A 45,516-nucleotide genomic window follows, 5' to 3' on the forward strand; every position below is an offset into this window, starting at 1 on the left:
AGAAGCGAAGCGCACTAGCTGGACGCAGTCCATCCTAGCATCTAGGCTTGTATCGCTCGTAATCGCCTGTCACCGCTCGCCATCACTTGCAACCGCCTAGACGCTAGGACACTTCGCGGCGAGATGCTATACAATCAAATTCAAAAGACAGAAGGCTAGAGGCTGGTTCCGTTGTGGTAATACTTCTGAGCAGGGATCAGCTGGTCGCTTTAACGCTGTTATAGAAGCGAAGCGCACTAGCTGGACGCAGTCCATCCTAGCATCTAGGCTTGTATCGCTCGTAATCGCCTGTCACCGCTAGTCACCGTGCTTTATCTCAACGTTTTCATTTAAGCGCTTTTCAGCTTCCAACCATTTAGCCCGTGATAAAGTTTGCTTGTTGCTGTCACCCAAAAACTGTTGTTTTCTGGCGGCTAGGCTATCCCCAATCTGCTTTTTCTGCGCATCACTTGCTTGTGACCAAATCACAATCTCATCGACGTGGCGAAAACAGCCCATACAATAATTGTCATCATTTAAGCCGCAGCGGGCGACACAAGGTGAGTGCATAGTTTACAATTCCAATACGAGTATCTAAAGACCCGCATTCTATCATTTCAATGAGTGAAGGTTAACAATAAGCAACGATATGTCAGCAATCGATTATCAACACACCTTTAACGCAGTCGACTCACTTTTGAATGCCCTAAAACCCTTGTGGCAGCTCGTTGCATTTGAGTGTAACCACTTACCTTGGCAGCAGGAATATCCACATTTAGCTCAAAAGGTGTGGCAGCTTGATGATACTGAAATAGATATCCTTGATATGGATCAGCAACAGCTTGTCGAAATGTTATTGCCAAGCTTGATTAGCGACATTAAACAGAGCAAACTTCCACAGGTTGATGAATTAATTAGTCAATTAAGCTTGTTAGTCATCACTTCGCCTACAAGTGCTATTGACCCAATAAACTCTCAATCTTTGCCTAGCGGTGAACAGCCACATAGCAAAGGCCAGAATAATGATTTAGCCCATTTCAGTGCCCATATTAAAGGCCGAAAGTGGCAACAAATCATCATGTTTGCGAATCAAGTTGATCCACAGCATCACTCCAAGTTACCTAGGTTACCTATCTTAGAGTGGTGCGCAGGTAAAGGACATTTGGGCCGCTTGGTGGCTAAGCAGCAACACATTGAGGTGACAAGTCTTGAGTGGCAAGCGAGTTTATGCAGACAAGGCCAATTTATTGCCAAACAATGGCAATTACCACAAACCTTTATTTGTGCCGATGCTTTTGCGCCAATCGACCCGAGTAAACCGCTATTGTTAATTGATCAACATGCCATTGCATTGCACGCTTGTGGTGATTTACACATTCGTTTACTCAAACTAGCAGCATCGGCAGGTACGCGGGTGATTTCTATTTCACCCTGTTGTTATCATTTAATTGAGCATTCACATTATCAACCGCTATCGGCCTTAGCAAAGGTCAGTGAGTTACGCTTGTCGCGTCATAATTTACAACTACCGTCACAGCAAAGTGTGATTGCCAGCACCAAGCAACAAGTATCGCGCCATCAAGAAGTGGCATGGCGTTTGGGTTTTGACAGCCTGCAGCGTGATATTCGGGGCATAGATGCTTATTTGCCGGTGCCGACCATTAAACAAAGTCAGCTTAGCGGCAGTTTTAGCGACTTTTGCCAATGGGCTGCAAATCAAAAGAAATTATTACTACCTAATGCTATTAATTTGAGCCATTATTTTCACCTTGGGATTGAGCGACAACGTCTCACCAAGCGGATCGCTTTAGTGGCACATTTATTTCGCCGCACGATAGAGCATTGGCTATTGCTCGATCGTGTCTGTTTTTTACAAGAGCAGGGATATCAAGTTGCGCTGACTGAATTTTGTGCAAACAGTGTTACGCCACGAAATGCCTTGATCCAAGCAATTAAAATAATCGAATAGTAGTCTTGGTCACAGATTTACAAATTAAGCCATTGTTTACACTGGTTTATTTTTATTAAAACTGTAAGAATTAACAAACTGGTTAATTAAACAATAGAGTTTAACCATAAAAAATCATCCAAATTACCGCATTGGCTTGCTGTTTTTGATTGAATAATTAAGCCATTCTTGTTCAAATGGCGGGTTAATAACGAATATCAACTATTCTAGTGCCTTTTTGGCTTGCTAGAGCGAAGCGAATTATACGGTTTAATGAAATATTCACGCGTCTTTATCAATAGTCTGGCTTATGAGCTAGCACCGCAAGTAGTGTCGAGTAGCGATTTAGAATCTCGTTTGGCACCGCTATATCAAAAGTTTCGTATTCCTATGGGGCAACTTGCCGCATTAACCGGGATTACCGAGCGTCGCTGGTGGCCAAAAGGTCATCGTTTATCTGACGGTGCCATTGCCGCTGCGCAAAAAGCCTTAAATGAAACCGGTATTGATGTCAGCGACTTAGGTGCCGTGGTTTACACGGGGGTGTGCCGCGATCAACACGAACCTGCGACCGCTTGCCGTATTGCTGCTGAACTTGGCGTGTCAAAAGACACGGCAATTTATGACATCAGTAATGCCTGTTTAGGGGTGTTGTCGGGTATTTTAGATATAGCCAACCGAATCGAGCTTGGTCAAATCAAAGCGGGTATGGTTGTGTCGTGCGAATCGGCTCGAGACATTGTGGATGCAACCATTGACCACATGCTAGCCGAGCCGACCATGCAAAATTTTGCTCAGTCATTGGCCACATTAACCGGTGGTTCAGGCGCTGTAGCGGTGATTTTAACCGATGGGACTTTGCCGCTTAAAACCACTCGTCAACATCAGCTGTTGGGTGCAAGTCATTTGTCTGCACCAGAACATCACCAATTGTGTCAATGGGGCTTACAAGAAGCTGGGCACTTATTGTATCGCGAGTTTATGCGTACCGATGCCGTGACTTTACTCAAAGAAGGAGTAGAGCTTGCCAAGCACACTTGGGAGCATTTTTTAGAACAACGAGATTGGGTCGTCGAACGGGTCGATAAAGTCATTTGTCACCAAGTGGGTGCCTCTAACCGTCGGCAAGTGCTAAATGCATTAAATATCCCCCACATAAAAGAATATCCCACCTATCAAACATTGGGCAACATGGGCTCGGTATCATTGCCTGTTACGGCTGCCATTGCACATGATGAAGGTTTTTTACGTGTTGGCGACCAAGTCAGCTTTTTAGGGATTGGCAGTGGTTTAAACTGCATGATGCTAGGAATTAAGTGGTAAGCCATTGGCTGCGCTAAGTTTTTTGAATTTCATTATAAAAATCATTAACAGGATGCATCATGCTAGACAACTTGCTGCCATTTAAAAGTCACTTTTTAGATCGTAACGGCAATAAATTGCACTACATAAACGAAGGCCAAGGCGAGCCCGTGGTGATGGTGCACGGTAATCCTAGTTGGAGTTACTACTACCGTAATTTAGTCAGCGCACTGAGCGGTCAGCACCAATGTATTGTGCCAGACCATATTGGTTGTGGCTTATCAGATAAACCGGATGATCCACTATACGATTACACCTTAGTTAACCGTATTGATGATTTAGAAGCCTTGCTCGACAGCCTTGATGTAAAACAAAATATTACGCTAGTGGTTCACGACTGGGGCGGCATGATTGGTATGGGCTTTGCGGCGCGCCACCCTGAGCGCATCAAGCGCATTGTGTGTTTAAACACTGCAGCGTTTCATTTACCTAAAACCAAACCGTTTCCTTGGGCATTATGGGTTTGCCGCGACACTTTACTTGGCACCTTGTTAGTGCGCGGTTTGAATGCATTTTCATCTGCGGCGTCGTATGTTGGCGTTAAACGTAAGCCGATGGCTAAAGATGTCCGCGAAGCCTATGTTGCGCCATTTAATTCTTGGAAAAACCGTATTTCGACATTGCGCTTCGTGCAAGATATTCCACTTAAGCCTGGCGATCGTAATTACGACTTAATCACTAGCATTGGCGATAGCTTAAGCCAGTTTGCTAACGTGCCAACGCTTATTTGCTTTGGTTTACAAGATTTTGTATTTGATAAGTATTTTTTAGAGGAATGGCGACTGCGAATGCCTCATGCCACAGTGCACGAGTTTGCCGATTGTGGTCATTACATTCTTGAAGATGCCAGCGACGAAGTGATTGGCTTAATTAAAGATTTCATCGCGACAAATTAAGCTAATGTGCTAGGTTTAATAAAAGTAAATAAAAGGCTCTTTTGAGCCTTTTTGTTCATTTCAACCTGAGCCAATAATGGTTAATCATGACGAACTTCAAAGACAAGCACGCTAACGCCAATATTTGCCAGCACTTACAATATGCTGCTCAGCATACTCCAGATTCTCTTGCCGTGGCCGTTCAGCAGGCAAAGCAAGGCCAATTTGATTACCAAGAAATCGATTTTGCTAGCTTGCATCAGCAATCTGATATGATTGCTAAAGGGCTAATTCAGTACGGCATTACGCGTGGCATGAAAGCCGTGTTGATGGTGACGCCAAGTATCGAATTTTTCTCATTAACCTTTGGTTTATTTAAAGCCGGTATTATTCCGATTTTAGTCGACCCAGGTATGGGCGTAAAAAACCTTAAGCAATGTTTCGAAGAATCACAACCTGACGCCTTTATCGGTATACCTAAGGCCCACATCGCAAGGCGCATTCTTGGTTGGGGTAAAGGCAGTGTCAAACACGTTATTAATGTGGGCGGCTCAGGTTTACAGCGTTGGTTAGCCAATGCCACGAGCCTTGAAACGATTATTGAATTTGGCCGTAATGTGGCTCAACCTCTTGATATGGCATTGCTTCACCATGATGATATGGCAGCCATTTTATTTACCAGTGGTAGCACAGGTACCCCAAAAGGCGTGGTATACAGCCATGGGATGTTTGAAGCGCAAATTAGTGCGCTAAAACACGATTATGGTATTATTCCAGGCGAACGTGACTTAGCCACATTCCCGCTGTTTTCCTTGTTTGGCCCGGCACTTGGCATGGCATCAATTGTACCCGACATGGATGCCAGTAAACCCATCAGCGCCAATCCGGCTAATTTGTTTGCTGCTATCGAGCAATATCAATGCACTAATATGTTTGTTAATCCCGCCTTGTTGGAACGTTTAGGCCAAGCAGGCGAACAAACCCAACATAAACTCACTAGCGTTAAGCGAGTTATATCAGCTGGCGCGCCGGCGACCATCAGCTCAATTAAATGTTTTAGTCAGATGCTCAATTCACAAGTTGAAGTGCTCAATTCTTACGGTGCGACTGAATCATTGCCTATTAGTATGATTGGCAGCCATGCGTTGTTTGCTACCAGTGACTTAACCGATCAAGGTAAAGGTATTTGTGTTGGTAAGCCGATATCGTCGGTGAGTGTGGATATTATTGCCGTTACTGACGTGGCAAAACCACAATGGGCTGATGTGAATAAGCTTGGCGCTAATGAGATTGGCGAAATTGTGGTGAGCGGTCCTATGGTCAGCCAGGCTTATTATCAGCGTGAGCAAGCCACCCAACTCGTTAAAATTCACCACGGTGATCACGTTAAACATCGCATGGGTGATGTGGGGTATCTTGATGATAATGGCTTACTGTGGATGTGCGGTCGTAAAGGTCATATTGTTGATGCCACTCGCGGTAAGCAACGGCTAAAACGCTTTTATACACTGCCGTGCGAGCGAGTATTTAATACCCATCTGCAAGTTAAACGTTCTGCCATTGTTGGCGTGGATGTGGGCGGTGATATAGTGCCGGTTATGTGTATCGAATTACATAAAGGTATTGTTTGCTCAACCTCTAAAGCGCTATTTCAAGAGTTAACCCAATTAGCTGAACAGCACCCACATACTCAAGGTATCGGGCGCTTTTTAATTCATCCCGATTTCCCGGTCGATGTGCGCCATAATGCTAAAATTTTCAGAGAAAAACTCGCTGTATGGGCCCAAAAGCAATGGCAAGAATAAAGTCGTTCTTAAGTGAGACTAAGGTAATTATAAGGCAATAATAATGACGCTGACAGATTTACACCCCCTAGAGCAAACCGCACTGAAGCAATTAGCGCTATCGGTTAGTAAAGTATTTGTTACCGGCGCAGGTGGCTTTTTAGGTTGTGCTATTTGTCAGCGTTTATTGGCAGCCGGTATTGAGGTCGTTGGCTTTGCCAGAAGTCATTATCCCAAGCTTGTCGAACTGGGCGTCGATATGCGTCAAGGCGACATTAGTGACTATGACAGCGTCAAGCAGGCTATGACTGGATGTGATCTGGTGTTCCATGTCGCATCAAAAGCCGGCGTGTGGGGCAGCAAACAAAGTTTTTATTCTCCCAATGTTGATGGCGCGACTAATATTGTTAACGCTTGTAAAGCGCTTGATATTCATAACCTTATTTATACCAGCACCCCAAGTGTGACGTTTGCCGGTGCAGATGAAAATGGCATTAACGAATCAGCCCCTTACGCCAGTCAATACCTTAATTATTATGGTGAGTCTAAAGCCATTGCCGAAAAAAATATCCTTGCAGCTAATACTGCTTCGCTTCGAACCACAGCCTTAAGGCCGCATTTAATTTGGGGGCCAAACGACCCACACCTTGTCCCTAGAGTGGTAGAGCGTGCCAAAGCAGGGCGCCTAAAGCTGGTGGGATATCAAGATAAACTGGTCGATACCATATATATCGACAATGCTGCCTACGCCCATATTTTGGCTGCAGTGGATTTAGTGGCCGCGGCTAAGTGCGCAGGTAAAGCCTATTTTTTAAGTAATGATAAGCCTATAACGATGGCCGCTATGCTCAATAAAATCTTAGCCTGTGCAGACTTACCGCCAGTGACTAAGCGAGTACCCGCAGGTGTTGCTTATGCCGCAGGCGTGGTACTTGAAACACTTTACGGCTGGCTCAATATACAGCAAGAACCCATCATGACTCGCTTTGTAGCAAGGCAATTATCGACCAGTCATTACTTTGATATTAGCGCAGCTCAACAAGACTTAGGCTATCAACCGCTTATGAGTATCGAACAAGGTATGCAAAAGCTGAAGTTATCGCTTTCACGCTAATTGTGCTGATTAGCTGTTTAAGCTAGCGGTTTGCATTAGTTATTCAAGTTAGCCGTTAACGATTAGGGTTTAAGATAGCGACTTAAGGTAGCGACTTAAGTTAGCAATAGACTTTAACCGCTTTTATTAACTGTCTTTGCTAATGGCTAATATTAACGACCTAAGTTAATGACTTAACTTAGTCACACGAGTAGATAACACAAAATTTGTCTTCACTACTGTCTCTAAAAAAATGATGTAAACAATTGTTTGTAACATTGTTTTTACATCAATTACTTTAGTTATTTTTTAACAATCACTTGGTTAAATTTTATTCCGCTGTATCTTAAATCCCGACCACCATAAAATCACCCCACAGAGGGTAACAACTCATAACAAAGTGGTGCAGGGAGAAGCAATGCAAGATAACAAGCACATCACATGGAATTTAGCGACCTTAGCCATTCATGGCGGCCATCAGCGTGAAGCCTTTGGCTCACTCACCACACCACTATATCAAACCGCCACCTTTGTATTTGATAACGTAGAACAGGGCGGAGCGCGTTTTGCCGGAGAAGAGCCTGGCTATATTTATACTCGTTTAGGAAACCCGACCACTGCAGAGTTAGAGCGTAAAATGGCGCTACTCGAAGGCGCTGAAGATGCTGCCGCCACGGCATCTGGCATGGCAGCCGTATCCAGTGCATTGTTAACCCATTTACATGCAGGCGATCACTTAGTGGCATCAAAAGCGGTATATGGTTGCACTTTTGCGTTAATGACCACCCAATTAACCCGTTTAGGCGTTACCACCACATTGGTCGATTTTACCGATATTGCTGCAATCGAAGCTGCTATTAAGCCCAATACCAAAGTGATATTTTGCGAAACCCCAGTCAATCCACATCTACAAGTATTCGACATAGCAGCCATAGCAAAAGTCGCTAAGGCTCATAAGCTAGTTTCAATCGTCGATAACACCTTTATGACGCCCTTATTGCAGCAACCGCTGGCAATGGGTATCGATATGGTGATCCACAGTGCCACCAAGTATCTTAATGGCCACGGCGACGTGATTGCAGGTATTGTGTGCGGCAATGCAGAGCACATGCACAGATTAAAATATGAAATATTGAAAGATTTTGGTGGGGTTATATCCCCACATGATGCTTGGCTTATTTTACGCGGCTTAAAAACCTTAGATGTCCGCTTAGCACGCCACTGCGACAATGCCGAAGTGTTAGCTGAATATTTAGATAAACATCCAAAATTTAGCCAAGTGTTTTACCCAGGTTTAGAACACCACCAAGGCCATCGTTTCATCGGCAATCAAATGAAGCGTGCTGGTGGGGTCATTGCATTTGAGCTAAAAGGGGATAAGCAAGATGCGATGAACTTCGTTAATCGTCTCAAGCTGTTCACTATCGCTGTAAGTCTTGGTGATGCCGAATCACTTATTCAACATCCCGCTTCAATGACCCACTCACCTTACAGCCCAGAAGCCAGACTCGCCGCAGGCATCACCGACAACTTACTGCGCATCTCAGTTGGCCTAGAGAATGTTCAAGACCTGATTGCAGATATTGAACAAGCGTTAGAGTGAAGACGGGCAGTCATAGCTGAAGATCTTTGAAGAACGATCGCAAGCGATTAAAGCCTAGAGACTAGGGCGGACTTCGTCCTGCTAGATCGCTGCGCTGCTATAACAGCGGGATCCGTCCTGGTAACGTTTTTGAGCTGGGACTTCAGCTCTTGTGGATGACGAATTATAGACATAAAAAAACAGTGCGTTTAGCACTGTTTTTTTGAGCTTACAGTCACGAGTTTTTATTGTTCATTTAACGGTAAGAAGACTAAATATTAGTTACTAGAGATTGTTCCAGCACCGCCGCCTGAACCACCACCAAAGCCTGGACCCGCTGGCGCAGGTGCAGCACCAAATCCACCACCACCTGCAGTTTGAGTATCTTCAACTGCTTCAGACACAATGGCAGGGTCAACACCGTTGGCAAGTGCAATGGCTAAAATCTCATCTGGATTCATGCCCGCTGCTACAGCCGCTTTTAATGCTTTTTTGATGAGTTCTACATCGCCGTTAGCGGCTTGAATTGCAGTCGCTAATTGCTGTGCTTGCGCTGATATGGGTGCATTTTGATTGCTAGCAGTTAAAGTCTCTTCAGCCTTTTCACCTGCCATCAACGTCTCATCAGCTATTGCACTTGCAGACAAGGTGTCTTTAGCGATTGCACCTGCAGATATACCTGTCGTCAATAATGCTGACATTAATAAAATGGGTAATTTATTCTTATTCATTATTCTGCCTCGTTGTCTAGTGAATTGCTAAAGTCGTTTAGATGCAAAGTGCACGTCCAACTCTGGGGTGTATTAGCAGGAATGATTGTACTCAAATTTTGTACAGCATACAATCCATTGCCTTGTAGGCCATCGATGTTCATCAGGGTAAAATAAGCACCTATAGTGGCTGATTCAACCTGTGGTGCAATGATTTTTATGCCAATACCATGACAAATTTGGGTCAAGGTTTGTACAAAAAAACGTGTGTCAGCTTCGGCAATATCGTGAACGTAGCTAGCATCAATCTTAACAAAATCAATGTCTAAGTTACGGATGTAACAAAATGAACTTAAATTTGAGCCAAACCGTTCGATAACAATATCAATATTTGATTGTTTTGCTCGGCGAATAAACAATTCTGTTGAGGCTAAAGAAAGCATTGCTGCAGATTCATTAAATTCATACAAAAGTGGTGGAAGGGTTTTATGCAATTTCTGGTATAAATCAAATAACCAGTCGGTAAATACTGGGTTATGCATTGCACGCTTACTAATATTGATCGCCACTTGGGTATGCTCTATATGTTGTAATTTGTAAAAAATGAAACAAATGACAGCTTGCTCAAGCTCTTGTATCACCCCCAGCCGTTCTGCCATCGCAAAGACATCTAACGTCGATAGGGTTTCACCTTTTATTTTGAAGCGAACAAACGATTCAACATACAATATCGTCTGTTTATTATCCACCACAGGTTGTAGCATTAAGTCAAAAATCTTATCAAACGGAATACATTTAATGGAAAAGTCTTTTGGATCACAGTGACTAATTTCGTTTTTAAAGTATTCAGTGAACCGCGTTAAAATAGACACCCATTCTTCTCGGGAGTGATTTTTATATATCGACTCAGGGTCTACTAACCCGTTTACTGCTTCTGAATACTGATTATGCACCAATTGATTATCTAATCGCTTAACTGCATCCGTAAACGACTCATGGTGATTAACTCGGGTGAGAGCGTGCTTAGCAAAGCCATTTTTAAAATATTCTCCATTCTCAATAGTTAATGAGTTAGCAAATTGGGTGTCGATTACCTTCACCGATTCTTCAGTTAACAATGATATAAAGGCAAATTCAGATCCAGAGATACGATACAACTGCGATTCATGCATTTGTTCAATTTGCTTACTTAGTACAGTAGCACCTTGTAAAATGTATGCATCGCCACAGCCGTAGCCTTCTTTGTCATTAATGACTTGTAATGATGTCATCGACACCAAACCTAAATAAAAACGATCCCCATGCCGTTCATACTCAGCCTGAATAGACTCAAACTTTTTCAATAATGCTCGGCGATTAGGTAAGCCTGTGTGTGGGTCGATATACACTTCTTTAGACAAGGTTTCAGCCAATTGAGTTTGCTCGTTAAATGATCGTTGAATGTTTTCAACCATGCGGTTAATTGCATTAACAACAGTACGTAATTCAGAGGTAAAAGGGCGTACAGTATTTAAGCTAAAACGTTTTTGAATAACCGACTCGGCTTGTTGAACAATACTGCTCAAGGGGGTTAACACTGCTTTTAAAATAAAATATACCAACAAAAATGCAACTAACAGTTGCACTAGTGTCACGTTAAATGTGCTAACCGCATGATCCCAAAGTGCATAATACGATGTTCCCGCATGTGACTGTACTTCTAGTATGCCAGCAATGCGCCAACCATCACTGACTTCACTGGTCATCACTGGAGGATGCAGGGTAAACCCGCTAATAAACCAATCAGGTACAGCGAAGTTACTTTCAGGGTTGACCCGCTCAAACTGTTTTACCCCATCAATATCAGTAAAAGAAATATGTTGATAATAACCTGAATCAAAAATGGCGTTGGTCATGGTTTGAGCCATCACCAAGCCTTCTTCATCCATATAAGGTGACATAGATAACCCTAAGCTGTGTGCAGCCCCTTGCGCATGGGAACTCAGTTGCTCGTTTAAATAACTGCGCATATTCGACACATTGTGATATATCGCTGTGCTAAAACTAAATATAGACAAACAGCCTATGAGTAAATATAGCTGTAACCTTAAAGACATCCCTTGTTTAAACATGGCTCACTCCGGTTCCTTTTGTTCAGTTTATTCGCCGTTTTCAATTCGATTGACTAAATCAGTCCAATTTTTTGTCCCGCCGCTGGTGGGCTTGGCTGTACTAAGACCTTGCGCCTTTGCTAACCATAATCCTTGGCCATTAAATGAATATACAGGTTTTAAATCTCGGCGTTGGTCGGCAGGTAAAATGGTAGTTTTTAAATTATCTAGCACCAAAGGCATCGCCTTAGGGTTTTCAAAATAAATCAGCACCATATGGGGTTCGTTAATCAACAGTGCTCTTACATACCTCAAGCGCATTTTATTTTCATCCACACCCATGGCCTTTAAGGTAAAATATTTAAAAATAGCAAAGTCTTCACAATCACCACCTTTAGTCCCTAATGATTCAAGCGGGGTAGCCCAATAATCACTTTTATGCCAATGGTCACTGTCACTCACAAAACGGATCCGCCGATTAGCAAACTGGTTGGCTAAATGCAAGCGCTCATAATCACCTAACGTAGTGCCTTTATTAATAGTGTCACGCCAGTCACTAAAGTCCTCAACGCTGTCCGAACTATAGCGCAGCTCGATAAGTTTAAAAAAATCCTCAGTAAATAAATCATCCGTTATTGTGGCAATGCAGACAGCCGAAGATACCACTGAGATTAGAAGCCAATGGCGGTATCTATCGATGCAACACAACACGAATTTAATACGCAAATCCCACTGCAGTTATGGTTAGTGATTACAGGGTAATGATGTTAGCAAAATGTTGTAAATCAGAAATATCATAAGTCAGTTTTTGCTTAAACGACAATGAAATGATGATGAAATTTCAAAACGAGTGCATAAAGGCACAACATTAATAGCAGGCATACTTCGAAAGTACGACAAAAAACACCGTTCTAAATAACGACCTAGTTTACTCATTAAAAGGATTGAATTTTGATGGTGTCAATATAATGGCACGCTTATTGTTATGTAATAGATATAGAAACGTGTTTTTAAGGTTTATAAATTAGTGTTACGAGCATTCGCCACAAAACGATTGATTGAAAGGAATCGTGGGGAAGGTTTCAGTGTTAAGTGTTAGATTTTATATGTTTTTTGTTTTTAATTAAAACAGTAGCTTAATTTTTTAGATGGTCTTGTTATGTTGCTATCCATTAACTAGGTGCCATTCTGTATGGTTAAATTAATGTTTATATTAGGCACAAAAACAGTGCGTGTTGCTTATCTAAGCTACATGCTGGTGCAAAAAAAATCACAATAACAAATATTAAAAAGAACTTTCGACTGATTGATAAATTTTCGAATTAATGAACGAAGTCATTTGAATAACATACTCCAAGTACAATTACGACTAAAGAAGTAAGTTGATAGTGTTTGATTTTATATGTAATAAAAAAGTGCCAGAATAATAACTAAACGTTAATAACCGTCAAAAAAAAGTCATCAAGTTAACGTATAAACTATAGTTAATACTTGATGAAACCATATTGACGTAAGAAATATCGACGTAAAACAGAAAGTAGAAAGGGAAATTTTAAACAAGGTATGACGGAAATGATAACTGTGTTGAAGCCAATCATCAGATGATTTGTTTCGTTAGTTTACTGATGTGATCTCATATCATTATTGTTTCGCTGCATCCCACTACACCACTTTAGGTGTCATACGTGTTGTTAATTCACCTGAAAATGATTGTTGGTGGCTGATTTTATTTAGGTATCGATAATGCCTAAAACTCACCATCAACTATATTGTGTATACAGCACATAAAAAGGATTCATTTTACTTTTTAATTATTAAAGATAAAGGCTATATAATCAGCAACTTAAAAGGTGTTACAGCAATCTGGAAGCTGCAATCTAGTGGCGGTAGCGTGTCTTTTTTTACTATCCGTTAAAATCTTACGCCGTCATCTTCACATGTTTTTCGTTGAAGACTTTGTTGTCATTTTATTCAAAGGGCGATTCAGGATTAACAATATTACCGGAACAACAAATTAGAAGCTCCAATGGATTGATGAAATAGCAGGAGCCGGTTTTACTCTTCGCTGTCATCTTTAAATATTTATGTTGGCGACCTCAGCTCTAAATGTTTGCCTTTGACTATTAACGAGATTCATAAGTGCATGTACTTAACAATATGCTCTGGATGTTTTGAATAAAAAAGCTATTTAAGATCAACAGGATGTTTGTCTATATGAAAATTGCAATCGCAGGTACTGGTTACGTAGGCTTATCAAATGCCATGCTTCTGGCGCAACATAATGAGGTAGTAGCTGTCGATATCGTTAAAGAAAAAATTAACCAACTTAATGATAAAATATCACCGATTGTCGACACAGAAATAGAAGACTTTTTAGCTAACAAAAAGCTTAACTTTACGGCAACGCAAGACAAAGTCACTGCTTATCAACAAGCAGATTTTGTCATCATTGCCACACCTACTGATTACGACCCTGTGGCGAACTATTTTAATACATCGTCAGTTGAATCTGTGATTAAAGATATCATTAGCATTAACCCGAATGCCATAATGGTGATCAAATCTACTGTTCCTGTAGGTTATACCGAACGGATTAAGCAAGAGTTTGCATCCAATAACATTATGTTCTCGCCTGAGTTCCTAAGAGAGGGTAAGGCACTACACGACAATTTGTATCCATCACGTATCATTGTGGGTGAGCAAAGCGAGCGCGCGCGAATTTTTGCTAACTTACTGTTGCAAGGTGCAATTAAAAAAGATATTCAAGTTTTATTTACCCACTCAAGTGAAGCCGAAGCGGTGAAACTTTTTTCTAATACTTATCTCGCATTGCGTGTTGCATACTTTAATGAGTTAGACACTTATGCGGAGTCACGTTGCCTGGACAGTAAACAAATTATCGATGGTGTGTGCTTAGACCCACGGATTGGTAATCACTATAACAACCCTTCTTTTGGTTATGGTGGCTATTGCTTACCTAAAGACACCAAGCAACTTAGAGCAAATTATTCAGATGTCCCCAACAATCTTATTGGCGCAATCGTCGACGCCAATACTACCCGTAAAGATTTTATTGCCGAGTCAATTTTAAAGCGTAATCCTAAAAAAGTGGGTATTTATCGTTTAATAATGAAGTCAGGATCAGACAACTTCAGGGCTTCAAGTATTCAAGGGGTAATGAAGCGCATTAAAGCCAAAGGTGTTGAAGTTATAATTTACGAACCCGTATTAGTGCAAGATGAATTCTATCATTCGACAGTCTATCGTGATCTCGAACAGTTTAAAGCAGATGCGGATGTGATTGTATCTAATAGAGCTGCAGATGAGTTAAGTGATGTAGCCGATAAAGTGTATACCAGAGACCTGTTTGGGAATGATTGAAATTATATCGGATAAATATATGATTAATTGGCACGTGCAGTGTTAATATCAGCTTTGTAAATCAATAGGTTCTACTCGGATTTTAAATTATCTTGTAAAGTCAAAATAATATATTGATCGATAAGTATTTAGCTTAATTAAATAAAATTTGACTTTGTTTTGATTGTTGAGGGATTAATGAAATATAAATCATATAGTGATTTAAGTAGAGATATTAGTGATAATATTTACAAGATCAACACTCAGAATTTTGATTTGATTGTTGGTATCCCAAGGAGTGGAATGGTTCCATCTTATATGGTTTCATTGCTACTTAATGTTAATTGTATAGATCTACCTGCATTTATTAGAAATGAAAAGCTTTGCAAGGGTATAACTCGTGATGTAGGGACGGACATCGTAAATTCACATGATGCAAAAAATATTTTACTTATTGATGATAGTATTTTGTCTGGAAATTCAATGTTGAATTCTTTAAAACAAATTCCAACGAAATTTCAAGGGTTGATAACTACTGCCGCGGTATATTCTAGCCATAAAAACCATGAAAATGTAGATATTGTTCTTACTGAGGTTGAGCCACCTCGTGTTTTTGAATGGAATATTTATCACCATCCAGTAGTTTCTAATTCGTGTTTTGATATTGATGGTGTACTTTGTTATGACCCATCAAATGAAGAAAATGATGATGGTGATAAATATGTGCAATTTTTATGTAATGCAAAGCCACGATTTATTCCTACTGATAAAATTGATTATCTAGTAACTAATAGATTAGAAAAGTATCGTACACAAACAGAGGTTTGGTTATCTAAAAATGGTGTTAAATTTAATAAATTGATTATGTTAGATTTGCCTGGAAAAGCAGACCGACTAGCTCAATCGGATTATTATTCGCATAAAGCTAATTTCTATAAAAACAGTGATTCTTCTCTTTTTGTAGAGAGCGATATCAATCAAGCAATTGAAATTGCAAATCGTTCTAATAAGTTTGTTTTTTGTGTGGACGAGAATATTATGATATCCCCTGGAGGTTTGAGTCGGTTTAAAAATAAAAGTTACTTATTTTCTAAAGTTAGATACAAACTTTCAAAAATACAGGTGCTACGTACATTGTATAATTCATTTAAGTTCTAAGTTCTAAGTTCTAAGTTCTAAGTGCTATTAAAATAAATAAAATCAATATTTTAGCAAATGTTCACTCAATAATGAGTAACATAACTGCGATACTCATTATAGATGTTTGGCGTCATCCAATTGCCGAGAAAGAGGTTTTTTACTAAAGTCAAATAGTCTTACTGTTATATTTATAATGTGAATACGGTAAGTTATTCTGGCAGTACAGCCCTATAATACAGATCGTATTGCAAAGGCTAAAATAAACAAGCTGCCAGGACAACATATCGTCCAAATCTTTCGCGATTAAACATGATTGGAGGCTAGAGCTGTTATCTAACAGCTGATGGTGATCAGTGGATTTATAGGCTATATCAATAGGTAATTTCCAAATAGGCAAAATTTACCGCTGTTTATCACAATGAAATAGTCACCAGATGCCGTCATTAGCCATCGATACGAGAGAATATTTTGGCTACTTTTGAAATAGCGCTTTTTATAGTCTAAGGTTATTTTTTCACTTACAGGAAAGTCAATATTAGTCTTCACAATATGTTATGAAAGCAATGAGTAGAATGTCGAGCCGTTTAAATACCTCAATCATATTAACAGAATTGACAATAATTCAAGTTAAGCAAGTATGACAGCATGGTTAATGCGGTATACAAAAGTGAACTCAACATGCCCTTATAGCTAACGAACGTAATTTACAAATAAAAATATTAATGGGTTATTGCTGTAAGCTATAAAAAAAACATGTTTTCACTTGGTCAATTAGCAAGTAATTATACAACACAGAATTGAACTGAATATCGAACTAATAAATTTTTAATTTTAATCTGCAAGTATATTATGTTGTCAACTCGCTATTTAATTGAGATTGTTAGCTACTTATTATTTGAATTTTGTTCTTAAAAATAATAAAAGAGTAATAAATGCCTGAGGTTACGATAGATAAAAAGTTAATAAAATCAATATTACATAGTATGACGGGGAGATATTTAGTTTATGCTGTACAGTTATTATCGATGATGATATTAGCTAGAATGTTCAGCCCTGAAACGTTTGGTATATTTGCTATTATTCAAGTGTTTTCAGTATTTTTTGCTTTAGTCAGTGAGATGGGTTTTGGGCCTGCATTGGTTAATGAAGCTAAAATCCCAAAAGAAATGCGTGATGGTATATACAGCTTTACTTGGATTTTAGGTGTTTTTGTGTCGATATTGTTTTTTGCGGCATCACCATTGATTTCATGGTTTTATAATAATGAAATATATCAATATTTAGTTATTCCTGTCGCAATAAGTATTATCTTTAATACAGCTATTATTGTTCCTTTAGCATCATTCAATCGTGATAAAAAATTTATATCTATAGCTAGATGTGAAGCTATAGCTGAAGTGATTTCAATTGTTGTCGTATTGGTATCACTGTATTATTTAGAGCCTATATGGGCATTATCATTAAAACCTTTAACAGTAGCATTTATAAAGTACATCTTAGTTGTTCTAGGTTCAAAAAATACAGAAATAGGTATGCCGTGGTTTGGTAAAGAGTTATCGCATACATACAAAATACTAGCTTTTTCAAAACATCAGGCGGGATTTAATTTCTTAAATTATTTTTCAAGAAATTTAGATAATATTCTTGTTGGTAAGTATTTAGGAACAGTTAGCTTAGGTATTTATGATAAAGCTTATCAATTAATGCGTTATCCTTTGTTGTTGCTCACATTTGCTATGTCACCTGCAATACAGCCTGTTATGATGGAGTTGAAAAATGATCTTTATAAATTTGAAACGCTTCACAATAAATTCATAATTGTTATTTCAATAATAGGTTTGTTCGTCGGTGTTGTTATTTGTTTTTTATCTGAAGAAATAGTTTATATTTTGCTTGGTGAGCAGTGGTATGGAGTAACTCCGTTATTAGAAATATTATCCGTATCAATTCCAATTCAAATAGTTATGAGTACTAGTGGCGGTTTCTATCAAGCAGCAGGTAGAACTGATTTGATGCTTAAATGTGGGTTATTTGCTTTTTGTACAAATGTAACTGGGATAGTCATTGGTGTTTTGATGAACGATTTAGAATTGCTAAGCTGGGCAATCGTATTTAGTTCATTCGTAAATTATATACAATGTTATTATATTATGGGTAAATATTTGCTGCCATCAGGAGCTTGGCACACTTTAAAAAGAATATTAACCACACTCATAGGTGTTGCTTTAATGTTTTTTATGGTTGTTAAGTAGAATTTTTATTTATTATCCTTAAATTGTTATTAATAACTTTCATCCATACTCATAGTATTTTAAATATTAAAATAAGTAATTAATTAGAATAACTGCAAGTGCTAACCTGTATTTTGTGAATGGTTGTCATTGAAGTTATAAGTTTTTAATTGTTAATTATTTGCTAGGTGATGTCTTTATTCTATCAGAAAGTGGCGACTAACTTGAGCTTTTTTAATGAGCGTAAATAATATCATTAATGTTTAAAGCTTAATTTAGTTTATAGGGTGGTTTATATTTTTAATTAAATTAAGGTTAGTTTGTGATAGATAATAGAAAAATGCAAATAGATACACTAAGAGGTATCGCATGTATATTATTAGTCAGCTATCATGTTATTGGTTCAACACCGATGCAAGGAATGAAAATAAGTACAGGTTTACTCAGAGAAATTAATGATTTATTTGTTTATATTCGAATGCCTTTGTTTGCTTTTATATCTGGGGTTTTATATGGCTTTCGGCCAATAAGGTCTGATTATTTTGTTTTTATAAAAAAGAAAACCAGCAGACTGCTTTATCCTCTTTTGACAGTTGGAACGCTATTTGCGCTTTTACAGTATTACATTCCAGGGACAAACGGTGGTGATATTGATTTAAAATTTATTCATATCATTCCAGTAGGCCATTATTGGTTCTTAGAAGCAATATTCTTAGTTTTTTATTTTGTAGTTTTATTGGAGTATTATAAGGCTTTTGATAACTTCTTTATATCATGTTTTTTAATCTTAATTTGCATATCAATTTACTTGTATGGCGTTGAGGTTAATTACTTCTCACTTTCAGGTTTTGTTTATTTATTGCCATTTTTTTTGTATGGAATGATGACTACACGATATCAATCTTTTAGTCATAAATTGTATTTGTTATTATTGGTTGTTTCATTTGTATTTATATTTAAAATCTTTATTGATTTCGATGGTAGAGCTGAGACAATTATTGTAGGTTTTATGTCATGTATTTTTCTTTTTTTACTAAAGTTAAGAGTTAGAATACTTGCATATATTGGTTTGTATTCTTTTTCTATTTATCTTTTTCATGTTTTCTTTACAGCTTCATCACGTATTATTTTAAATAAAATAGGTTTTTTTGATATGGAAATAATATTCCTTATTGGACTTGTGTTAGGTGTTTTAGGTCCGATTGTGACTGATAAAATATTTAGTAGTAATACTCACGTTAAATATTTTGTATTGGGAAAGTAAATTTTATTTCAAGGTGGTTTTTTGAACAAATTAACAGTTGTAATACCCACATATGGAAGAGCTGATAAGATTTTACAATCAATATACTCTTGTATGCATCCAAGAATATTTATTGTCGTTATTGATGATAATGGTCTAAATACTACTAACCAAATTGTAACCAAGAAATTAATTGATAGTATTTCTTCTGAATTTTCAAATAACTTACTTTATTACGCATTAGAGATAAACTCAGGTGCTTGTATAGCTCGTAATAAAGGGATTGAAATTGCTAATACATCAGTTGTTACTTTTCTTGATGACGATGATATGCTTTTAATTGAAGAAACTTTAGATAAGCTTGATTTTTTTACTCAGCAGACTGAATGTGACGTCTGTTGTAGCGATATGTTCTCTAAATTTAATGGTAAAAATTATCAGTTAGACTTCTGTCAATTTAGAGGCGTGACATCATATGATTTACTTGAAGATGGAAATTGTTACACGCCGATGGTCATGGCAAGAAAAGAAGCTTTGTTGCTTATAGGCGGATTTGATAATTGTAAAAAATATCAAGATCATGTGCTAATACTAAAAATACACTTAAATGACTTAAATGTATTTTATTTTAACAAACCTACGTTCATACACGTAGATCACGATGAATACAGGATTTCTAATAAAACTTGTTCTTATCAGACCGTTAAGCTTAGATTTGAATATGAATATCAATTACTCGAAAATCTTGAATTAGAAAGAGATGACTACGCTAGGTTGAAAAGTATTATTACAGATAGGAAGAGCTTATTATGTTTTTATTATATTGTGATGCCAAGGTTAAATACTTTTATAAAAAGGTTTATAGGCACTAAACGTTTGTTTTACTCGATTAACAAAGATGAGAGTAGTCTATTCGTTACTTTTAAATCATTTCTTTATGCCTTAAGAACTATTGATGGCTTACCTTTTATTATAAAAAGAGTGGCTTATAGGTTAAAGGGTAAAAGTTAAGTGAGCAATTTATCAAATAATAATGATTTTGAACTCGCTAATTTTAATGATGATATTAGTGATTTGAATTTGTATCTTTTTTATATATTTATATTTTTATTCTCTTTTGTCACACCCTTTTTATCTTTTATATGTTGTACTTTTTTAGTTGTTTATACAAATGACTATAAATTTTTAAAAACAATTCCCATTTCTCTCACTTTATTTTTTATTGTTATAAATTTCAACAGAGATTTTTTTCATATTGGTAACGATTTAGCCTGGTATTACTCTTACTTTAAAAACTTTGCTGATTATCAATTAGGATTTACTAGTGCTTTTGAGGATGATCTAGCAAATATTTCTCTAAAACCTACCGAACCCTTCTATCATTTATTGGTCTATATATCGAGTAAACTTACTAATGGTTATTATCCATTTTATATTTTTTGGGTCCATTGCTTTATTTACCTAATACCCACTTTTGTCATTATACAAATTTGCAAAATTGAACGAGTTTCGGTTTTGATTTGTTTTTCATTAGTTTTATTTCAAATGTTAGTTTTTTATGACTTTGGTAATGCATATAATTTAATTCGGCAGCAAGTAGCTAGTTCGTTAGTGGTTTTATCATTTTATTTTATGTATATAAAAAAACCAAAGCTTTGTTTCTTATTTGCAGTCGTTTCAGTGTTAACTCATAATTCAACGGTATTGATTGTCGCCATAATATTTTTGTTTTGTCTATATAATCTAAATTATATTTCATACAAATTAGTTTTTTTGTTTACCAGTATTTTATCATTTATTTATGTATTAGCATATTTTAGCCTAAGTGGTAATTATGAGGAATTAGAAGACCAGTCTCGAGGGGCTATAGTTAAGTTAATTGACTTTTCCCTTTTTACTTTGAGTGCAATAGTTGTTTTTCTTTATGATTCTAGACATAGGAATATATACAGGTTCTTATTGTTATTCTTTGTCGCCTTACTTTTTTCGCACGCGAGTTTATTTCTACCATTAAGGTTCTTGACGTTTTACGACTCTTTTAAATGGTTGGTTTATTTTATTTTGCTTAATTTTATTAGTTCAAAGCTGTCAGCTTATCGATATTCAGATTTTTTTATTTTTATTGTTTCTTTCGCCCTATCATTTTTGTATTTTAATCTAAAACTTACTTATACGTCTTATTCTTACTATGGTAAGTTTATGGATTTTGTTTTTGACTCTCCAGCTTTTTATTTAGGAATTAATTTATGAGAATTTTGCTATTAACTACATGTATATACAATGAAGATAATTATTCAGATTTTCTGAGATTAACTAATAGTTTGTTTTCGCAAAATAATGAAGTGACCTTCGTCCACGCAGTTCTATTTCAGAATTTCCACCTAGAGAATAAGTTGATTCTTAATAGTTCAAGCAATTATTTATCTAAGTACTATTATAGCAAAAAAATAATTTCATTATCAAAGGCCAGGAATTTTTTGATAAACCAATTTTATAATGAGTTAGATGATTATGATTATATTTCTTTTCCTGATGACGACTGTTGGTACCCAACCGAGTTTTGGGGCTGGTTCGATAAGTTAATAAAGAATGATGATGTACAGTTGTTTTATACAAAGTTTTGCTCAGATCCTGTAGATATTCCAAATTCAACAGAGAGCCATAGTACCTATAAGTTAGTTAAAAATGCTTCTTCAAACACGACTATATATAAAAGTGATATTGTGATGAAACTGAAGTTATTTAATGAGAGTTTCGGTGTTGGCAGTATTAATAATGGTGGGGAAGATACTGATTTCGCTATAAGAGCGATGCTTTTATCTAAAAATATTTTATTTAGTAACTCTGATGCAATTGGGCATAGAGATCCTGTCGCTGAGTTTAAGTATAGATATTACAAAGGTTCCTTCGGTGTTCTGAAAAATCATTGTTTACGTTCGGTTTCGTTATTTTTAATTACATTAAGAAAAGTTTTAGTTGGTTTTGTTTTCTTATTATTTGGGAAAATAAAAATGTCTGATTTTTTCGTTGGGAAAAGTTAAATGGAATCTTTAACTAAGGTAAGTTTTTTAGGTGTTAATTTTAATAGGTTTTCTATTGAAAGTTTGACTGCTCTTATTTTAAACGTCAATGAAAAATACGTTACAGTAGTCACTCCTAATGTTGACCATGTAGTCAGGTTAAATTCAAATTCTGATTTTAAAAAAGTATATGAACAGGCTGATATAACGGTAAATGATAGCAGAGTTCTAAATTTGTTATCTAAAGTTGCACGTGTTGATATTGGTAATGTGATACCAGGGAGTGATCTAACTAAAAGAATAGTAGAAAGTATATCAAGTAAAGAATATCCCATAACGGTTATTGGTTGTTCCGATGCAACAATCAGATTTGTTACTGACAAGTATAGATTGGCTTCAGTGAATCATTATAATCCACCTATGGGTTTTATTGATAATGACGACGAAGTTGATATATGTGTTAATTTTGTTTTAGATAATCCGGCAAAATTAATTTTTATTTGTGTAGGGTCCCCTAGACAAGAAATATTATCTACTAAATTAAAAGAATCAGGTGCTACTGGTGTGGCTTTATGTGTTGGTGCATCTTTTTTGTTTTTAAGTGGTGAAGAAAAACGAGCACCTGTTTTTCTGCAAAACTTATCTTTAGAGTGGCTTTATAGGTTATCCCAGTCTCCGAAAAGATTGTTTAAACGTTATATTATTGACGGCGTAAAAATATTTCCAATTTTTGTAAGCTATATAAAAAATAAAAATTAGCTTCTGAGTTGTACTTGATACATAGATGATTTGATAATCTAATGTAATTTTGTTGGATTTTGTGTAGCTATCTTAACTTTGCATTATTGTTAGGTTTTTTTTACATAAGTGATATTCACTTCGTCACATGATTTTATTAGAATTATTAGGGTTTTAAATCGTATCTTGTTGGTGTTATTTTTTACTGTTTTATTGGTGTTGTTTCTGTTTTATAGTAGTCCTTACTTATTTATGAACGCAATCTTATTAGTGATAATTATCTGTCTAATGCGTTCTTTAGGGTATGTTTTCTCTATCTTAATGTTAAAACGATATCTCTACTCTTAGTGTCTATTAGATGATCACAGTTTGATTTAATCTTATCTTTATTTGACAGACTAGTTTGTTAAATAAAATAAGTTATCGTAATTTGTAGATTATTATAAATTATTATGTCTTAAATTTAATTAAAGGTTTTTAATATGATTTTACCAATAATTATGGCTGGTGGTTCGGGATCTCGTTTGTGGCCTTTATCTCGACAACAATTTCCCAAACAGTTCCTAACGTTATTGGGTAATCATTCAATGTTGCAAACGACGGCAAATCGTTTACAAGGTATTGCTCACTCCCCCGCATTAGTGATCTGTAATGAAGAACACCGCTTTTCTGTAGCTGAACAGTTTCGTTTAAAAAATATAAACAATAGCGGTATAATTTTAGAACCTGTAGGACGTAACACTGCGCCTGCCATTGCGCTTGCTGCGATGTTAGCGGTTCAAGACGGTGATGACCCTATATTGTTAGTGCTTGCTGCGGATCATGTCATTAAAAATGAGTCGGCTTTTTGTGAAACAGTTAAGCAAGCTGTTTCTTTAGCTGAGCAGAACAAGTTAGTTACCTTTGGAATAGTGCCAACGGCTCCCGAAACCGGATATGGTTATATTCAGCGTGGTGACATATTAGCCAACGAATTCGGTTTTAATGTAGCTCATTTCGTTGAAAAACCAAATTTGTCAACCGCACAAGACTATATTGCCACAGGGCAATATTATTGGAATAGCGGCATGTTCTTATTCAAAGCAAGTGCTTATTTACAAGAGCTTGCTTTGCATAGTCCTGATATTTTTTCCGCTTGTGAAGCTGCGATGACTAATACTACTCATGATGCTGATTTTATTCGAATCGATAATTCAGCTTTTGAAGCATGTCCAGATGATTCTATCGACTATGCTGTAATGGAGAAAACTAGGCATGCGGTTGTTGTACCCATGGATTGTGGTTGGAGTGATGTAGGTAGTTGGACTGCGCTCTGGGAAATTGAAGATAAAGATGAGTATGGCAATGTCTTTAAAGGAGATGTGATTGGTATCAATACTCAAAATACTTATGTTAACGCAACTGAAAAACTAGTGACCGTTATCGGCTTAGACGATGTGGTGGTGGTTGAAACAAAAGATGCCATTTTGATTGCTAAGCAGTCAGAAGTTCAACAAGTTAAGCAAGTGGTCGAGCAGTTAAAATCTGAGAACCGAAACGAATGGCAACATCACCGCGAAGTTTATAGACCATGGGGGAAATACGATTCTATTGACCACGGAGGTCGTTTTCAAGTTAAGCGAATTACTGTTAAGCCTGGCGCTAAATTATCGGTTCAAATGCATCATCATCGTGCAGAACATTGGATCGTTGTTACAGGTACTGCCAAAGTGACTAATGGCGAAAATGAATTACTGTTAACAGAAAACCAATCTACTTATATTCCAGTAGGTGCAATCCATGCTTTAGAGAATCCCGGGAAATTGCCATTAGAACTGATTGAAGTGCAGTCGGGTTCTTATTTAGGTGAAGACGATATTGTTCGTTTTGATGATCGTTATGGACGCGTTGATACCAATGGCATAACCAATGCTTGATTCGAGAAACATTATCGCCATAAGCAATATTGGTTTTGGCACCAGTGGTGCAAGGGGATTAGTCAGCGATTTTACCTCCAATGTGTGCGGCGCTTTTACGGTGTCTTTTATTCATGTAATGAAAGCTTCTTTTAGTTTCTCTATGATAGCGATTGCTATTGATAATCGACCTAGTAGTTTGGCTATGGCTCAGGCATGTGCAACTGCAGCAGCGCAATGTGATGTAGATGTTGTTTTCTATGGCGTGGTTCCTACTCCTGCGTTAGCGAGTTGTGCGATGGCACAAGGTATTCCTTGTATTATGGTAACGGGCAGTCATATTCCTTTTGATCGAAACGGACTTAAGTTTTATCGCCCCGACGGAGAAATCAATAAATCAGACGAAATCGCTATTATTAATGGCGAATTTACCTATGAACCGATCCAGCAGCTTCAAAAGCTTAGTGTCGATGATACTGCTAGTAATGACTATATTACTCGTTATAGCAGCTTATTTAGCAGACCTTGGTTATCAGGTAAACGTATTGGTATTTATCAACATTCCAGTGCAGGGAGAGATTTATATCCGCGGTTATTCCAACAGTTAGGTGCTGAAATCATTTTAATTGGTCGCAGTGATACTTTTGTTGCAATCGATACTGAAGCTGTATCCGAAGCTGATTGCCAAAAAGCGATTGAATGGACACAGCGATACCAGCTAGATGCATTGTTTTCGACTGACGGTGACGGTGACCGACCAATGTTAGCTGATGAAAATGGTCATTGGTTGCGTGGTGACATATTAGGATTACTGTGTGCTAAAGCATTAAATATTGAAGCGTTGGCAGTGCCTGTGAGCTGCAATACAGCAATTGAACAAAGTGGTTTTTTCCAGTTCGTGATTCGGACTCAAATTGGTTCACCTTATGTTATTGCGGCTTTTGAGGAACTTAACCCTTTTTATAAGTGTGTCGCGGGTTTTGAAGCCAATGGCGGCTTTTTATTGGGGTCCACGATTGAAGTTGATGGCAACACATTGTCAGCTCTACCCACGAGAGATGCGATTTTACCTGTGTTGATGGTGTTATATCATGCAATATCAAGCTCTCGTTCGGTTGCCGCTTTAGTGACAGATTTACCTCAACGTTATACTCATAGTGATCGTTTGACGGAGTTTGCTACAGAGCGCAGTAAGAAAATCATTGCAATAGGTCAAGAAAATTCGCAAGTGCTGTTAGGGCAACTGGGCCTTTTGGGGGATGAATTGTCGAGCGTCAATGTTATTGATGGACTCCGCTTTATCTTTGTTAATGGCAATATTATACATTTACGTCCGTCCGGAAATGCTCCTGAGTTTAGATGTTATGCCGAGAGTGTTTCAATAATTGAGGCCAAAAAATTAGTTAATAAAGTATTAACCAAGTTATCAATAATTAATTTTTACAGCTAATTAGGTGAATGAAATGGATCGGTCTTCAAAATTTCAGTTCGTCGGTGCCCGTTATAATTTTTTGTTACGGATCATCGATATTTGCATTATTTATTGTGCATTATTAATTATTATGCACGGTTATAACATTACCTTTAATAAAGATTATTTGTTGGTGTTAAGTGGTGTACTGTTTTTTTATAGTTATATAGGGGAGTCACTTGGGCTATATAGATCTTGGCGCTTGGGTCGTTTTTCAACCATGTGTTGGTTGATTTTTTTTAATGTTACCATCGCATTCTTATTAATGACCTTAGTGTTATTTTTATTTAAATACAGTGAAGTTTATTCTCGCTTCACCATGGCCGCTTGGTATCTGTTGTCGGTATTTGCATTAGTCAGTTGGCGTTATTGTGTTCGTGAGGTTAAGCGTGTCCGTCGTTTAAAAGGTTATAGTGTCCAGAAAATCGCCATTGTGGGATTAACTGAAACCGGTAAAAATTTATATGACGAAATCATCAAACATGATGAATTAGGTTTTGAATGTGTTGGTTTCTTCGATGATCGAGAACCAAGCAGAATTGAAAATTTAGATGCATCTTTACTTACCGGTTCTATAAACGATGCTGTCGAACTTGCTCGCACTGGGGAAATACAAAAGTTATATGTTTGCTTGCCTATGTTAGCCGAAAAGCGCATTGCGGGGATTATTCTTACCTTAGGAGACAGCACTGTAGATGTACTGATTACGCCCGATTTCTTATTGAAAAATCTAATGCATGCTCATATTGGCAGTGTAGGTGAGGTCGATACTATTAGTGTATTTGAGTCACCTGTTCATGGTATGAAACGTTTTTATAAACGTAGTTTTGATCTTGTATTCAGTATATGCGCCATCATTGTTATATCACCGGTGTTAATTGCCGTCGCAATTGCAGTATATATGTCCTCTCCTGGAACGATTCTATTTAAGCAAGATCGATATGGTTTAGATGGTCGAAAAATTAAAGTGTGGAAGTTTCGATCGATGACAGTGACTGAAAATGATGAAACAGTGACTCAAGCACGTAAAGGCGATGTACGCATTACCCGTGTTGGTGCATTTATTCGTAAAACGTCTTTAGATGAATTACCTCAGTTCTTTAATGTATTAAGAGGCGAAATGTCGGTAGTGGGTCCTAGGCCACATGCTGTTTCACACAATGAAGAATATCGTAAGTTAGTGAGTTACTACATGTTACGTCATAAGGTATTGCCTGGGATTACCGGTTGGGCGCAAGTTAATGGCTGGCGAGGTGAAACCGATACTTTAGAAAAGATGGAGAAACGAGTTGAATTTGATCTTGCCTATATCCGTAATTGGTCATTGTGGTGGGATGTAAGAATTGTCTTTTTGACCTTCTTTACGGGCTTTGTTGGTAAAAATGTTTATTAATGACTCTATAAGTCTACTATTTTCGTCATTCCGCTAACTCTTTAAAGCTGTAATTTGTTGCTTGTATAAGACGTTAAATTAAACGCTGGATCTCCGATACAAGCATACGGAGATGACTACATCATATGCTATTGCATAATGCATCTGAGCCAGCATCTAAGTTCTTAGATTGTATCTTTCGATTATCCATTAGAAGAGCGCCGAAAGATTAACAATTTAGTTAGAAGTTTAAAACTGAAATCGACAGGCTAGATGAGAGCCTTTTCATTTTCCCCTGTTAATCATCTATTTATTTTATAAGGATATAAGTTATGAAAATACCATTTAAATTAAGTTGCATTGCCACGGTTGTTACTTCAATAGTACTTGTTAACCCAGCTGTTGCCGTAGATGAAAACGCTGGCATGATTCAAACTGAATCGGGAATTGATTTTATCCCAGGATTAAATAGCGGCCTGAAATATGATGATAATATCAGTAGTGCTACAACTGATACTCAAGACAGCTGGATTTTAACGGTTACGCCAGCAGTGCAAGCCCAGCTATTGGATGGTAACAATATCCATACCTTAGAGGCTGGGATTGAATATGCTGATTATTTCGATAGTAGTGATGACAATTATTTAGATGTGTTACTTCGGGCGCGTTCTGAGGTTGAGCTAAACCAATCAAATCGTTTTAATCTTGAAGCAATGTACATTGCTGGTCATGAAGACCGTGGTACAGGTATTTTTGAGGGTAATAGCGGTAACAGCCAAGATGAACCTAATACTTATGATGTGCTCAGTGCGGGTGGCTATTATGAATATGGAGCAAAGACGACTCCAGCAAGGGTAAGAGTTAATGCTAAATACTTTAGCAAGGAATACAGTAATTTTGAAACAGTTACCCAATATCGTAATTATGAAAACACTACTTTAGGGACTACACTTTATTATGATACCCATTCAGCAACCAGTATTTTTATTGATTTGCAAAGTGTTGACACTACCTACGATTTGATTGATCCAACAGGCGACCGTGACAGTAAAACGAACACAGTAAGACTGGGAGTCGAGTGGGAGGCTACCGCTGCGACAGAGGGCAGTATAAAAGTAGGTTATCAGCAAAAAAGTTTTGATAATGAAAACCGGGAAGATTTTAGCGGCTTATCTTGGGATGCTAAAGTTACCTGGAAACCTCTTACTTATTCGGCATTTGACTTCACTACGGGACGCGAAAGTCGCGATCCAAATGGTTTAGGAGATTATGTAAGGGTAACCAGCTATGGCGTGAAGTGGAATCATGAATGGAGTGAGTTATTCAGATCGAAAATTGGCTTTAGCCATGTCAACGATAATTACACTGGTATTGAACGCGAAGACAAAAGTAAAGTTTACCAATTTGCCGTTAATTATAGTGTTAGTCGTTGGTTAACTTTAGAAACTGGTGTCAATATTGCTCAAGTTGATTCTACTGATCGACAATATACGTTTGATCGCAACGTCTATTTCATTAATGCAGAAATGACCCTATAGGATTCCCATGAAGTATGTAGCTCATCTATGTCTCTGTGTTATGACATTGTTTCTGCTGATAAAACCTATGTTGGCCAGTGCTGAAACCCAAAATTACCGTTTAGGAGCAGGGGATACCATTGTGATTAAAGTTTATGGTGAAGACGCCTTAACCCTAGAAACCAAAATAACCAATAGTGGCACCATTAATTACCCTTTTTTGGGCGCTTTGAAATTAAATGGCTTCACGATTAAACAGGTTGAGCAGTTGGTGTACAAGGGGTTAAAAGGCGATTATTTTGTTGAGCCAAGTGTGTTTGTCGGCATGGTCGAATACCGACCATTTTATATCCATGGTGAAGTTAAACAGCCTGGTGGTTACCCTTATCAACCTGGGATGACGGTTAACCAAGCAATTGCCTTAGCAGGTGGTTTAACCGAAAGAGCCTCGGAAGATAAAATTGCCATATCCCGTGAGGGAAGCAAAGTCGAGTCTGAACGCGGCAATATTAATAGTCCGATTCTAGCCGGCGACACCATTACTATTGAACAGAGATTTTTTTAATGATCTTCCAAGAAAGACGCCAAAGTGCTTCCCCTGGCAATGTAATTAGCCCTGCGGCAATGCAAATTGATCAACTTATCGATGTTAAAAAACTGCTTCTACCTATATTGCTTTTTAAGTGGCGCATTTTTACATTTGCGTTACTAGTGACTGCATTAACCGTGTTTGTGGTGTATAGCATGACGCCGATTTACAAGGCTTCATCGATGTTACTGATTGAATCTGAGCAAGCTAAAGCGATTAAAATCGATGAAGTGTATGGTATTAATTCTGGTCAGCAAGAATATTATTTAACTCAGTTTGAGATTATTAAATCGCGCAGTATTGCCGAGCGGGTATTTAACCATCTGGATTTAATAAACCACCCGGTTTTTAACCAGCCGCCAAGTTGGTTTGCTGAGCTTAAGTCACAGCTTATATCAAAGTTAAATTTTATCCCTCAAGAATTCGCTATAGTTGATAGGCAAATTAACCAAGATATTGCCAAACATTTATTAATTAATACCTTCGCCCAAAATATTAGTATTTCCCCGGTGCGTAAAACGCAAATAGTAAAAATTAGTTATGAAAACTCAGATCCGCAGCTTGCCGCACAGGTAGCAAATGCTGTGGGTGATACTTACATTATAAGCCAGTTAGAAGCCAAAATGGGCATGACCCAAAAGGCCAATGTGTGGTTAGGTGGCCGTTTAGAAGATTTACGCCTAAATCTGGATAAGTCTGAATATAAATTAGAGCTATTTAAGGTTGAAAATGGCCTAATTGACGTAGAAGGGGTTACGGCATTAGATGCTAAAGAGCTAGAGCGTTTAAGTGATGAAATTACTGTAGCGAGATCGCGTAAAGCCGAAGCTGACAGCTTTATGGCAGTAGTGAGACGTTATGGTGCCACTGACATTAGCCGTCTAGAAAGCTTACCTGAGGTGACGTCGCATCAGTCGGTACAAAACGTAAAGCGCGAGGTGGTGTTAGTTGAGCGAAAAGTGTCTGAACTACAGCAAGTTTATGGCCCTAAACACCCCAAAATGATTGCCGCACAGGCTGAATTAACTGCGGTGCAACAAAACCTACTTAAGCAAGTAAGCCGTTTAGTACAAGGGATTGAAGACGAAGCCCAAACCGCGGTGCAAAACTTGAGAGCATTAGAAGCACAATTTAGCCAAGCCAAAGGCGCTTATCAAAACTTAAGTACCAAAGACACTGATTACCAGCGCTTACTACGTGAAGTCGATACCAATAGACAGTTATTTGACAGCTTTTTAGCTCGCCAAAAAGAAACCGAAGTGACCAGCGACTTTGACTCACCGGTAGCACGTTTTACTGATCGCGCGGTTGTGCCGTTAATACCTGAAAAACCAAAAAAGAAAGTGATCATTATTTTGGCATTTATTGCCAGCTTGGGTTTCTCCATGGTGTTGGTGTTGTTGCTGGATACATTAAACGACACCATAAAAACCAGTGATGATGTTGAAAAGTTATTATCGCAACGGGCATTAGGTTATGTGCCTAAAGCCAAAAGAGGCACCAGTTATGACGATATTAACTTTGCTTTTTACAATCCTAAGTTACGCTTGCATGCAGAAGCCGTGAGGACCATCAGAACTTCGATGTCGCTTATGGCTATGGGCAGTGAATTGTCGACCATAGAAGTGACATCCTCGACTCCTAATGAGGGGAAAACTTCTACGTCAATGAATATAGCATTTGCCTACGCAACCATGGAAAAAGTGTTAATTATTGATGCCGACTTGCGTAAAGCTAGCTTAGGAATGCGCTTTGGTTTAGCCACTTATCAGCCAGGGCTTGCCAATGTGTTATCGGGTACCGATAGTATACATAACTGTATCGTCAAAGAGGTCAAACCCAACGTAGATGTAATGCCCGCAGGCGCGGTGCCGTTAAATCCTCAAGAGTTATTAACCTCTAGTCAGTTTGCTGAATTGTTGACTGTGTTAAAGACACAATACGGTAAAATTATTATTGATACACCGCCGGTTCATGCGGTGAGCGATGCGCTGATTATTACCTCATTATGCGATGCGACGGTCTTAGTGGTTAAAACCGGTCATACTCGCAGTGAAATCATTAAGTTAACCTTAGCAAAGTTAAATCAAGCCCGGAGCAAAGTGTTTGGCGTGGTATTAAATTATTTTGATACCAAAAATGCCCAACGGTATCAGGGTGATTATGGTTACTACCAAGCCTATGGTGCAGACTCTTCAATTAAACAGCCTGCTGCCAACCATAAGGAAAACACTAAGGCATGATTGATATGCATTGCCATATATTACCCAATATTGATGATGGGGCTAAATCAATTGATGAAGCCATTGGTTTAGTTACGCTAGCAGTGGAGCAAGGGATCTCGCGTATGGTGGCGACCCCTCATATTCATTTAGGTATTTATGATAATAATCTACAATCAATTAACGCAGCCTATGGTGTATTGTGTGATGCGTTGGCGTTAACAAATTTAGAAATACAAGTTCGCGCCGCCGCAGAAGTAAGAATTTCGCCAGAAATCATGCTGTTTATTGAGCAACAGCAATTGCCTTTTTTAGGCCGTTATCAGCAAAAAGATGTGTTGCTGCTAGAACTGCCTAGCAGCCATATTCCACCGGGTACAGACAAGCTGATTAGTTGGCTATTAGCAAAAAATGTATTACCCATGATTGCTCACCCAGAGCGTAACCGCGAGTTACAAACCCATCCTGAGCGGATCACTCCTTTTGTGCAAGCTGGTTGCTTATTTCAATTAACCGCAGCATCGTTATTGGGGGATATGGGACCAGCCCCACAGCAATTGAGCGAATATTTTATGCAGAAACGAATATATTCTATCGTTGCGTCCGATTGTCATTCATTAAAACGTCGGCCTCCTAAGCTGGCGTTAGCCCATGATGTAATAAGTGCGTTAGTTGATGAAGATTATGCTTATTCAATGACGACATTGATACCACACAGTATTTCCTGCTCGTTATTTAATGCGCCGAGATAATTGATGAATAAAATAACCTTGTCTACAAGACGCATAATATACTCACTTATTATTGTTGCGTTACTAGGGTTATTACCTATATTGCTACAAAAAGGATTCGCTAACGCATATCACTTTAAGTCTCGGTATTATATTGACCAATGGCAACAAAGCAGCAAACCAACATTAATACAATATACTAATGCCTTATTGGCAGCAAATTACGCATTTAGTCTTGACAGCAAAAACCCACATTATCTACTAACCTTAGCCAAGGTCATGGAGTGGGGTATATTTTCGAAGCTAGCGCAATCGAATAATTCGGTATTTAATCAATTGTATTTAGATGCGATTGTGCAGCGACCCAATTGGCCAAATGCATATAGCGACTATGCTTACAATTTGGCTTTTATACAGGATGATATTGTTCAAGCTTGGCCGTATTTAGAACAAGCCTTACATTATGGGCCTTATACTCCAGAAGTCATGCATCAAGTGTTGGCAATCGGCTTTGCATATTGGCCTAACTTAACAGTGATCCAAAAAAAGTTAGTGTTTACTACCGCTAAAAATGCCGCAAGTGCAAATTGGTTAATGCGTAATGATTTAAAAAAATTGACTAGGCAATATCAATTAACCCCATTAATCTGTACCTATTTTAAATATTCAATTCCTGCTTTTAGCGCCAATGATGAACAATGGATTAAACAGGATATGTGTCTTAATGAATATTCAGAAAAATAAAGTAACAGCGTCTTTTGGGCCATTTCAGCGTGTGATGTTGTTAGGGTTATGCGGATTAATTATATGGATGCCGATCCCGCTAGGCAGCAATCGAATTTGGTCATTAGCAATATTAGAGTTTGGTATTGTGTTATTCGCAATCGCTCATATAGTTTATTGCTTTATACATAATGACTTATTGCTACGCTATCGTTGGCAAAAACATCTTTTAATTCCAACAGGATTAATGTTGGCGTATTTGTGTTTGCAACTGCTTAATTGGATACCTGCTATTGATACGGTAGATGCCTATCAAACCACCCAGCAACTACTAAAAACCTTTTGCTTTACCCTATTCATTTTATTACTAAGTCAGTATTGTCAGCAGGCACAGGCGTTGCGTTGGTTACTCATTGCGATTATTGTTTCTGGTTGTATACAGGCTTTTTATGGCACCTTACTGAATTTATTGCAGTTAGATGTATCACCAATTTTTGGCTATCATGACGGTGACAGGGCCAAGGGATCGTTTGTATACCAAAACCATTTTGCTAATTATTTAGCGTTATGCCTTTCTATTGCGTTTGGTTGGCTGTTATCAGAGCTAAAAACCAGCAAGACAGAGTTCGATTTGCGCGGAATGTTAATAGATTTACTATCAACACTATTTAGTCGGAAACTTATTTTACGCTTGGCGATCGTGATCATGGTGATTGGCTTAATCTTAAGCCGTTCGCGTATGGGCAACGCCGGATTTTTTACCGCTTTGGCTGTGGTGTCGTTGTTGTCTTTGTTTATTTACCGTCGTCCGCCAACGTTATTTAAACCTTTAGTTGTTAGTCTTTTTATTTTAGATTTATTGATTGTAGGCTCAATTTTTGGTGTCGATAAGGTAAAACAACGTTTAAACGAAACCTCGTTTAGTGCCGAAACCCGAGATGAAGTGGTAATTGATAGTCTACCGATTATTAAACAGCACTTATTTACCGGTACGGGTGGCGGCAGTTTCTATACCGTATTCCCCCAACAGCAACCGCAGTTTTATTCTGGTTTTTATGACCACGCTCATAATGAATATGTTCAGTTTGTGATTGAGTACGGGGTTGTAATGACAGCCATTTTAGGTTTTTGGATCTTGTATTCGTTTTGGTTAGCATGCCGGACCATGTACCTTCGTAACAACAAACTGTATAAGGGGGTAGCCTTTGGATGTGCTATGGCCATTGTGCATATGCTACTGCATATTTCTGTCGATTTTAGCCTGCAATCTCCCTCGAATACCTTATTGTTTTTAACCATCCTAACCTTATGCTGGTTGGTGCGTTATTTGCCTTCTTACAAGATACGTTCTCATCCGACGCCGGATCCATTTTAGTTTTACTATTTAAATGTTAACCATTTTAGTCTTAGTGTTAGCTAAATAAGGATATTTATGAAAGTTGTTATTCCTGTTGCCGGTTTAGGTACGCGTATGCTGCCAGCCACCAAAGCCATCCCAAAAGAAATGCTACCTTTAGTGGATAAACCATTGATTCAATATATCGTTGATGAATGTGTTAGCGCCGGTATTAAAGAAATCGTACTGGTGACTCATGCCAGTAAAAATGCTATCGAAAACCACTTTGATAAATCTTATGAACTTGAATCAACGTTAGAAAAACGCGTTAAGCGTCAGTTGTTGCATGAAGTACAAGCTATTTGTCCTAAAAATGTCACTATTATGCATGTACGCCAAGGCGAAGCTAAAGGTCTTGGGCATGCCATTTTATGTGCTAAGCCGTGTATTGGTGATAATCCATTCGCCGTTGTGTTACCTGACGTAATTTTAGATTCGTACTCAGCAGATCAACGCACTGAAAATTTAGCGTCGATGCTAATTCGTTATCGCGAATCTCTTGCTAGTCAAATTATGGTCGCACCTGTTCCTGATGATCAAGTCCATAAGTATGGAATTGCCGATTGCGGAGGCGAAACTATTAACCCTGGTGACTCGACTAAAATATTCAACATGGTAGAAAAGCCTGAGTTAGGCACCGCGCCGTCTAATTTGGCCGTTGTTGGCCGTTATGTGTTGTCGGAAAAGATTTGGGCCTTACTCGCGAAAACACTTCCTGGTGCGGGTGATGAAATCCAGCTAACCGATGCCATTGATATGCTGATTGAGTCTGATACCGTTGAAGCTTTTAATATGACAGGTAAGTCACATGACTGTGGCGACAAACTGGGTTATATGAAAGCTTTTGTTGAATATGGTTTGCGTGATCCTAAATTGGGCAGCGATTTTAAGAAAGAACTTGCTGATTTATTAGAAGAGTATCGATAAAACTAGGCTCGGTCCGGATAGTGTCAGCTCAGTCTTCATGTTTTGTCATCATCCTCATAGGTTTCTACCTGGGGCTTTCGCTTGTTTTCACTCTTTTTATTTTCTATAAGTAAAATTATTTTATTAAATCGTTTTCAGTGAGTGTAATATGAATGGAAATCTTCATCGGCTACATGGGCTTGACTTTTGTAGAGCGGTATTGATGGTACTGGGGCTTTTTTATCATGTAGGACTTATTTATGGCATTGATCAGGATTGGAGGGTTCTCTCTAATGAAACATCTTGGTTTATTAAATATATCTCAGATTTTATTCAAATTTTTAGAATGGAGGCTTTTTATCTAATATCTGGGTTCTTTTATATGTTAATTTTTAGTAAAGGCAGGGATGGTTTCGCCAAAGATAGAGTTTTAAGAGCGCTGTTGCCGCTGTTGTTTTGTGGGTTGTTATTAAACCCTATCATGAATTATTACAGCTATAATAAGTCATACGATTGGGATAGCATTGATTACTTGTTAAAGGGCCAATGGTTAGGCCATCTTTGGTTCTTAGGTAATTTAATCGTTTACTTTATTATTTCGCTTCCTTTATGTAAATTCATTCTTTCTAGTAAAGAAATGTCCCCAGTTTTTTTACTGTTTATGATTTACTTGGGTATTCCTTCTGTTGCTATTACTGGTTTGGCTGTGGCTAAGTTAACATTTGATGGAACGGTTTTGTTTATTACATTTCATAATCTTTTCTATTATTACAGTTATTTTGTTATTGGGTGTTTTTGTTTTATCAACAAGGCGTTGTTTTCATCTTTTTTATGTGTTAAATATTTTTTATTATCTTTTTTGATATTTACTGCTTTCTTTTTGATATCGTATTTCAATATATTCGCTGGGGAGGTTATTAATAAAGTCTTAGATCGCCTGTCTTCTGGAAGTCTAATGTTGTCTATTCTGTCAATATTATATGTTGTTGGTTCTAGGCGTTCCAAAGTTATAAGGAACTTTTCTGATTCAAGTTATACCGTCTACATACTTCATCAACCTCTAATTATTTTGTTATATGTTTTTGTTTTTGAACGGTTAGCTTTTGAACCCATTCAGGAGTACATACTAATGATAATCGGTGTTTTCTTTATCTCTTATCTGTTTCATAACATTTTTGTGAAAAACAGTCAGATCCTGAAACTTTTATTTAATGGTGTTTTGTACTCAAAACGTAAATCAAATTAATAAGTATAGCCTGCCGCAAGACTCATCTGCTTCATTGTTACTTAACTGTCAAATATGTTTACTTTCGGCTGAAAAGCATTATCGCAATGGCGAATTTGGTTGCTTTTACCCTAACATAAGCGTTAGCTTATTCTATTTTGTTTACCGTTCAATCTTCCGCTTATTGCCATCATCCTCAAATGCTTGTATTAGGGAGCCATTCTTAGTTTTGACTTTCTCCTTTACATCAACGCTTTGCCTTTAAGCAGCTTACGCAGCCACATTCTATTTGGACTAAGTCGTGCCTGCAAATCTGAACTTAAGGGAGACAGTTCTCCACATAAGTTTGCAGCGAGGCACTCGGCAACAAGTGGGCCTGAGCTTAGGCCGCGAGAGCCTAGTCCGCCGAGTACATATAAGCCATCATAAATCGGTGCAGGTGTAGTTTGCCAGTATCGTTGCCATTGACTGGGTTTATCTTTGGATAGCTTCTGGACGGCATACCGCGCAAACAATTCTTCAACATCAGGTGCACATCCCATCACGGGAAAGTGGTCGCGACTGACCATCCTTACGCCGATCCTGGCATCATTGTTTGAAACATTAATATCGTGAGGCCAGTTCGAATTAGGAAAGCTCTGTTGCATTTTAAGGCTGTTTTCATGCTGCTCTAATGGGCAAAAATCAAGATGCTGTGGGTTTTTTACATAACTCGCGCCGACGCAATGCAGTTGATTATGTTGTGGCGTCAAATAGCCATTAGCGCAGATTACAGTATTAAGCTGCGCCAGTTCACCTTGAGATGGGACATGACTCACTTGACCTCTAAAACCGGTAATCTGAAGGTTTTTTGTCTGTTTGTAGCGAGTCAGTTGCTCTCCTGAGGCGATGATTACCTGATCGTGTGTTGCGATGTGTTTGTTTTCGGCACTAAACAGTTGCCAGCCAGATGAGTGTGATTCAAGTGAGTGAATGTCGCTATTATAGAGAATGCGAACCTTGGTTAATGTTTGTGCTTTGGCAATGCTGGCTTGTGCTAATTCAAACGGGCAAGCCCAGCCACCTAATGGATAATAAAAACCAGATTTATTGATATCTACTTTAGCAAGCTGTGTAGCTTGGATTGGATTTACGGCAAAAGCAATCTCACTTGGCCACGCTTGACCATGAATAATTTTATCTAATCTTGTTTGGCTGCGTAGATCAAAACCCGTGTGTAATACGCCACACCAGTCATGTCCAATATAATATCCATCATCAATTAATGCTTGGATACGACGTCGACTGTATAGAAATGCTTGTTGAAAAAATTGACTTAGCGAGTCATTTTCGGGAGTCAGTAAAGGATAAATGGCACCTTGTTTGTTGCCTGACGCACCTTGCCCTAATGTGTCATCTTTACAATAAATTACTACATCTTTTCCGCGTTCAGCCAACGACAAGGCAAGACTTGCAGAAGCAATACCTCCACCTATAATAGCTATAGGGGTTTGGTCGTTAGAATCTAGAGATGGCATTGGGTTATAAGCAAACTGTTGGCGTATTTGTTGTCTTAGTGCGTTACGTTCCGCGATAGCGATGTCATCAGTTGATTGAGATGAAGTAGTATGTAAAAATCCACAAAGTGCTAATTGCTTTTTGATGGTAGGGGTGACATCGTCATCATTTGAGCTAGCGGCTAAAAATGTTGCATTATCAGCACTGATCCGGCCATATTGCCACAGCAAATGCTGACTGAAATAATGATCCGAATAGCTGACCTGGCTCGTATGGGGAAGGGCAAACCAATGTGCTATCCTTTGTTGATTCGGCGTAGCAATGGTTTTGGCTTGTGCTATAGGCGAACCTTGATATAGGTCAATAATGAATGTGTTTTGGAGTAGACTCAGTCGTTGGCAACCTTCGATGGCCGCTATTTCACAATTAAGTAACGCTTGAGCAAAATCGAATAAATGATGATCCGAATGAAGTAGTCCTTGCTGTTGCCACTGGAGTTCAAGTTGCTTTCGGTTTATTGGACAATGTTCAAACACACTGATATGAACTCGAGTTTGATGCTTTTTCAAAGGATTTTGCAGGTTAGTCGCTTGTAATGCTGCTAATAAGAGTATTATTTCATGGCCATCTCCAAAACCGAGTTGGCCTAGCGTTAATAAACGTGGTTGAGTATTCGTGGCGGCTCTATTACCGTCACCGCTTTGCAATACTGTGTCTATATACTGTTTAGCGAGTTGGGGATATCGGCTATTTTGATTGACTTTATCGCCCAATAAATCACAAATGTAAAAGTTGTGTAAATTTGGGGATACAGATAATAAAGATGTTTTATACAAAATATTTTACTCAGGGCCGATAACTTGGCATTATTTTACCTGTATTTATGGAAAGCTGACCACTTAATTACTTTAAAGCAGCTATGATTGCCGCAATTAAGTACCGACATGTACCAAATGGATAGCAAAAAAATGAAAAGAGTCGTGATCACCGGAATGGGTGTCGTTTCAAGTATCGGTAATAACAAGCAAGAAGTGACTGAGTCATTGAAAGCGGGTCGCAGCGGTATTACCCACTCGGCGCAGTTTGAAGAAATGCAATTACGCAGTAAAGTTTGGGGCGACATCAAAATGAACCCCGCTGATTATATTGATCGTAAAGCTCTTCGCTTTATGGGCGATGCTGCAGCATATGCTTACATTGCTATGCAGGAAGCAATTGCTGATGCTAATTTGACAGAAGAACAATATTCTAATTTTCGTGTCGGTTTGATTGCTGGTACGGGTGGTGCGTCATCAAAAAACCAAGTTCAGGCTGCTGATACATTGCGTGAAAAAGGCGTTAAGCGCGTGGGTCCTTATATTGTGCCACGCATTATGTCTAGCACCGCAAGCGCTTGTTTAGCAACACCATTTAAAATTAAAGGCATGAGTTATTCTATCAGTTCCGCGTGTGCCACTTCGGCCCATTGTATTGGCCATGCCGTTGAACTTATCCAGATGGGTAAGCAAGATATGGTGTTTGCTGGTGGTGCTGAAGAAGTTGATTGGACATTAACCATGGGCTTTGATGCTATGGGTGCATTATCGACTAAGTACAATGACACGCCTGAAAAAGCGTCACGTACCTATGATGCAGACCGTGATGGTTTTGTTATTTCTGGCGGCGGCGGGATTGTTGTTGTTGAAGAATTAGAGCATGCGCTAGCGCGTGGTGCTAAAATTTACGCAGAAATTGTGGGTTATGGCGCATCTTCAGATGGCTATGACATGGTTGCCCCATCTGGTGAAGGTGCAGTGCGTTGTATGCAGATGGCGTTAGCTGATGTGGATACACCAATTGATTACATCAACACTCATGGCACTTCTACACCAGTAGGTGACATGCGCGAACTTGAAGCATTACGTGAAGTGTTTGGCGATAATATGCCTCCAATCGCGTCAACTAAATCACTGACAGGTCATGCTTTAGGTGCGGCTGGTGTTCATGAAGCGATTTACAGCTTAATTATGATGGAAGACGGCTTTATTGCGCCAAGCATTAACATCGACAACCTTGATGAGAATGCTGCTGGCATGCCAGTGGTGCGTGAAATGCGCCAAGCGGAATTGAACACCATGATGAGTAACAGCTTTGGTTTTGGTGGCACTAACGCAACATTAGTGATGCGTAAATATAAAGCGTAAAACGTTATTTGTGGGCTAACTTGTGAATGATATGAAAGCCAGCATTGGAAACAGTGCTGGTTTTTTTGTTTTTGCCTTTTAAACTAAATGCCTAGATGCTAGTTCGCTTCGCGGCTAGAGGCTATACAAGCAAAGCTGAAGAGCGATGACAAGCGACGAAAAATAACAGGCTAACGCTGCGCTTAAAGGGCTAAATGCCTAGATGCTAGTTCGCTTCGCGGCGAGAGGCTATACAAGCAAAGCTGAAGAGCGATGATAAGCGATAATAAGCGGACGCTGTGCTTACGGAAAGGGCAGCGTAAAGACGCATCAGGTATTGGCTTCGCTTTTATAGCCGCGAAGCGAACTAGCAGGACGCAGTCCGCTCTAGTACCTAGGCTTACAAGCAAAATCAAAAGCTGGATCCCCAATAAAAAATCTTAGGAATGACGAGGTGGGGGCATTTGGTATAAGATACTTCCATAAAAAATCGTAATGTGATGTCGTTAAATTCGCAGTAAATAAGATAACAAAATGAAAATAATTGCCGATGAAAACATGCCTTATGTCGATGCCTTGTTTGGTGACTTAGGGGAAATTGAATACGTAAATGGCCGAACGTTAAGCGCTGTTCAAGTGCAGGATGCCGATGTGTTGCTGGTGCGTTCGGTGACCAAAGTGAATGCAGCGTTAATTGAACAAGCGCATAAGCTTAAATTTGTGGGTAGTGCGACGATTGGCACTGATCATGTAGATGTTGATTATCTTGTAGAGCGCAATATCTTTTTTACTAATGCGCCAGGATGTAATGCGAAGGCAGTAGGTGAGTATGCCTTTATTGCGATGCTGGAGTTGGCTCAGCGTCTCGGTGGGTCATTAGCAGGTAAAGTTGTGGGCATTGTGGGTGCAGGAAATACCGGCACTGCAGCCGCGAACTGTTTGCAAGCTTATGGTTTAAAAGTGTTGTTGTGCGACCCTATTAAGGCCGAACAAGGTGATACACGTGAATTTGTGTCACTAGACACTCTGATTGAACATGCAGATATTATTAGTTTGCATGTGCCTATTACCAAACAGGGTGAGCATAAAACCTGGTATTTATTTGATGACACTCGACTCAATCAGTTGAAACCCAATACATGGTTATTAAATTGCTGTCGAGGCGAGGTCATTGATAACCGAGCGTTGATCAAATTTAAACAACAACGTGACGATATCAAACTTGTGCTCGACGTATGGGAAGGCGAACCTAACCCTATGGCCGAATTAGTCGCCTTGGCAGAGTTTGCTACGCCGCATATTGCCGGTTATAGCCTTGAAGGCAAAGCTCGAGGCACCTTTATATTGTATCAAAAGTGGTGTGAATTACTCGGTTTACCGGTGGACAAATCCTTGGCGAGTTTGCTACCGACCTTTCAATTTAATCAAATTGTGAGTCAAGGTGATTTAACCGAAAGCCAATTGCTGAAATTATCACGTTTAGTCTATGACTTACGTGATGATGATGTAACCTTTAGAGGTTGTTTTGCAACGACGGCCGGATTTGATTTAATGCGTAAAAATCATACTTACCGTCGAGAATATAGCGCCATCTCGTTAACTCAATCTACGCAAACTTTATCTGATGATGGGATTAATCAATCGATGCTCAGCGCTTTAGGCTTTAATTAATGACCTAGGACCGATATGACCTATAGAGGAACATATTGAGGGCAAAAAACAGTATTTCTAGCCAGTTGAGAAATAATCACTTCAAAGTAGGCTTTTTAGCAGATTAACCCTAGTAAAGCATAAGCAAACTAAGGTAAATTGATCATTCAAACTGAATAATAGGAGTCGGGCGTTAATTATGTCTCAGGAATTTAATGTAGTCGTTTTAGGTGCATCGGGCGCAGTGGGTCAAACTATGATTGAGATCCTCGAGCAGCGTAATTTCCCGGTTGCTAAGTTGTTTCCATTAGCGAGCAGTCGCAGTGCTGGCGAAACGGTCAGTTTTCACGGTAAACAAGTTGAAATTCTTGATGTAGAAACGTTTGATTGGACGCAAGCACAAATAGGTTTCTTTTCTGCTGGTGGCGATGTGTCTGCAAAATGGGCGCCTATTGCGGGTGAAGCGGGTTGTGTCGTTATCGACAACACCTCACATTTTCGCAATGATGTTGATGTGCCGCTCGTGGTGCCTGAAGTTAACCCTGAAGCCATTGCGGATTTCCGCAATCGCAATATTATTGCCAATCCTAATTGTTCAACTATTCAGATGTTAGTTGCACTTAAGCCAATTTATGATGCTTTTGGTATTTCACGTATTAACGTGGCGACATATCAGTCTGTGTCAGGAACAGGTAAAAAAGCGATTGAAGAGTTAGCGGATCAATGTGCAAAATTACTCCAAGGTTTACCTTCAGAGCCGTCGGTTTATCCAAAGCAGATAGCATTTAATGTTTTACCACAAATTGATATGTTTATGGACAATGGCTACACCAAAGAAGAAATGAAAATGGTGTGGGAAACGCAAAAGATTTTTGGCGACGATGAAATTGTCGTTAACCCTACTGCGGTTCGTGTGCCTGTTTTTTATGGTCATTCAGAGGCTATACATATTGAAACGCGTCAACCTGTTGATGCTGAAGATGTTAAAGCCGTTTTACGTGATGCTCCAGGTATTGTGTTATTTGAAAATGATGATGAATATCCAACCGTTGTTACTGATGCAGCAGGTAATGATGCTGTTTATGTTGGTCGTGTTCGTAAAGATATTTCGCACTCTCACGGTATAAATTTATGGGTTACTGCCGATAACATTCGTAAAGGTGCAGCGTTAAACAGTGTGCAAATTGCCGAGATTTTGATTAGAGATTATTACTAATTACACTTTAATAATGAGTAATGTTTTTATCAACAACGCGATTTAGTTTAAAAAGCCTGCAATGAGCAGGCTTTTTTCGTTTAACTGACCCCAATAGTAGCAGGTCCGGTAAATCTAGTTTATAGTCGTAAACATATCATTTTTAACATCAATAGCATTGAAATCGCCTGCAAAATTGGCTCATCATGGATGTGATCAGATATAGTTAACGACCATAATACTAACGATAAAAATTGCCTCAAGCCTGTTGCCAAACCGGTAACTCAATAGCGCTAAAAGGGAAGGATTGGATGACTTTGCGTACTTCATATATTGTGGGTTTGATTGCCTGCACAGCCGTTGGCTTAACCAGTGTACAACTTATTGGATCTGCACAGGCAGAAACACTCAAAATTACTGGGCCCAATGGCGAGGTTAAACAACAAGCTAAACGGCAATATGGTCCGACGACATCAAGAGATACGTTTTGGAGTATTGCGCAAAAAGTCAGGCCTAGTAATAATGTCAGTGTTTATCAGGTGATGGCCGCGTTATTTGACGCTAATCCACACGCTTTTAGCGGTAATAATTACAATACATTAGAGCGAGGGATGATATTACTGGTCCCTTCTGCAGATGTGATAGCCGCCATTCCCAATGAGGTTGCTAAACGCCGTGCTGAGCAAGATGATCGCCGTGTTAGCAAACAAACTCAGCCTCGTACTGTTATTAATCAGCCCTCTGCAGCAAAATCGTTGCAAATAGCCAAACAAACACCAGCTGTAACGCTACAAACCAAAGCGATTACTGAGGCTAATGCCGTTGTGGTCAAGGATCTCAATAGCACGCTAGATAAAGCCAATGCAAAAACGTTAATGCTTACAGATGAGTTGGCGCGCTCACAAGATGAATTAATGATCAGCAACAATGACAATCAAGTGTTGAAAAACAAAATTGAACAAATGTCATTAAATATTGCTTCGCTTGAAGAAGATTTACAGCTATTACGCGATAAATATGAAGGTCTAACGCTAGAAAATAAAAAACTTGTAGACCAAACTGAAAATATTGAACCCGCAGTAGAAGAACCCGCTGACTTTTGGCGCAGCTTAATGGACAACACTATTTTGTTGATCCTTGCAGCATCGATACCTCTTATAGCGATATTTTGCATTATTTTTTGGCTTCTCAGTCGCCGTAATAAAAAAACTCAACAGGCTGAAATAAAAACTGAAACCCAGCCAGGAAAAGAGTCAACTACCGCAATAGCCAATGATGACTCTGACGATATGGTGATCCATTTAGATTCAAATGATGAAGAGTCAATTGATGATTTATTGGATTCAGACAGTGTTGATTTACAGCCAGAAATCCAAATGAGCGGTGATACCGAGATGGATATGGCATCTGATATGTTCATTAGCGAAAAAGAATTAGAAGATGAAGATGGGACTTCATTAGATGATTTATGGGCTGAGGCCATGGAGGATCAAGATTCTGATCTAGAACCTCTTGAAGATGACGATGATCTCAACAATCTATTGGTGGGTTTAGATACAGAAGGAGCGGCGAAAGATAAAACTGATGATCTAGATGCATCTGCAGAAGATGATATAGATTCATTATTAGCCGAGTTTGATATGCCGCCAGAGTCAGATGATGTTGCTGCTGCGGCTGTCAAAACCCCAGAGACATCAGCCGATTCAACTGAAAATTCTGCAGAAGATGATATAGATTCATTATTAGCCGAGTTTGATATGCCGCCAGAGTCAGATGATGTTGCCGCGGTTGTCAAAGCGCCAGAGACATC

34 protein-coding genes are annotated in these 45,516 nt (G+C 38.6%); 29 read left to right on the plus strand and 5 right to left on the minus strand.

The window, feature by feature from the left end; all coding sequences use genetic code 11:
- Positions 1 to 297: 297 nt before the first annotated feature.
- Positions 298 to 549, minus strand: a complete 252-nt coding sequence (locus tag AAEY93_RS16385; RefSeq protein WP_124011835.1) for a DUF1289 domain-containing protein — start codon at positions 547 to 549, stop codon at positions 298 to 300.
- A 79-nt stretch (positions 550 to 628) separates the two neighbouring features.
- Here AAEY93_RS16385 and AAEY93_RS16390 point away from each other — a divergent pair, with 79 nt between their 5' ends.
- The 6 genes from AAEY93_RS16390 to megL all read left to right on the plus strand — a co-directional run bounded on the left by AAEY93_RS16390 (position 629) and on the right by megL (position 8,644).
- Positions 629 to 1,948 carry a methyltransferase gene (locus tag AAEY93_RS16390; protein WP_124011834.1) on the plus strand — a complete coding sequence of 440 codons (1,320 nt, stop codon included), beginning with the start codon at positions 629 to 631 and terminating at the stop codon, positions 1,946 to 1,948.
- Between the two features lie 252 nt (positions 1,949 to 2,200).
- Positions 2,201 to 3,250 (plus strand): 3-oxoacyl-ACP synthase III, encoded by a 1,050-nt coding sequence (locus AAEY93_RS16395; protein ID WP_101032205.1) that lies wholly within the window; start codon positions 2,201 to 2,203, stop codon positions 3,248 to 3,250.
- Positions 3,251 to 3,309: 59 nt separating this feature from the next.
- Positions 3,310 to 4,185, plus strand: coding sequence for an alpha/beta fold hydrolase (locus AAEY93_RS16400; protein WP_101032204.1), 876 nt, complete (start codon positions 3,310 to 3,312; stop codon positions 4,183 to 4,185).
- An 86-nt stretch (positions 4,186 to 4,271) separates the two neighbouring features.
- Positions 4,272 to 5,969: an olefin beta-lactone synthetase gene (gene oleC, locus AAEY93_RS16405; protein ID WP_124011833.1), complete on the plus strand. Its 1,698-nt coding sequence runs from the start codon at positions 4,272 to 4,274 to the stop codon at positions 5,967 to 5,969.
- 43 nt (positions 5,970 to 6,012) lie between these two features.
- On the plus strand, positions 6,013 to 7,062 hold the full coding sequence (gene oleD / locus AAEY93_RS16410; RefSeq protein WP_124011832.1) for a 2-alkyl-3-oxoalkanoate reductase: 1,050 nt from the start codon (positions 6,013 to 6,015) through the stop codon (positions 7,060 to 7,062).
- Between the two features lie 397 nt (positions 7,063 to 7,459).
- The gene (gene megL, locus AAEY93_RS16415) at positions 7,460 to 8,644 is read left to right on the plus strand and encodes a methionine gamma-lyase (protein ID WP_124011831.1); all 1,185 of its coding nucleotides are present in this window, start codon (positions 7,460 to 7,462) and stop codon (positions 8,642 to 8,644) included.
- Positions 8,645 to 8,901: 257 nt separating this feature from the next.
- Here the strand turns inward: megL and AAEY93_RS16420 are convergent, their stop codons facing one another.
- Genes AAEY93_RS16420 through AAEY93_RS16430 form a run of 3 tightly spaced genes read right to left on the minus strand, consistent with a single transcriptional unit; the run spans position 8,902 to position 12,089 of the window.
- Positions 8,902 to 9,354 (minus strand): hypothetical protein, encoded by a 453-nt coding sequence (locus tag AAEY93_RS16420; protein ID WP_164839501.1) that lies wholly within the window; start codon positions 9,352 to 9,354, stop codon positions 8,902 to 8,904.
- Complete coding sequence (locus AAEY93_RS16425) at positions 9,354 to 11,444, minus strand: bifunctional diguanylate cyclase/phosphodiesterase (protein ID WP_124011830.1); 2,091 nt, start codon at positions 11,442 to 11,444, stop codon at positions 9,354 to 9,356. Before AAEY93_RS16425 ends, AAEY93_RS16420 begins: the two co-directional genes overlap by 1 nt.
- A 27-nt stretch (positions 11,445 to 11,471) precedes the next feature.
- Positions 11,472 to 12,089 (minus strand): transglutaminase-like cysteine peptidase, encoded by a 618-nt coding sequence (locus tag AAEY93_RS16430; protein ID WP_351078386.1) that lies wholly within the window; start codon positions 12,087 to 12,089, stop codon positions 11,472 to 11,474.
- 1,548 nt (positions 12,090 to 13,637) lie between these two features.
- Here AAEY93_RS16430 and AAEY93_RS16435 point away from each other — a divergent pair.
- From AAEY93_RS16435 to AAEY93_RS16525, 19 genes are all read left to right on the plus strand, one after another.
- Positions 13,638 to 14,804, plus strand: a complete 1,167-nt coding sequence (locus AAEY93_RS16435) for a nucleotide sugar dehydrogenase (protein WP_124011828.1) — start codon at positions 13,638 to 13,640, stop codon at positions 14,802 to 14,804.
- 177 nt (positions 14,805 to 14,981) lie between these two features.
- Positions 14,982 to 15,941, plus strand: coding sequence for a phosphoribosyltransferase family protein (locus tag AAEY93_RS16440; RefSeq protein ID WP_351078390.1), 960 nt, complete (start codon positions 14,982 to 14,984; stop codon positions 15,939 to 15,941).
- Between the two features lie 914 nt (positions 15,942 to 16,855).
- Positions 16,856 to 18,175, plus strand: coding sequence for a lipopolysaccharide biosynthesis protein (locus tag AAEY93_RS16445; protein ID WP_101032196.1), 1,320 nt, complete (start codon positions 16,856 to 16,858; stop codon positions 18,173 to 18,175).
- Positions 18,176 to 18,476: 301 nt separating this feature from the next.
- A complete protein-coding gene (locus AAEY93_RS16450) occupies positions 18,477 to 19,418 on the plus strand; it encodes an acyltransferase family protein (protein ID WP_351078394.1) in 942 nt (313 codons plus the stop codon).
- A 21-nt stretch (positions 19,419 to 19,439) separates the two neighbouring features.
- Complete coding sequence (locus tag AAEY93_RS16455; RefSeq protein WP_164839499.1) at positions 19,440 to 20,408, plus strand: glycosyltransferase family 2 protein; 969 nt, start codon at positions 19,440 to 19,442, stop codon at positions 20,406 to 20,408.
- A complete protein-coding gene (locus AAEY93_RS16460; RefSeq protein ID WP_351078398.1) occupies positions 20,409 to 21,647 on the plus strand; it encodes an EpsG family protein in 1,239 nt (412 codons plus the stop codon). It abuts the gene before it with no gap.
- Positions 21,648 to 21,874: 227 nt separating this feature from the next.
- Positions 21,875 to 22,438, plus strand: coding sequence for a glycosyltransferase family 2 protein (locus AAEY93_RS16465; protein WP_124011823.1), 564 nt, complete (start codon positions 21,875 to 21,877; stop codon positions 22,436 to 22,438).
- A complete protein-coding gene (locus tag AAEY93_RS16470; RefSeq protein WP_351078401.1) occupies positions 22,439 to 23,176 on the plus strand; it encodes a WecB/TagA/CpsF family glycosyltransferase in 738 nt (245 codons plus the stop codon). It abuts the gene before it with no gap.
- 461 nt (positions 23,177 to 23,637) lie between these two features.
- A complete protein-coding gene (locus AAEY93_RS16475) occupies positions 23,638 to 25,071 on the plus strand; it encodes a mannose-1-phosphate guanylyltransferase/mannose-6-phosphate isomerase (RefSeq protein ID WP_351078404.1) in 1,434 nt (477 codons plus the stop codon).
- Positions 25,064 to 26,500 (plus strand): phosphomannomutase, encoded by a 1,437-nt coding sequence (locus AAEY93_RS16480; RefSeq protein ID WP_351078407.1) that lies wholly within the window; start codon positions 25,064 to 25,066, stop codon positions 26,498 to 26,500. The genes AAEY93_RS16475 and AAEY93_RS16480 overlap by 8 nt, the downstream gene beginning before the upstream one ends.
- A gap of 13 nt (positions 26,501 to 26,513) precedes the next feature.
- Positions 26,514 to 27,914, plus strand: coding sequence for an undecaprenyl-phosphate glucose phosphotransferase (locus tag AAEY93_RS16485; protein WP_351078410.1), 1,401 nt, complete (start codon positions 26,514 to 26,516; stop codon positions 27,912 to 27,914).
- 311 nt (positions 27,915 to 28,225) lie between these two features.
- Entirely contained in the window at positions 28,226 to 29,431 is a 1,206-nt protein-coding gene (locus tag AAEY93_RS16490; protein WP_351078413.1) for an outer membrane beta-barrel protein, read from the plus strand.
- A gap of 7 nt (positions 29,432 to 29,438) precedes the next feature.
- Entirely contained in the window at positions 29,439 to 29,975 is a 537-nt protein-coding gene (locus tag AAEY93_RS16495; RefSeq protein ID WP_351078416.1) for a polysaccharide biosynthesis/export family protein, read from the plus strand.
- The gene (locus AAEY93_RS16500) at positions 29,975 to 32,242 is read left to right on the plus strand and encodes a GumC family protein (RefSeq protein WP_351078419.1); all 2,268 of its coding nucleotides are present in this window, start codon (positions 29,975 to 29,977) and stop codon (positions 32,240 to 32,242) included. Before AAEY93_RS16495 ends, AAEY93_RS16500 begins: the two co-directional genes overlap by 1 nt.
- A complete protein-coding gene (locus AAEY93_RS16505; protein ID WP_101032186.1) occupies positions 32,239 to 32,973 on the plus strand; it encodes a tyrosine-protein phosphatase in 735 nt (244 codons plus the stop codon). Before AAEY93_RS16500 ends, AAEY93_RS16505 begins: the two co-directional genes overlap by 4 nt.
- Before the next feature lie 3 nt (positions 32,974 to 32,976).
- Complete coding sequence (locus tag AAEY93_RS16510; protein WP_351078422.1) at positions 32,977 to 33,696, plus strand: hypothetical protein; 720 nt, start codon at positions 32,977 to 32,979, stop codon at positions 33,694 to 33,696.
- Positions 33,677 to 35,050 carry an O-antigen ligase family protein gene (locus tag AAEY93_RS16515; RefSeq protein WP_351078425.1) on the plus strand — a complete coding sequence of 458 codons (1,374 nt, stop codon included), beginning with the start codon at positions 33,677 to 33,679 and terminating at the stop codon, positions 35,048 to 35,050. Before AAEY93_RS16510 ends, AAEY93_RS16515 begins: the two co-directional genes overlap by 20 nt.
- Before the next feature lie 57 nt (positions 35,051 to 35,107).
- Complete coding sequence (galU, locus tag AAEY93_RS16520) at positions 35,108 to 35,998, plus strand: UTP--glucose-1-phosphate uridylyltransferase GalU (protein WP_101032183.1); 891 nt, start codon at positions 35,108 to 35,110, stop codon at positions 35,996 to 35,998.
- Positions 35,999 to 36,146: 148 nt separating this feature from the next.
- Complete coding sequence (locus tag AAEY93_RS16525) at positions 36,147 to 37,223, plus strand: acyltransferase family protein (protein ID WP_124011813.1); 1,077 nt, start codon at positions 36,147 to 36,149, stop codon at positions 37,221 to 37,223.
- A gap of 221 nt (positions 37,224 to 37,444) precedes the next feature.
- Here the strand turns inward: AAEY93_RS16525 and mnmC1 are convergent, their stop codons facing one another.
- Positions 37,445 to 39,535 carry an FAD-dependent 5-carboxymethylaminomethyl-2-thiouridine(34) oxidoreductase MnmC1 gene (gene mnmC1 / locus AAEY93_RS16530; RefSeq protein ID WP_351078428.1) on the minus strand — a complete coding sequence of 697 codons (2,091 nt, stop codon included), beginning with the start codon at positions 39,533 to 39,535 and terminating at the stop codon, positions 37,445 to 37,447.
- A 132-nt stretch (positions 39,536 to 39,667) separates the two neighbouring features.
- On the opposite strand from mnmC1, the gene fabB reads away from it, so the two are divergent.
- The 4 genes from fabB to AAEY93_RS16550 all read left to right on the plus strand — a co-directional run.
- Positions 39,668 to 40,882: a beta-ketoacyl-ACP synthase I gene (gene fabB, locus AAEY93_RS16535; protein WP_164839498.1), complete on the plus strand. Its 1,215-nt coding sequence runs from the start codon at positions 39,668 to 39,670 to the stop codon at positions 40,880 to 40,882.
- A 513-nt stretch (positions 40,883 to 41,395) separates the two neighbouring features.
- The gene (locus AAEY93_RS16540; protein ID WP_124011812.1) at positions 41,396 to 42,532 is read left to right on the plus strand and encodes a 4-phosphoerythronate dehydrogenase; all 1,137 of its coding nucleotides are present in this window, start codon (positions 41,396 to 41,398) and stop codon (positions 42,530 to 42,532) included.
- Positions 42,533 to 42,710: 178 nt separating this feature from the next.
- Positions 42,711 to 43,727 (plus strand): aspartate-semialdehyde dehydrogenase, encoded by a 1,017-nt coding sequence (locus AAEY93_RS16545; RefSeq protein WP_124011811.1) that lies wholly within the window; start codon positions 42,711 to 42,713, stop codon positions 43,725 to 43,727.
- A gap of 290 nt (positions 43,728 to 44,017) precedes the next feature.
- On the plus strand, positions 44,018 to 45,516 hold a 1,499-nt coding region (locus tag AAEY93_RS16550; RefSeq protein ID WP_351078432.1), incomplete at its 3' end, for a FimV/HubP family polar landmark protein.

Origin of the sequence: Shewanella sp. CAL98-MNA-CIBAN-0140 (assembly GCF_040309905.1) — a bacterium.
In the GTDB taxonomy this organism is placed as follows: domain Bacteria; phylum Pseudomonadota; class Gammaproteobacteria; order Enterobacterales; family Shewanellaceae; genus Shewanella; species Shewanella psychromarinicola.

Coding starts and splice junctions, on each gene's coding strand:
- AAEY93_RS16385 (WP_124011835.1), bottom strand. CDS start 549: ATGCACTCACCTTGTGTCGCCCGCTGCGGCTTAAATGATGACAATTAT.
- AAEY93_RS16390 (WP_124011834.1), top strand. CDS start 629: ATGTCAGCAATCGATTATCAACACACCTTTAACGCAGTCGACTCACTT.
- AAEY93_RS16395 (WP_101032205.1), top strand. CDS start 2,201: ATGAAATATTCACGCGTCTTTATCAATAGTCTGGCTTATGAGCTAGCA.
- AAEY93_RS16400 (WP_101032204.1), top strand. CDS start 3,310: ATGCTAGACAACTTGCTGCCATTTAAAAGTCACTTTTTAGATCGTAAC.
- oleC (WP_124011833.1), top strand. CDS start 4,272: ATGACGAACTTCAAAGACAAGCACGCTAACGCCAATATTTGCCAGCAC.
- oleD (WP_124011832.1), top strand. CDS start 6,013: ATGACGCTGACAGATTTACACCCCCTAGAGCAAACCGCACTGAAGCAA.
- megL (WP_124011831.1), top strand. CDS start 7,460: ATGCAAGATAACAAGCACATCACATGGAATTTAGCGACCTTAGCCATT.
- AAEY93_RS16420 (WP_164839501.1), bottom strand. CDS start 9,354: ATGAATAAGAATAAATTACCCATTTTATTAATGTCAGCATTATTGACG.
- AAEY93_RS16425 (WP_124011830.1), bottom strand. CDS start 11,444: ATGTTTAAACAAGGGATGTCTTTAAGGTTACAGCTATATTTACTCATA.
- AAEY93_RS16435 (WP_124011828.1), top strand. CDS start 13,638: ATGAAAATTGCAATCGCAGGTACTGGTTACGTAGGCTTATCAAATGCC.
- AAEY93_RS16440 (WP_351078390.1), top strand. CDS start 14,982: ATGAAATATAAATCATATAGTGATTTAAGTAGAGATATTAGTGATAAT.
- AAEY93_RS16445 (WP_101032196.1), top strand. CDS start 16,856: ATGCCTGAGGTTACGATAGATAAAAAGTTAATAAAATCAATATTACAT.
- AAEY93_RS16470 (WP_351078401.1), top strand. CDS start 22,439: ATGGAATCTTTAACTAAGGTAAGTTTTTTAGGTGTTAATTTTAATAGG.
- AAEY93_RS16475 (WP_351078404.1), top strand. CDS start 23,638: ATGATTTTACCAATAATTATGGCTGGTGGTTCGGGATCTCGTTTGTGG.
- AAEY93_RS16480 (WP_351078407.1), top strand. CDS start 25,064: ATGCTTGATTCGAGAAACATTATCGCCATAAGCAATATTGGTTTTGGC.
- AAEY93_RS16485 (WP_351078410.1), top strand. CDS start 26,514: ATGGATCGGTCTTCAAAATTTCAGTTCGTCGGTGCCCGTTATAATTTT.
- AAEY93_RS16490 (WP_351078413.1), top strand. CDS start 28,226: ATGAAAATACCATTTAAATTAAGTTGCATTGCCACGGTTGTTACTTCA.
- AAEY93_RS16495 (WP_351078416.1), top strand. CDS start 29,439: ATGAAGTATGTAGCTCATCTATGTCTCTGTGTTATGACATTGTTTCTG.
- AAEY93_RS16500 (WP_351078419.1), top strand. CDS start 29,975: ATGATCTTCCAAGAAAGACGCCAAAGTGCTTCCCCTGGCAATGTAATT.
- AAEY93_RS16505 (WP_101032186.1), top strand. CDS start 32,239: ATGATTGATATGCATTGCCATATATTACCCAATATTGATGATGGGGCT.
- AAEY93_RS16510 (WP_351078422.1), top strand. CDS start 32,977: ATGAATAAAATAACCTTGTCTACAAGACGCATAATATACTCACTTATT.
- AAEY93_RS16515 (WP_351078425.1), top strand. CDS start 33,677: ATGAATATTCAGAAAAATAAAGTAACAGCGTCTTTTGGGCCATTTCAG.
- galU (WP_101032183.1), top strand. CDS start 35,108: ATGAAAGTTGTTATTCCTGTTGCCGGTTTAGGTACGCGTATGCTGCCA.
- AAEY93_RS16525 (WP_124011813.1), top strand. CDS start 36,147: ATGAATGGAAATCTTCATCGGCTACATGGGCTTGACTTTTGTAGAGCG.
- fabB (WP_164839498.1), top strand. CDS start 39,668: ATGAAAAGAGTCGTGATCACCGGAATGGGTGTCGTTTCAAGTATCGGT.
- AAEY93_RS16540 (WP_124011812.1), top strand. CDS start 41,396: ATGAAAATAATTGCCGATGAAAACATGCCTTATGTCGATGCCTTGTTT.
- AAEY93_RS16545 (WP_124011811.1), top strand. CDS start 42,711: ATGTCTCAGGAATTTAATGTAGTCGTTTTAGGTGCATCGGGCGCAGTG.